Genomic DNA, 56,582 nt, shown 5'->3' on the forward strand with positions numbered 1-56,582 from the left:
GCCGGCGGGGCTGGGTTTGCGGGCCCGTGGCGTCGACGGGCGGGTTCGGGCTTGGCCGAGGCCTTGGCGGGAGGTGTTCGGTCGGGTGCGGCGCCTTTTCGGGGGCGCTGCCCCCGCGCCACCGCGCCTCAAGCGCCGGCGGGGCTGGGTTTGCGGGCCCGTGGCGTCGACGGGCGGGTTCGGGCTTGGCCGAGGCCTTGGCGGGAGGTGTTCGGTCGGGTGCGGCGCCGCTCCGAGGGCGCTGCCCCCGCGCCACCGCGCCTCAAGCGCCAGCGGGCTGGGTTTGCGGGCCCGTGGCGTCGACGGGCGGGTTCGGGCTTGGCCGAGGCCTTGGCGGGAGGTGTTCGGTCGGGTGCGGCGCCGCTCCGGGGGCGCGGCCCCCGCGCCTCAAACGCCGGCGGGGCTGGATTGTGGCGGCCCGCCGCTTCGACAGGGGGCGGAGGTTCTTGGCGGCGGGCCGGGGGGAGCCGGTCGTGGTGGGGTTGTCCGGTGGGGCTGTGGCCAAGGGCTCTGCGGTGGGTAGGTTCCAGGGGATGACCACCACCCTGCGGCCGTCCGGGCCGCTTCAGCAGAGCGCCGGGGGCGCGCGGTCGCGCCCGTACGAGATCCGGGTCAACAGCAGGCGCGTCGGGGCCCTGCTGCTCGCCTGCGACACCCCCTTCGGGCCGGCCGTGGGCGAGATCCGGGACCTCTTCGTCGACACCCCCGACCGGCGGCGCGGCCGCGCCACCGTCGGGGCGCTCGCCGCCGAGGAGGTCCTGCGCGGCTGGGGCTGCCGCCGCGTCCAGGCCTCCGTACCCGCCGAGTCGGCCGGCGGCCTCCGGCTGGCGGCCGCCCTCGGGTACGCCGAGTCCGGCCGGAACATGGTCAAGGAGCTGCCCGACACCCCGCCCGCCCTGCCCGAGGGCGCGACCGGCCGCGCCATGACCCCGGCCGAGTACGAGGACTGGCTCGTCCGCGCCGTCGACGGCTACGCGGAGGACTGGATGCGCCGCGGCCTGCCCGCCGAGGCCGCCCGGGCGAAGTCGGAGGCCGACCACGCTCGGCAACTGCCCCAGGGGCCGGACACGCCCGGCGTCGCCCTCCTCGTCCTGGAGGCGGCCGGGGCGGTCGTCGGCCACATCTGGGTGGCCCCCTCCGGCGGGGGCGCGTACGTCTACGACGTCGCCGTCGCCGAGGAGCACCGCGGCCGCGGCCACGGCCGCGCGCTGATGCTGCTGGCCGAGCGCACCGCGCTGGCCGCGGGCCACCGCACCCTCGGGCTCCACGTCTTCGCCGGGAACACCCCGGCCCTGCGCCTGTACGAGTCCCTCGGCTACCGCCCGACGCAGTTCAACTACGGGAAGGATCTGATCTAGGCCGGCCGGGCCGGGTGGGGTCAGGCCTCGTCCGCGGCCAGGAGGCGGTCCGCGATCTCCTCGATGCGGGCGCGCAGGCCCTCCTGGCTCTTGCCGCCGTCCAGCCGCTCGCCGTCGATCACGTACGTCGGCGTGCCGGTGACCCCGATCGCCTTGCCCTCGGCCTGGTCGGCGTCGACGATCAGGATGTGCCGCCCGTCGATCAGGGCGGTGTCGAACTCGTCCGCGTCCAGGCCGAGTTCCCGGGCCACGTCCAGCAGCACCGCCTCGCCGCGCTCGGCGAGCTCCGCGGTGCGGGCCAGGACGGCCTCCGCGTACGGCCAGCCCTGCCCCTGCTCCGCCGCCTCCTCGGCGGCCTGCGCCGCGGCGAAGGCGTGCTTGTGCTTCTCCAGGGGGAAGTGGCGCAGCCGGATGTCCAGCCGGTCGCCGTAGCGGGCCCGCAGGGCGCGCACGTCGTCCAGGGCGCTGTGGCAGTCCGGGCACTGGAGTTCGCACCAGACGTCGAGGATCACGGAATCGGTCATGCGGACAGTCTCCCAGCCGCAGGCCCCCGGCGCCGAAACCCACCCCCGCAGGAGGAGGCGCGACCCCGAGATCTCCCGGAGATCGGCGCCGCTGCGGCCGCGCGCATGGCCCGGGCGGTGGCCCGCGGTGCACGATGGGAAGAGCTTCGAAGACGCCGGAACATCCCGACCGCACTGCCCGGAGGTACCGCATGCTCGCCGAGACCATATGTTCCGCGGTGGCCGCGGCCGGCCTGGGCATCGCCGCGGTGACCGCCTACCGCCGCCGGTTCCTCGCGGCCACGCGGATCGCCGCGTACGCGCTGGTGCCGGCCGCCCTCGTCCTGACGGGCGTTGTGCAGTGGGTGTCCGGGATCGTGTTCAAGCCGGCCGTGTGGGTGGGCTTCGGGCTGCTCGGGCTGGCCTGGCTGCTGCTGGTCGTCACGCGCGCCGTCGAGCGGCGCCGGCTCGGCGGCGCGGGGGAGCGGCCGGCGAAGGCCGCCAAGGCCGCCAAGGCCGCCAAGGGTGCAGAGGCGGCCGGTGCGGGCTCCGCGCCGCAGCCCCTGCAGGGGCGTCCCGAGCCCGGCCCCGGCCGGAGCGCCGCGGCCCCGCCCGCGGACGACTTCTCCGACATCGAGGCGATCCTGAAGAAGCACGGCATCTGAGGAACCTGCCGTGGCGGTTTCCGCCGCCGATGCCCCCGATACGGGCCGAAGATGACTTGAAGGGGTGAACTGCCGCTCGAGTAATGGCGTGTTGACGGACGGTCGCGGGCGGCCTGCGTCATCATCGCCCCGACATGCTCGACACATCGCAGGGTGAGCCGCCGGTTCCCGCGCCGGCCCCGGCCCCCGCCCCCGTTGCCGAGGAGCCGCGAGGCTGCCTCTTCGCGCTTTCGCAGCCGCCCCTGATGATCTTCCTAGGGGTGATCGGCACCCTGCTGCTGCTCGCCGCCGTGCACGATCTGTTCCTGCTCTGACGGGCCCGCGTCGGCCTCCTTGCGCCGGGCCCGGTACGCCGCCACGTGCAGCCGGTTCCCGCAGGTCCGGCTGTCGCAGTAGCGCCGCGAGCGGTTGCGGGACAGGTCCACGAAGGCCCGCCCGCAGTCGGGGGCCTCGCAGCGGCGCAGCCGCTCCTGCTCGCCGGAGACCACGATGAAGGCCAGCGCCATGCCGCCGTCCGCGGCGAGGTGGTCGCCGAGGGAGGCGCCGGGGGCGAAGTAGTGGACGTGCCAGTCGTAGCCGTCGTGGTCGGTCAGCTGCGGGGTGGTCCCGGCGGTCGCGACGAGCTCGTTGATCAGCCCGGCCGCGGTGCGGGAGGTGCCCGCCGCGAAGACCTGGGCGAACTTGGAGCGGACGGTCCGCACGCCCGCGAGGTCGCGGGCGCCGAGCTCGCCGACGTCGCTGATCTTGTACTCGCGGACGAAGGCGCGCAGCGAGCCGACGTCCGCCAGGCCGTCGGGCTGGTCGGTCTCGGCCGCGGTGTTCACCAGCGCGACGACGACGTCGAGCGCGCGACGGGTGTCGTGGGGGATCTGCACGGGTCGCTCCTGGGGCCGGGCCTGCGGCGTCGGGCCGGTGCCGCCGCCGGTGGCCGACTCTAGCCGTCCCGGGCCCCGGCCGGGAGGTGCGTCTGTCCTGAGCGAACGGCACGGGCGCAGGGAACGGGCGCAGGGCAAGGGCGGCAGCACGCCGGCGCCGTTCTCGCGGGCGGCTTCCGCGAGAACAGCGCCGGCAGTGCCGTATGTGGTTTTCGTCCAGCCCGCACCGTCGCCCCGAGTCGGACGGTGCCCGGCGGACACCCGGCTTGCGCCGGGGGTGCTCCCCGCGGATCCGGCTCAGCTTTCGGCCAGGATGTGGGAGAGCTCCTTGTCCAGGTCGAAGTGCCGGTGCTCGGTCCCGGGCGGGACCGCGGCGTCCGTCCGCTTGAGGAATGACTCGAGTGCTCGGGCGGGTGCCTCGAGCAGGGCTTCTCCCTCCGGTGAGCTAAGGGCGATGCAGACGACGCCCTGACCGTGGCTGCGGGACGGCCAGACGCGGACGTCTCCGGTTCCGGTGGGCCGGTGCAGGCCCTCCGCGAGAAGGTCGCGGGCGAACACCCACTCGACCGTCTCCTCGGCGCCGGTGTGGAAGGTGGCGTGCACGGCGTAGGGATCGGCCGTGTCATACCGCAGGCCCGCGGGAACAGGCAGTGAGGACTCGCTCGACACAACGAGGCGCAGGTGCAGCTCGCAGCTGACCGTGGTGTTCATAAGCGCCAGGGCCTTTCGCTCAGTGTGCGCTCGGGGATTCGCACGTCGGCGAAATCGACATGCCACCTACGGTGCCGTTGTAAACCCCTCTGACCGTTTTGCGGACCTCTGGGTCCCTCGGACGGCGGATCCAAACCACCATTCACGTGTGCTTCCGGCTCCGGTAGATTCGAGGCCATGAATACGGGGAGTGACCGCGGGACCCAGGGGTCCGCATCCGGCGAGAACACCGACGACACCACCGCGCAGCCCGCGGAGGAGGCGCCGCACGTATCGAAGGCGCCCGAGTTCATCAAGGCGCGCCGCACCCTGCACCTCAGCTGGCAGGTCGGCGTCTTCGTCGTCGGCCTCGCCGTCATCGGTGCGGGCGTGGCGATGCTGGTCCTGCCCGGCCCCGGCTGGGTCGCGATCTTCGCGGGCCTCGCGATCTGGGCCACCGAGTTCGCCTGGGCGTCGCTCGTCCTGCGCTGGACCAAGCGCAAGGTCACCGAGGCGGCCCAGAAGGCGCTGGACCCCAAGGTCCGCCGACGCAACATCATCCTCACCACGGTGGGGCTCGTCGTCGCGGCCGCGCTGGTCGGTTTCTACGTGTGGAAGTACGGCATGACCATGCCGTGGAACATCAAGGACCAGTGAGCGGCAGCCGGTGGTCGCAGCCGGTGGTCATGGAGCACCGCTGACATGGGGTAATGTTTGCGGTGTGCCCGGGCGATTAGCTCAGCGGGAGAGCACTTCGTTCACACCGAAGGGGTCACTGGTTCGATCCCAGTATCGCCCACCCGGACCGAGGGGCCCGGAGACGTTCACCGTCTCCGGGCCCCTCGGCGTTGGTGCCCGTCGGCCCCCTCGGCCGTACGGGCCCGGCCCCCACGTCCCTCACCCCAGCCGGCCGAGGGCCTTCCTGAGCCGGCGCACGTCGCGCAGCCGCCGCTCGTACGTGGCGCCCACCGCCAGGAGCAGCAGCCCCGCCAGCGCCGGCGGCACCCAGCGCGGCAGCATCCCCGCCACCTGCACCACGTACGGCGCCAGCTCGTGCAGCGCCACCGCCGCCAGGCAGCCGCCGCCCAGCAGGAGCGGCGCCTGCAGCCGCCGCCCCGCACCGGCCAGCGTCACTCCGAGCGACGCCAGCCCCAGCAGCAGCGGCCGCAGCCAGTGCGGGTCCTCCCAGGCGGCGACCAGGCTCGGCAGCAGGGTCGCGGCGAGCCCCGGACCGTACGCCACCCAGGACGAGGCGGCGTGGTTGGTGCGGCGGCGCAGGAGGCCCACCGCCAGGGCCGCCACCGTCACGGGCAGGGTGTACGCCTCCACCACCGCCACCCCGGACGCCCACAGCCTGATCCACGCCGCCGCCACACCCAGCACGGCGGCCGCCCAGCCGAGGGCGCGCCGGTCGGCCCGCAGCGCCGCGCCCGCGCACACCACGCCGGCCAGCGCACACACCAGCGCCAGGAGCGGCGGCTCGCCCGCGGCGGCGGCCACCAGCAGCGCGAGCCCGGCCACCGCAGCCCCGGCCGCCTCCGCCGCGACCCGTACGGCCCCCAGCCGCGGCCCCGGCACCGCCGCGGCGGCCGCCACCGCCAGCAGCGGCAGCGACCACCAGGCCACCGCCAGGCCGGCCACCGCGGCCAGCGCAGCAGCCGTCGCCGCCGCGTACCCGACGACGAGCACCGCCGCGCCCGCCCGCACGGCCGACGCGGCCCCCCGCTGCGCCGCCACCGCCGCGCACGCCCCGCCCAGCAGCCCGAACACCGCGAAGGTGGCGAGACGGCCGTCCAGCGCGGCCACGGACACGTCCACCGCCCCCAGCGCCGCGCACACCGCGGCCGCGGACCCCGGGCGGCCCGCCCACCGCAGCGCGCCCACCGCGGCCCCCGCAGTCACCGCCAGCTGCGCCGCGAGGACCACGGCGACAGGCAGCCCGTGCCCGAGCGGGGCCGTGAACAACCCGGCCCAGCCGCACACCACCGCCAAGGCCCCCACGGCTCCGACGGCCGGGCCGCCCCCCGCGGCCCCCGCGGTCTCCGCGGCCCCCGCAGCCCCGTCGGCAGCCCCGTCGGCTCCGCCGACAGCCCCGTCGGCTCCGCCGACAGCCGACGCCGGGGAGTCCGCCCCGGGCCCCCGCCGCCCGGGCAGCAGCCGTACCGCCCACCGGGCGGCCCCCGCCGCGATCAGCAGGCACACCACGGCCGCCGCCCCCGGCCCGTACGCCTCCGCCGGGCTCGTCGCCGCCCAGACCTCGCCCAGCACCGCCGCCCGCGACAGGGCCGCCGCCCCCGCCACGGCCAGCCCCCACGCCGCGGCCGCACCGGCCACTCCCGCCCCTGCCAGACCCAGCCCGCGCCGCACCCCGCCCGGGAGCGCCCCCGCCGAAGCCGCCCCCAGCAGCGGCAGCGCCAGCAGCACCCACGCCACCACCGGCCACGCCCCGGGCAGCTCCGGCCGGACCGGCCCGCCGAGCGCCGCCACCGCCGCCAGGCCGCCCGCCGCCGCGGCGGGCCATGCACCGGGCACCCGCCACGCCACGGCCACGCCCAGCCCGGCACAGGCCGCCGCCAGCAGCGCCGCACCCGCGGCCGCCCCCGCCGAACCGGCCGCGGCCAGCTCCGCGACGGCGGTCAGCAGTGCCCCCACCCCCCAGACCGCGCCCAGGGCCCACACCACCGGCGCACACCGCGCCGCCCGCGCCCCCAGCCCCGCCCCGAACCCGGCGAGAACGCCGTCCAGGGCCGCCGTCGCCAGCAGCGCCCAGCCCAGCCCCACCGGCTCCGCCTGCGCGGCCAGCGCCGCCAGCAGCAGCGGGAGCTGCACCGCCGCCACCGCCCCGACGGCAGGGACGGCCAGGCCCCGCAGCAGCCGGCCGTACCCGGCCCAGGCCGCCGCCAGCACCGCGGCCGAGCCGGCCGCGTACCCGAGCCCGTCCGTCTGCGCAGCGGCGACCGCGTGCAGGGCGTACGCGTCCAGCACCGTCAGCAGCAGGCCCAGCGCCGCCACCGACTCGGCCGTCGACCGCAGCCCGCGCCGCAGCAGCAGCGCCGGAGCCCCGAGCGCCGCGGCCGTCACCACCGCCAGCACCGCCGAACGACCGGCGATCCCGAGGGAGCCCCAGCTGACCAGGGTGAACGCCAGAGCGGCCACCGCCAGCAGCACCGCCCCCAACGTCAGCAGCACGTTCTGCGCACCCGGCGCCGACGCCTCCCGCGCCCGCCCGGCCCCCGGAGCCGGCACGATCCACCCGGTCCCGGCCGCCGGCACCTGCAGCAGCCACTGCCGACGGGCCAGCAGATAGCCGCGCCGGGCGTCGAGTTGAGCCAGCTCCCGGTCGATGAGCGCCAGCTCCTGGGCCGGCGGCAGAGGCATGTCCATGCTCCGGAGTGTGGCGCCGGTCACCCGCGCGAGGCCATGCGCGCCCGTACTCAGATCCGCCCTGAGTACGCACACTGGATCCATGGACCGCAGCCGGCACCGGTACCGCTTCCGCAGCATCTGGGACCTCGACGCCCCGCCCGACCGCGTCTACGCCGTGCTCGAACAGGCCGAGCAGTACCCGAGCTGGTGGCCGCAGGTCCGCAGCTCCGGCCCGCCCGGCATCCCCGGGAGCAACGCGGCGCGGATCCGCTCCGTGCTTCCGTACGAGCTGCACATCACGGCCGTGGAACTGCTGCGCGACCCCGCCCGCGGGATCCTGGAGGCCGCGCTCCACGGCGACCTCGAGGGCTGGGCCCGCTGGACGGTACGCCGGCGCCCGGGGCCCGGCGCCCCACGGACCCGGGCGCTGTACGAGCAGGAGGTCGAGATGCGCCGGCCGCTGCTGCGGCTGCTGTCGCTGCCCGGGCGGCCGCTGTTCCGGCTCAACCACGCCCTGATGATGCGGGCCGGGCGGCGCGCTCTCGCCGCCCGCCTGGCGGCCCCGCCGGAAGCGGTTTGAACCTGACCCCGTGCCTCTTGTATTGTTCAGTGCGTTCCCGGGCGATTAGCTCAGCGGGAGAGCACTTCGTTCACACCGAAGGGGTCACTGGTTCGATCCCAGTATCGCCCACCGGGAGAGGCCGGTCCGTCGTACGACGGACCGGCCTTCCGCATTCCCGGGCATTCGGCCTCAGGCCGCCGCCTGCACCTCCGGCCGCAGCGGCCAGTGCGGATCCACCGCCTCCGGCGTCCCCTGCCGGGCGAACCACGCCTGCAGCCCGCGCGCCTGCGCCGCGTGCCACACCGCCTGGAGCGTGTGCAGCTCGGCCGGAGTCAGCCGCTCCAGCCGGCCCGCGAACCGCCGCCCCACCGCCCGGACGACCTCCAGCGAGGCCAGTGCGTCCGCCGCCGCGTCATGTGCCCCGTCAAGCTCTATCCCGTAGTGCGCGCACAGGTCGGTCAGCGTCCGGCGGCCCTTGCGGTACCGGTCCAGGTGCTTGTCCAGCACCCGTGGGTCCAGCACCGTCAGCGGCCGGTCGTCCAGGTACCGGGCCAGCGTCGACGCCCGGTGCCGGCGCAACTCCCGGTCCAGCAGCGTCAGATCGAACGGCGCGTTCATCACCACCACCGGACGGCCCGCCACCTGCTGCTCCACGAGCGCGCGGGCTATCTCCTCCACGACCGGCGCGGGCCACCGGCCGTTGTGCTGGAGGTACTCGTCCGTCAGACCGTGCACTTCCGTGGCCTCCTGGGGCACCGGAACCCCCGGATTGACCAGCCAGCGCGTCGAGCGGACCCGGCCGCCCGCGCATTCCTGCACGACGAGAGCGGCGGACACGATGCGGTCCTGCTCCACGTCCACCCCGGTCGTCTCCGTGTCGAAAGCGGCCAGCGGGCCCTCGTACCAGCGCGTCATGGCGAACTCCTCGTCCCCGATCGGCAGATGGGGCGCACTCCTGACGCTCGCCGCCCCTGCCCGAATCCGTGATACCCGGCCTGTTTGCGCTGTACGCCGTTTGCGGCCGCTCCGGTACGGAGACAACATCCCTGGGGGACCGCACACATGACCGGCCGTCACCCCGCCACCCACCATTCGCACTCCCATTCGGCACAGCCCGCACAGCACGAGGCACGGGGAGCCGGCCATGGCGCTCACGCAGCCCGAACCGGGCGGGGTGCTGCAGGAACAGACCGGTACGCCACGCGGCGGCGAGCCGCAGGGCGCACCCCTGCGCGGCAACCTCGCCACCACCGCCTGTATGGAGACCCTCCAGGTGGGATACCTGCACGCCGTCGCCGCCGCGGCCGGCTGCTCGCTGTCCCAGCCCTTTCCGGACAACGGCATCGACTGGCAGGTCAGCCACGGTGCTCCCGAGCACGTCGTCGACGACGAGGTCACCATCAAGGTGCAGTTGAAGGCGACCTACCAGGTCCCGCCCGAGCCCGCCGGACCCACCTTCGCCTTCACCCTGGACAACGAGCACCTGCTGAAGCTGGCCCGCACCCCGGTCGCGGTCCACAAGATCCTCGTGGTCATGCTCGTCCCGCGCGAGCGCGACCGGTGGCTGGACGCCGGGCACGACCGGCTCGCCCTGCGGCACTGCTGCTACTGGACCAACCTCGCCGGGCACCCCGTGACCGGCCGGCGCCGGACCACCGTCCGGATCCCCACCACACGGATCTTCGACGACCGCGCGCTGTGCGAGATCATGACCCGGGTCGGGTCGGGAGGGACACCCTGATGCGCCAGTACCCGCCGCACCCCCTACCCCTGGCCGCCCCGGCGGGCGCGGGGTACGGGGAACCCGCCGGCCCGGGGGTCCCGGACCCGGCCCGCGTCGACCCGGCCGTGCTGGGCGCCCTGCTGCACCGGCACGGCTGGCAGCGCCGCGGCGGCCCCGCCGGCCGCTACGGGCGCTGGACCCCGCCGGCGACCGGACCCGCGACCGGTCCGGCGGGCGGCGCCGGCACCAGCCTGCTCGTCCCGGAGAGCCGAGCCTTCCCGGACTGCACCGACCTGCTCGACGAGGCCCTGACCGCCCTCGCCCGCAGCACGCATCCCTCCGCCCACGAGGTGCTCTACGGACTGAGCGTGCCCAGCGACGAGGTCCGCTGGGAGCGGGAGATCCCGCTGAACCCGCAGGGTCCGTACGGGTCCTGGGGCGGCCGGATCTGGACGGTGCAGGAGCAGCTGCACGCGGCGGCCCGGCAGCTGCTGATGGCCGGCGCCCTCGCCGACCGGGCCCCGGCCGGGTACCACGGCACCCGGCACCGCGCGTACGCCGAACGCGCCCTGGACGGGGTCCTGGTCGGGCCGTGCCCCGGCGGGCGCGAGCTCACCGCCTACGTGCCCGTCACCGGGGGCCGGGGCACCGTCGCGCGCCTGCACCACGCCCTCGCCGCCGCCCGCGACGCCGTGGACTACCGGCGCGCCACGGGCGGCATGGAGGCCTTCGACACCGCCGTGCAGGCCGGGGTCAGCCGGGAGCTCGCCGACGCGCTGATCGCGCTGGTCCGCGGATCCGAGGGCGCCCGCATCGCGCTGGCCTGGGCGCCGGCCGCCGGGGCCCCCGCCGGGTGCGCGGCCCGGCCCGAGCCGGTGGAGTTCTCCCCCGGCGACCTGCCGGCCCTGCGGGAGGCTTCGGCCCGCTACACCGTGGACGAGCCGTCGGTCCCGGTGCAGGTCGTCGGGACGGTGGTCCGGATGCGCCGTACCACGTCCGCGGTGGGCGGGGTGGTCCGGTTGCGGGTGCTGTCCGGCGCGGACGTCACGTACGCCAAGGCCGTGCTGGACGAGGCGGCCTACCGGGTGGCGGGCCACGCCCACCTGGCGGGCGTACCGATCCGGGTGAGCGGGCAGCTCCAGCGCCGGGGCGGCTTCCGCCGGCTCACCGAGGTCGTCGAGGTGGCCCCCGTACCGCTGGACGAGGTCGAGCGGGACCGCCTGAGGAAGACGATGGACGAAGCCCTCGACCCGGCGGATGCCCTGCCCGCCGACGACTAGGACGGCCCCGGCTGCTACGCGCGCGGTGCGCGCGGGGCCAGGGTGAAGGAGGCCATGGCGAGGCCGGGGGCGGGGGAGAAGTCCTCGCCCCGGGTGAAGCCGAGGCGCTCGTACAGCGCCACCGCCGGGGCGTTCGCCGCGCCGGTGGTCACCGTGACCGGGCGGTCGGCGGGGGCGCCGGCCAGCAGGGCGCGCAGCAGCTGCGAGGCGACGCCCTTGCGGAACCATGCCGGGTCCACGCAGAGCCGGTCCACGCACACCGTGCCGTCCGCCGCCTCCTCCCAGGCCAGGAACCCGGCGAGGCCGCCGTCCTCCCCGCTCTCGCCCCCGCCCCCGCCGCGGATGCCGAGCCACCGCAGCGGCCGCTCGCGCATCTCGGCCAGGCTCTCGCGCAGCGCGGGGATCCCGTCGAAGCCGATCAGCTCGGCCTCCACCGCGTACGCGGCCCGCCCGACGCGGTGCACGGCGGCAGCGGTGGCGTCGTCGGCCAGGTCCAGGGGCTCTACGGGCATGCTCGGCACCACGGCTGCCTTCCGTGCACGGGGGACGGGGGACGGGACGGAACCGCCACGCTACCGGGGCCGCCGCCCGAGCCACCGGTCGGGACCCCGGCGTTAACCGTTTAGCGGCGCAGCCGCTCGGCTCGGTACGATTCAGACGCGCAGCGTTCGCTGCACGTTCCCTGAGTCAGGAGAGACCGGTGTCAGACGTCCGTGTGATCATCCAACGCGATTCCGAGCGGGACGAGCGCGTGGTGACCACGGGCACTACGGCGGCCGACCTCTTCGCCGACGACCGCACCGTCATCGCCGCCCGCGTCGCCGGCGAGCTCAAGGACCTCTCGTACGTCGTCCAGGACGGCGAGGCCGTCGAGCCCGTGGAGATCTCCTCCCCGGACGGCCTCGACATCCTGCGCCACTCCACCGCGCACGTCATGGCCCAGGCCGTGCAGGAGCTCTTCCCCGAGGCCAAGCTGGGCATCGGCCCGCCGGTCCGGGACGGCTTCTACTACGACTTCGACGTCGCGAAGCCCTTCACCCCCGATGACCTCAAGGCCATCGAGAAGAAGATGCAGGAGATCCAGAAGCGCGGCCAGCGCTTCGCCCGCCGCGTCGTCACCGACGAGGAGGCCCGCGAGGAGCTGGCGAACGAGCCGTACAAGCTCGAGCTCATCGGCATCAAGGGCTCCGCGTCGACCGACGACGGCGCCAACGTCGAGGTGGGCGGCGGTGAGCTGACCATCTACGACAACCTCGACGCCAAGACCGGCGACCTGTGCTGGAAGGACCTCTGCCGCGGTCCCCACCTGCCCACCACCCGGAACATCCCGGCGTTCAAGCTGATGCGCAACGCTGCCGCCTACTGGCGCGGCAGCGAGAAGAACCCGATGCTCCAGCGCATCTACGGCACCGCCTGGCCGTCGAAGGACGAGCTGAAGGCCCACCTCGACTTCCTCGTCGAGGCCGAGAAGCGCGACCACCGCAAGCTCGGCACCGAGCTCGACCTCTTCTCCGTGCAGGACGAGATCGGCTCCGGCCTCGCCGTCTTCCACCCCAAGGGCGGCATCATCCGCCGCACCATGGAGGACTACAGCCGCAAGCGGCACGAGGAAGAGGGCTACGAGTTCGTCTACACCCCGCACGCCACCAAGGGCGCGCTCTTCGAGAAGAGCGGCCACCTGGACTGGTACGCGGAGGGCATGTACCCCCCCATGCAGCTCGACGGTGGTACCGACTACTACCTCAAGCCCATGAACTGCCCGATGCACAACCTGATCTTCGACGCCCGCGGGCGCTCCTACCGTGAGCTGCCGCTGCGCCTGTTCGAGTTCGGCACCGTGTACCGGTACGAGAAGTCGGGCGTCGTGCACGGCCTGACCCGCTCGCGCGGCTTCACCCAGGACGACGCGCACATCTACTGCACCAAGGAGCAGATGGCGGAGGAGCTCGACCGCACCCTGACCTTCGTGCTGAACCTGCTCCGCGACTACGGTCTGACCGACTTCTACCTGGAGCTGTCGACCAAGGACCCGGAGAAGTTCGTCGGCTCGGACGAGATCTGGGAAGAGGCCACCGAGACCCTGCGCCAGGTCGCCGAGAAGCAGGGCCTGCCGCTGGTCCCGGACCCGGGCGGCGCCGCGTTCTACGGCCCGAAGATCTCCGTCCAGTGCCGTGACGCGATCGGCCGGACCTGGCAGATGTCGACCGTCCAGCTCGACTTCAACCTGCCGGAGCGGTTCAACCTGGAGTACACCGCGGCGGACGGCTCCCGCCAGCGCCCGGTCATGATCCACCGCGCGCTGTTCGGCTCGATCGAGCGGTTCTTCGCCGTGCTGCTGGAGCACTACGCGGGCGCCATGCCGCCGTGGCTGGCCCCCGTCCAGGCCGTCGGCATCCCGATCGGCGACGGGCACGTCGAGTACCTGCAGGAGTTCGCCGCCGAGGCGAAGAAGAAGGGCCTGCGGCTCGAGGTGGACGCCTCCTCCGACCGCATGCAGAAGAAGATCCGGACCTGGCAGAAGCAGAAGGTCCCGTTCATGATCATCGTCGGTGACGAGGACATGGCCGCGGGCACCGTCTCCTTCCGCTACCGCGACGGCTCGCAGGAGAACGGCATCCCGCGTGACGCGGCGCTGGCGAAGCTCGCCGACGTGGTGGAGCGCCGCGTCCAGGTGTGACCCGCTCCCCGCACGCGCGGGGCTCGGCCCCCGGGAAGTGATCACTTCCCGGGGGCCTTCCTCGTACCTGCTGCCAAGGTCATATGCTGCTTCCCATGACGACTCAGCCGGAGCAGCAGAATGGCGTCGGGACGCAGGACTCGTTCCAGCGCCTGTGGACGCCCCACCGGATGGCGTACATCCAAGGGGAGAACAAGCCGACCGGGCCGGATGCCGGGGACGGCTGTCCCTTCTGCGGAATTCCGGAGATGTCGGACCGCGACGGCCTGGTCGTGGCCCGGGGCAAGCACGTGTACGCGGTGCTGAACCTCTACCCGTACAACGGCGGTCACCTGATGGTCGTCCCGTACCGGCACGTCGCCGACTACACCGAGCTGGACACCAACGAGACGGTCGAGCTCGCCGACCTGACGAAGCGCGCGATGGTGGCGCTGCGCAAGGCGTCGGGCGCGCACGGTTTCAACATCGGCATGAACCAGGGCTCGGCGGCCGGCGCCGGCATCGCCGCCCACCTCCACCAGCACATCGTGCCGCGCTGGGGCGGGGACACGAACTTCATGCCGGTCGTGGGACACACCAAGGTCCTGCCCCAGCTCCTCGCCGACACCCGCCAGATGCTGGCCGACGCCTGGCCCTCGGACTAGTCGTCGATCGCGGGAGGATCGCGCGAGCCGGTGGGACAACGAAGCGGGAGGCGGCCTCGGGGCCGCCTCCCGCTTCTGCTGTCCGCCTCCGGCTACGCGTCGTACACGTCCGCCTTGCGCGGGGCCGCGTCCTGGACGAGGCCGCTGACGATCATCGAGCGGTTGGTGAAGCGCTCGGTGTCGACGCCGTTCTCGTCGAGCACCCGCATCGCGGCGGCGTGGACCGCCCGCAGGACCGGGGTGGCTGCGCGCATGGCGTCGTCGGCCATGAAGCGGTTGCGCCAGGGCTGCCCGGCCCAGACGTGGCGCAGGCCGAAGGGCTCGGGCAGGACCAGCTTGCCGCCGAGGAAGTCCAGCAGCGGCGGGTACCAGCTCAGCGAGGAGCGGACGGCGAGGCGGACGACCTCCTGGGCGTCGACCAGCGGGAGCGGGCGCTCCACAGTCTCCCAGAACCTTACGGACTTGGGGACCTCGACCGTCGGCGGCTTGGACTTGTCGCCGAACGGGCCGCCCAGCGGGCCCAGCGCGTGGCCGGTGACCTCGATGCGCAGGGTCTTGTACAGGACGGTGACGGTGACGAGCATCGTGATCACGAGCTGGCCGTCCCACAGCGGGTACTGGATGCCGAGGTAGTGCCGGTTGCCGCCGTTGAACTGCTGCTCGTTGCAGATCCGGGTGACCTCGTGCGGTTTGACGAGGAAGGTGTCCACGTCGGCGCCGGAGGGGCGGGCCACCTCGGCGGCCTTTTCGCCGACGTGGGTGACGATCCAGTGCTGGACGGAGGCGGGCGGGAAGCCGCCGGTGTGCAGGGGCCCGCGCTCCAGCTTGCGCAGCTCGGTGTCGATGGCCCGTATGACGTCCCAGCTGCGGAACGGGTGGATCTCCATGCCCTCGACCTTGGGGACGAGCTCCTCGGCGAGCTGCCAGCTGCCCCAGCGGGTGCCCATGCCGAGGATGCCCTTGGGGCCGGCGTAGAAGACGGCGTTGCTGCGGTTCTCGGCGGTGAGTTTGGCGAGGGAGTGGCGCAGGTCCTCGCGGGCCTTCTCGTCGGGGTTGCCGGGCACGGCCTCGGGGATCTTGGCGCCGACGCCGTCGCCGGAGAGGAGGCCGTCCCAGCGGGCGCGCAGGTCCTCGGCGGTGTTCTCGCAGATGCGGCGGGCCAGGCCCCAGCCGACGGCCGGGGCGATGATCATGCCGCGCAGGTAGAGGCCGAGGAAGCCGTCGAAGGGCAGGCGGAACATCAGCACGGCCGCGACGACGGCGACGCCGACGAGGACGAGGGTGCTGACCCAGGAGGCGTACTTCTCGTTGCCGGTCAGGGTCTTGCGCAGCTGGAACAGGCCCAGCCACAGCAGCAGGCCGGGCAGGAACACCACGCCGGCGACGAGCATGATCAGGCGGAGCTTGCGGTCGCGCTCCTTGCGGATGTGGGAGGCGGCCAGGCAGTGCTCGACGACGGTCTGGGGGTCGGCGCCGAAGGACTGGATCATCGGTTTGCGCGCCGCGGGCAGGGTGCGGGCCTCCACGGCCCGGCAGAAGGCCTCGCCGAAGTTCGGCTCGAAGAGGGAGATCTTGGGGGGTTTGACGGTGGAGGAGTGGTACTCGTTGTTGGCGCCGAGTATGGCGGACAGCTTGGTGTCCTTCGCGCCGTCGCGATAGGCCGCCGAGGCGAGCGCGTTGGTCGCCCCGGTCTGGCCGCTGCCCCCCTGGAGCGGGATCTGCGCCCCGGGCCTGAAGTCGAATCCGTCGTCCGCCACCACTGCCCCCATCCCCACCGGTGCCCCCATCGCTGTGCGTTGTGCTGTTTTGCCGCGCCGATGAGCCTATCGGCGTATCTCGCCCCATGGTGATGGGACAGGGAAATGCCGCCCACCGCAAGCAGGTCGGGGTGGGCGGCGCCCTGGCGCTATGTCAGAGAGCTTCCCTTCTCGAGCTGTTCGCGCACCTTCTCGGCCACGTGCGGCGGCATCGGTTCGTGGCGGGCGTAGGTGCGGGTGAAGGTGCCGGTGCCGTGGGAGACGGAGCGCAGGTCGATGGCGTACCGGCCGATCTCGATCTCGGGGCTCTCGGCGCGGATCCAGGTGCGGCCGGGGCCGGCCGGTTCGGTGCCGATGACGCGGCCGCGGCGGCCGGCGAGATCGCTCATGACGGGGCCGACGTACTCGTCGGGGACGAGGACGCCGAGCTCGGCGACGGGTTCGAGGAGGTGGATGCGGGCCTCGGCGGCGGCTTCGCGCAGGGCGAGGGCGCCGGCGGTCTGGAACGCGGCGTCGGAGGAGTCGACGGAGTGGGCCTTGCCGTCGAGGAGGGTGATGCGCACGTCGACGAGGGGGTAGCCGGCGGCGACGCCGCGGGCGGCCTGGGCGCGTACGCCCTTCTCGACGGAGGGGATGAACTGGCGGGGGACGGCGCCGCCGACGACCTTGTCGACGAATTCGATGCCGCTGCCGGGCGGGAGCGGTTCGACCTCGATCTCGCAGATGGCGAACTGGCCGTGGCCGCCGGACTGCTTGACGTGCCGGCCGCGGCCGGAGGCCTTGGTGGCGAAGGTCTCGCGCAGGCTCACCTTGTGGGGGACGGGGTCGACCTGGACGCCGTAGCGGGTGCGCAGGCGTTCGAGGGCGACGTCCTGGTGGGCCTCGCCGAGGGACCACAGGACGAGCTGGTGGGTCTGCGGGTTCTGCTCCAGGCGCATGGTGGGGTCCTCGGCGACGAGGCGGGCCAGGCCCTGGGAGAGCTTGTCCTCGTCGGCCTTGCTGTGGGCCTCGATGGCGAGGGGGAGCAGCGGGTCGGGCATCGGCCAGGGCTCCATGAGCAGCGGCCGGTCCTTGGCGGAGAGGGTGTCGCCGGTCTCGGCGCGGCTGAGCTTGGCCACGCAGGCCAGGTCGCCGGCGATGACGCGGGTCAGGGGGCGCTGCTGTTTGCCGAAGGGGGAGGAGAGGGCGCCGATGCGCTCGTCGACGTCGTGATCCTCGTGGCCGCGGTCGGTCAGGCCGTGGCCGCTGACGTGGACGGTCTCCTCGGGGCGGAGGGTGCCGGAGAAGACGCGGACGAGGGAGACGCGGCCGACGTAGGGGTCGGAGGAGGTCTTGACGACCTCGGCGACGAGGGGGCCGTCCGGGTCGCAGGTGACGTCGGGGCGCTCGGCGCCGTCGGGGGTGGTCACGGCGACGGGGGCGTGTTCGAGGGGGGTGGGGAAGCCGCCGGTGATCAGTTCGAGGAGTTCGACGGTGCCGAGCCCCTGGCGGGCGCCGTCGGCGGCGGGGGCCGCCATGAGGACGGGGTGGAAGGTGCCGCGGGCGACGGCGCGCTCCAGGTCGTCGACGAGGGTCTTGAGGTCGATGTCCTCGCCGCCGAGGTAGCGGTCCATGAGGGTCTCGTCCTCGCTCTCGGCGATGATCCCCTCGATGAGGCGGGAGCGGGCCCCGGTGATGAGCTCGAGCTCGTCGGGCCGGGGGTCGCGTTCGACGCGCTCGCCGGAGGTGTAGTCGTACACGCGCTGGGAGAGCAGCCCGAGCAGGCCGATCACGGGGGCGTGGCCGTCGGGTCCGACGGGGCCGTGGAGCGGCAGGTACAGGGGGATGACGGCGTCGGGGTCGTCCGCGCCGAAGGTCTCGCCGCACACGGTGGTCATCTGGGAGTAGTCGGCGCGGGCTGCCTCCAAATGGGTGACGACGATGGCCCGGGGCATGCCGACGGCCTCGCATTCGTCCCAGACCATGCGGGTGGCGCCGTCGATGCCGTCGGAGGCGGAGACGACGAAGAGGGCCGCGTCGGCGGCGCGCAGGCCGGCCCTGAGTTCGCCGACGAAATCGGCGTATCCGGGGGTGTCCAGTATGTTGATCTTGACCCCGTCCCATTCGACGGGGACGAGGGAGAGCTGTACGGACCGCTGCTGGCGGTGCTCGATGTCGTCGTAGTCGGAGACGGTGGCGCCGTCCTCGACGCGGCCCGCGCGGTTGACCGCCCCCGCGGTCAGGGCGAGGGCCTCGACGAGGGTGGTCTTGCCGGCTCCGCTGTGGCCGACCAGCACGACGTTGCGTACGGACGAGGGGCGGTCGGCCGTCAGTGCCCTGCCGGCGGCTCCGGCTTGCTGTGATGTGGCTCCCATGATGCTCGTGCCTCCCGGTGTGACGGTGAGGAGGGTGATCGGCGTTCTTCGAGCTTTGCACCGGCGTCACACTGCGTCCATACGTAATACCCGCGGCCCTCCCGTGCATGGCCGGGGAGCGGCGCGGCGGCGGCCGGCCGATTGCCCGGCGTGAACCGGTGGGTGCGCGGGTATGCGGGACCGGGGCCCTGGCTACGATGGGCCAGCCGGTGGCCGATGGGGCCGTACGGCCCAGCGACCCTCCGGGAAGGCCATGCTGAACAAGTACGCGCGTGCGTTCTTCACGCGTGTTCTCACGCCATTCGCCGCTTTTCTCCTCCGGCGGGGGGTGAGCCCGGACGCGGTCACGCTGATCGGCACGGCCGGCGTGGTGGCCGGAGCGCTCGTCTTCTTCCCCCGGGGCGAGTTCTTCTGGGGCACGATCACCATCACGCTGTTCGTCTTCTCCGACCTGGTGGACGGGAACATGGCCCGCCAGGCCGGGGTCTCCAGCCGCTGGGGCGCCTTCCTGGACTCCACCCTGGACCGGGTCGCCGACGCGGCGATCTTCGGCGGGCTCGCGCTCTGGTACGCGGGCTCCGGCCACGACAACGTGCTGTGCGCGGTGGCGATCTTCTGCCTGGCCAGCGGCCAGGTGGTGTCCTACACCAAGGCGCGCGGAGAATCGATCGGCCTGCCGGTGGCCGTCAACGGGCTCGTGGAGCGCGCGGAGCGGCTGGTGGTCACGCTCGTCGCGGCCGGCCTGTCGGGCCTGCAGACCTTCGGCGTGCCCTCCTGGATCGGGGTGCTGCTGCCGATCGCGCTGTGGCTGGTGGCGGCCGGCTCGCTCGTCACGCTGATCCAGCGGGTGGTCACCGTGCGCCGGGAAGCGGCCGAGGCCGACGCGGCGGCCGCGGCCTCCGAATCGGGCGCGGCCTGATGGGGGCGCTCCAGGACCGGCTGGTCGACGGCCTGTACGGGCTCGGCTGGGCCGGCGTGAAGAAGCTGCCCGAGCCGGCCGCGGTGGCCCTCGGCCGCCGGATCGCGGACACGGCGTGGCGGCGGCGCGGCAAGAGCGTGCTGCGGCTGGAGTCGAACCTGGCCAGGGTCGTGCCGCAGGCGGGCCCCGAGGAGCTGCGCGAGCTGTCGCGGGCCGGCATGCGCTCGTACATGCGGTACTGGATGGAGTCCTTCCGGCTCCCGGCGATGGACCCGAAGCGCTTCGGCACGGACGTCGCCATAAAGGACGACCACATCCTGCTCGACGCCGTCGCCTCCGGGCGCGGCGTGATCGTGGCCCTGCCCCACCTGGCCAACTGGGACCTGGCCGGGGCCTGGGTCACCGGGCACCTGGGCGTGCCGTTCACCACCGTTGCCGAGCGGCTCAAGCCCGAATCCCTGTACGACCGGTTCGTCGCCTACCGCGAGAGCCTGGGCATGGAGGTGCTGCCGCACAGCGGCGGGGCCGCGTTCGGGACGCTGGCGCGCCGGCTGCGCTCCGGCGGACTGATCTGCCTGGTCGCCGACCGGGACCTGTCGTCCTCCGGCGTCGAGGTGGAGTTCTTCGGCGCGACGGCGCGGATGCCCGCCGGGCCGGCGCTGCTCGCGCAGCAGACGGGCGCGGCGCTGCTGCCCGTGACCCTGTACTACGGGGACACCCCGAAGCTGTACGGACGCATCCACCCCGAGGTGGAGGTCCCCGGGACCGGGACGCGGGCCGAGAAGACGGCCGCCATGACCCAGGCGGTGGCTGATGCCTTCGCCAGGGGCATCGCCGAGCACCCGCAGGACTGGCACATGCTCCAGCGGCTGTGGCTGGACGACCTCGAGGAGCGCTCCGCGTGAAGATCGGCATTGTCTGCCCGTACTCGTGGGACGTCCCCGGCGGCGTCCAGTTCCACATCCGGGACCTCGCCGAGCACCTGATCCGCCTCGGGCACGAGGTGTCGGTGCTGGCCCCGGCGGACGACGAGACCCCGCTGCCGCCGTACGTGGTCTCGGCGGGGCGGGCCGTGCCGGTGCCGTACAACGGGTCGGTGGCCCGGCTGAACTTCGGCCTGCTGTCCGCGGCGCGGGTGCGGCGCTGGCTGCACGACGGCGTCTTCGACGTGATCCACATCCACGAGCCGGCCTCGCCCTCGCTGGGGCTGCTGTCCTGCTGGGCGGCGCAGGGCCCGATCGTGGCGACGTTCCACACCTCGAACCCGCGCTCGCGGGCGATGATCGCGGCGTACCCGATCCTCCAGCCGGCCCTGGAGAAGATCAGCGCCCGCATCGCGGTCAGCGAGTACGCGCGGCGCACGCTGGTGGAGCACCTGGGCGGCGACGCGGTGGTCATCCCCAACGGCGTCGACGTGGACTTCTTCGCCTCCGCCGAACCGAAGGCCGAGTGGGGCGGGCAGACCCTGGGCTTCATCGGCCGCATCGACGAGCCGCGCAAGGGCCTGCCGGTGCTGATGGCGGCCTTCCCGCGGATCGCACGGGAGTGCCCGGAGGTACGGCTCCTCGTCGCCGGCCGCGGGGACGAGGAGGAGGCGGTGGCCTCCCTGCCCGAGGAGCTGCGCTCGCGGGTGGAGTTCCTCGGGATGGTCTCCGACGAGGACAAGGCCAGGCTGCTGCGCAGCGTCGACGTGTACGTGGCCCCCAACACCGGGGGCGAGAGCTTCGGCATCATCCTGGTCGAGGCCCTCTCGGCCGGGGCCCCGGTGCTCGCCTCCGACCTGGACGCGTTCGCGCAGGTCCTGGACCAGGGGGCGGCGGGCGAGCTCTTCGCCAACGAGGACGCCGATGCGCTGGCCGCGGCCGCGGTGAAGCTGCTGCGGGATCCGGCCCGGCGCGCGGAGCTCAGCGCGCGCGGCTCCGCGCACGTGCGGCGCTTCGACTGGTCGACGGTCGGGGCGGACATCCTCGCGGTGTACGAGACGGTGACGGACGGCGCGAGTGCGGTCGCCACCGATGAGCGCGTCCCGCTCCGCACCCGCCTGGGCTTCGCCCGCGACCCCTCCCACTGACGCCCCCGGCTCCGGCCCCCGCCGGACCCGGTTTCCGCGCGCTCCGCGCCGGTTGCGCTCAATCGCCGCGCGGGCTGGTTTTACGGGCCCGTCCGTGCGGTTGGGTGCGGGCGGTTCCCGGTTTCCGTGCGCTTCGCGCCCGGTGCGCTCAATCGCCGCGCGGGCTGGTTTTTGGCCGGCACGCGCTGTTTCGTGCGGGTGGTCCCCGGTTTCCGTGCGCTTCGCGCCCGGTGCGGTGAATCCCGGTTTCCCGCGCTTCGCGCTCGGTGCGGTGAATCCCGGTGTCACTGCGCTTCGCGCCTGGTGCGCTTGAACGCCGCGGAGTCGGCGAACCAGCCTCGCCGGCGTTTGAGGCGCGGGGTCCGGGGCGGAGCCCGGGATACCAGGCCGAACCCGACCGGCGCCGCCCCGAACGGTAGAGTCGCGGGCCGTGATCGAAACCCTTGTCTGGACCGCCCTGCTCCTCGCCGTGATCGGCGTCTACCTCAGCTGGACGGCCGGACGTCTCGACCGGCTGCACACCCGGATGGACGCCGCCCGGGCGGCCCTCGACGCACAGCTCGTGCGCCGCGCCTCGGTGGTGCTGGAGGTGGCCACCTCCGGCGCGCTCGACCCGGCGTCCTCCATCGTGCTGTACGAGGCCGCGCATGCGGCCCGCCAAGCCGACGAGGAGCACCGCGAGGTCGCCGAGAGCGAGCTCAGCCAGGCGCTGCGCGCCGTGTTCGCCGACGCCGCCCAGGTGGAGGTGATCAAGGCGGCCCCCGGCGGCGAGGCGGCCGCCGAGGAGCTGGCGGCGGCCGTGCGCCGGGTGCCGATGGCCCGGCGGTTCCACAACGACGCCGTACGGGCGGCCCGCGCCCTGCGCCGGCACCGCAAGGTCCGCTGGTTCCGCCTGGCCGGCCACGCCCCGTTCCCGCTCGCGTTCGAGATGGACGACGAGCCCCCGGCGGACCTCGCCGACCGGCCGTAGTTGTACCCATTGGCCAAGTCGGAAGGAGCCACCGGCTCCTCATTGGCCCTTGCGGTGGACTGCTCGGGGAGGGTTTGCTCGGCGGAGCATTACCGCAGCATCACCGCAGCACCCCTGCGGGACCCCCGCAGCAGCCTTCTTTCCTTCGAGTGAGGTCATCCGTGAGCACGCTTCCCTCCACCCCGCAGACCCCCGAGATCGGCACCGCCCGCGTCAAGCGCGGCATGGCCGAGCAGCTCAAGGGCGGCGTGATCATGGACGTGGTCAACGCCGAGCAGGCCAAGATCGCCGAGGACGCCGGCGCCGTGGCCGTCATGGCCCTGGAGCGGGTGCCCGCGGACATCCGCAAGGACGGCGGCGTGGCCCGCATGTCCGACCCGAACATGATCGAGGAGATCATCGACGCGGTCTCCATCCCGGTGATGGCCAAGTCCCGCATCGGCCACTTCGTCGAGGCCCAGGTGCTGCAGTCCCTCGGCGTCGACTACATCGACGAGTCCGAGGTCCTGACCCCGGCCGACGAGATCAACCACTCCGACAAGTGGGCGTTCACCACCCCCTTCGTCTGCGGTGCCACCAACCTGGGCGAAGCCCTGCGCCGCATCGCCGAGGGCGCGGCCATGATCCGCTCCAAGGGCGAGGCCGGCACCGGCAACGTCGTCGAGGCCGTCCGCCACCTGCGCCAGATCAAGAACGAGATCGGCCAGCTGCGCGCCCTGGACCACAACGAGCTGTACGCCGCCGCCAAGGAGCTGCGCGCCCCGTACGAGCTCGTCAAGGAGGTCGCCGAGCTCGGCAAGCTCCCGGTCGTGCTGTTCTCCGCCGGTGGCGTCGCCACCCCGGCCGACGCCGCGCTGATGCGCCAGCTCGGCGCCGAGGGCGTCTTCGTCGGCTCCGGCATCTTCAAGTCGGGCGACCCGGCCAAGCGCGCCGCCGCCATCGTGAAGGCCACCACCTTCTTCGACGACCCGAAGATCATCGCGGACGCCTCCCGCAACCTGGGCGAGGCCATGGTCGGCATCAACTGCGACACCCTGCCCGAGGCCGAGCGCTACGCCAACCGCGGCTGGTAAGGCACTGCTTCCCATGAACAACCCCCCCGTCATCGGTGTCCTGGCCCTCCAGGGCGACGTACGGGAGCACCTGATCGCCCTGGCCTCGGCGGACGCCGTGGCCAGGCCGGTCCGGCGCCCCGAGGAGCTCGCCGAGGTCGACGCCCTGGTGATCCCCGGCGGCGAGTCGACGACCATGTCGAAGCTCGCCGTCCTGTTCGGCATGCTGGAGCCGCTGCGCGAGCGCGTCCGGACCGGCATGCCGGTCTACGGCACCTGCGCCGGCATGATCATGCTCGCCGACAAGCTGCTCGACGGCCGTGAGGACCAGGAGACGCTCGGCGGCATCGACATGATCGTCCGCCGCAACGCCTTCGGCCGCCAGAACGAGTCCTTCGAGGCCGCGATCGAGTTCGCCGGCATCGAAGGCGGCCCCGTCGAGGGCGTCTTCATCCGTGCCCCGTGGGTCGAGTCCGTCGGCGCCGACGCCCAGGTGCTCGCCACGTACGACGGCCACACCGTCGCCGTGCGCCAGGGCAACGTGCTGGCCACGTCGTTCCACCCCGAACTGACCGGCGACGACCGCGTGCACGCCTACTTCGTCGACATGGTGCGCGCGGGGCGCTGATCGGCGCCCGGTAGGATCGGGGAAGAACACCTATTGGTTACGCGAAGGAGACAGGCGGATGTCCGGCCACTCTAAATGGGCTACGACGAAGCACAAGAAGGCCGTGATCGATGCCAAGCGCGGCAAGCTCTTCGCGAAGCTGATCAAGAACATCGAGGTCGCGGCCCGCATGGGCGGTCCCGACATCGACGGCAACCCGACGCTGTTCGACGCCGTGCAGAAGGCGAAGAAGCAGTCGGTCCCGAACAAGAACATCGACTCCGCGGTCAAGCGCGGCGGCGGCCTCGAGGCCGGCGGCGCCGACTACGAGACGATCATGTACGAGGGCTACGGCCCGAACGGTGTCGCGGTGCTCATCGAGTGCCTCACCGACAACCGCAACCGTGCCGCCTCCGACGTGCGCGTCGCCATGACCCGCAACGGCGGTTCCATGGCCGACCCGGGCTCGGTCTCGTACCTGTTCAACCGCAAGGGCGTCATCCTCCTGCCCAAGGCCGACCTCACCGAGGACGACGTGCTCGGCGCGGTCCTGGAGGCCGGTGCCGAAGAGGTCAACGACAACGGCGAGACCTGGGAGATCATCAGCGAGGCCACCGACCTGGTCGCGGTCCGCACCGCGCTCCAGGAAGCCGGCATCGACTACGACTCGGCCGACTCCAGCTTCGTCCCGACCATGCAGGTCGAGCTGGACGAAGAGGGCGCGCGCAAGATCTTCAAGCTGATCGACGCGCTGGAGGACAGCGACGACGTCCAGAACGTCTTCGCCAACTTCGACGTCTCGGACGAGGTCATGGAGAAGGTCGACGCCTGAGGCTTCGCCTTCCACCCATGTGTGACACGGGCCGACGGGGACACACCCCGTCGGCCCGTCGCGTTGTCAGAGGCAGCGGTTAGTCTGGCGACCGAATTTCCGAGGAGGGGAGGGGCGCCGTGCGAGTGCTCGGCGTGGACCCGGGGCTGACGCGCTGCGGTGTCGGCGTGGTCGAGGGCGCGGCCGGCCGTCCCCTGACGATGCTCGGGGTGGGAGTCGTCCGCACCCCGATCGACGCGGAGCTGGGGGACCGGCTCGTCGCCGTCGAGCGGGGCATCGAGCAGTGGCTCGACGAGCACCGGCCCGAAGTCGTCGCCGTGGAGCGGGTCTTCAGCCAGCACAACGTCAGCACGGTGATGGGCACCGCCCAGGCCAGCGCCGTCGCCATGCTGTGCGCCGCCCGCCGCGGCATACCGGTGGCCCTGCACACCCCCAGCGAGGTCAAGGCCGCCGTCACCGGCTCCGGCCGCGCCGACAAGGCACAGGTCGGCGCGATGGTCACCCGGCTGCTGCGGCTCGCCGCACCGCCCAAGCCCGCCGACGCCGCGGACGCCCTCGCGCTCGCCATCTGCCACATCTGGCGGGCCCCCGCCAAGAACCGCCTCCAGCAGGCGGTCGCCCTGCACACCCCGAAAGGCCGTACCCGATGATCGCCTTCGTCAGCGGCCCCGTCGCCGCTCTCACCCCCACCGCGGCCGTGATCGAGGTCGGCGGCGTGGGCATGGCCGTGCAGTGCACGCCGCACACCATCGCGGGCCTGCGCACCGGCGAGCCGGCCCGGCTGGCCACCTCCCTGGTGGTCCGGGAGGACTCCCTGACCCTGTACGGCTTCGCCGACGACGACGAGCGGCAGGTCTTCGAACTGCTCCAGACCGCGAGCGGGGTCGGGCCGCGGCTGGCCCAGGCGATGCTCGGGGTGCACCGTCCGGACGCGCTGCGGGTGGCCATCGAGTCAGGCGACGAGAAGGCGCTGACCGCCGTCCCCGGCATCGGGAAGAGGGGCGCGCAGAAGCTGCTGCTGGAGCTGAAGGGCAAGCTGGGCGCTCCGCTGGGGTCCGGGACGCTGGTCGGGGCGCAGCGGGCCGCCGCCTCTGGTCCCGCCCCTTGGACGGAGCAGCTGTCCGCCGCCCTCATCGGCCTCGGGTACGCCTCCCGCGAGGCGGAGGAGGCGGTCACGGCCGTGACCCCCCAGGCCGAAGCCGCCATCGCCTCCGGCGGCTCGGCCCCCGTCCCCCAGCTCCTGCGAGCCGCCCTCCAAACCCTGAACCGCACCCGCTGACCCGGGGCTTCGCCCCGGACCCCGCGCCTCAAACGCCGGCGGGGCTGGAAGATCCAGCCCGCGCGGCGTTTGAGCGCACCGGTCGCGAAGCGACCGGAACCGGGTCCGGGCGGAGCCCGCCACGCGGCGGAGCCGCATATCCGGCACAGCGGGAAGGGGCGGGGTGGGGGACAGCCCCGCAGGGCCCCGGGCCCCGCTCCGCAGGACCACCGCACCGCACGAAACCGAAAAGGCAGACTGACACCGTGAACTGGGACGACGACACCGAGGCGGCCCCCGCCGAAGGCGACCGCATCGTGGCGCCGGCAGCCGACGGCGAGGACACCGCCGTCGAGGCGGCCCTGCGCCCCAAGGACCTCGGCGAGTTCGTCGGCCAGGAAAAGGTCCGCCAGCAGCTCGACCTGGTCCTGAAGGCGGCCCGGCAGCGCGGCGCCACCGCCGACCACGTCCTGCTCTCCGGCGCCCCCGGCCTCGGCAAGACCACCCTCTCGATGATCATCGCGGCGGAGATGGGGGCGCCCATCCGGATCACCTCCGGCCCCGCCATCCAGCACGCCGGCGACCTCGCCGCCATCCTCTCCTCCCTCCAGGAGGGCGAGGTCCTCTTCCTCGACGAGATCCACCGCATGTCCCGGCCCGCCGAGGAGATGCTGTACATGGCCATGGAGGACTTCCGCGTCGACGTGATCGTCGGCAAGGGGCCGGGAGCCACCGCCATCCCCCTCGAACTGCCGCCGTTCACCCTGGTCGGGGCGACGACCCGGGCCGGACTGCTGCCGCCGCCGCTGCGCGACCGGTTCGGCTTCACCGGGCACATGGAGTTCTATGCGCCCGAGGAGCTGGAACGCGTCATCCGCCGCTCCGCCGGCCTGCTCGACGTGGAGATCGACCCCGCCGGCGCCGCCGAGATCGCCGGCCGCTCCCGCGGCACCCCGCGCATCGCCAACCGGCTGCTGCGCCGGGTCCGCGACTACGCCCAGGTCAGGGCCGACGGGGTGATCACCCGCGAGGTGGCCGCGACCGCCCTGCAGGTGTACGAGGTCGACGGGCGCGGCCTGGACCGCCTCGACCGGGCGGTGCTGGAGGCCCTGCTCAAGCTGTTCGGCGGCGGCCCGGTGGGCCTGTCCACGCTCGCCGTGGCCGTCGGCGAGGAGCGGGAGACCGTCGAGGAGGTCGCCGAGCCGTTCCTCGTACGGGAGGGGCTCCTCGCCCGTACCCCCCGGGGCCGGATCGCGACCCCCGCCGCATGGGCTCACCTGGGACTTGTCCCGCCGCAGCAGGGCGGCGGCGGATCCGCCGGACAGCAGGGCCTGTTCGGGGCGTGACGGCGCGGAGGTTGGCCCGGTCAGGAACTGCGGTGCCATGCTGGGCGTTGTTCCATCGGTGCGGACTCGCCTAGACTCCGCCGATGCCGACCCTTCGGGTCGGTGTGCCCACCCCCGTAGAAATTGGCCGTCTCCCGTGCGGTCGTGCGAAGGATCTCCGTCCCGTGAATCTCGTGACACTCCTCCCGTTCATCGTGCTCATCGGGGCGATGTTCCTGATGACCCGCTCCGCGAAGAAGAAGCAGCAGCAGGCCGCGCAGATGCGCGACCACATGACGCCCGGCACCGGCATCCGCACCATCGGCGGCATGTACGCCACGGTCAAGGAGATCGGCGACGACACCGTCACCCTTGAGGTCGCCCCCGGCGTGCACGCGATCTACGCGAAGATGGCCATCGCCGCCGTCCTGGACGACGCGGAGTACAACCGCATCGTCCACGGCGCCGAGGCCGCGGCCGACCACGAGGCGCCCGTCGTCCCCGACGACATCTCCTCCCTGACCAAGGACGAGGACGAGGCCCCCAAGGCCGACCCCGCCAAGAAGGACGAGGACGAGGCCCCCAAGCTCGACCTGGGCAAGAAGGACGGCCCCGACAGCGACTCCGACGGCAAGGGAGAAGCCAAGGGCGACGGCGAGGCCGGCGCGAAGTAACGCGCGGCCGGGGACCGCGAAAACGCCCGACCGGCGCCCGCGCGGTCCCCGTCAGTGACACTTCTGCGGGGGGCAGGGGTCCCCACCACACATTTTTCGTGGCCGTCCGGCGCCGAACCCCGGCGCCGGACGGTTGGACAGGGAGATACGACAAGGTGGCAGCACCGAAGAAGGGCCGGCGGCCCACGGGGGCGCAGGGGAGGCCGGGGCGCGCCCTGGCGGTCATCCTGATCGCGATGGTGGCGCTCACCGCGGGGATGTTCCTCACGAAGCAGACGACTCCCCGGCTCGGCATCGACCTCGCGGGCGGCACGAGCATTACGCTCAAGGCCAAGAGCGAGCCCGGCAAGCCGGACGCGATCAACGAGACCAACATGAACACGGCGGTCGGCATCATCGAGCGCCGCGTCAACGGTCTCGGCGTCTCGGAGGCCGAGGTCCAGACGCAGGGCCGCGACCACATCATCGTGAACATCCCCAAGGGGACGAACGAGAAGCAGGCCCGCGAGCAGGTCGGCACCACCGCCCAGCTGTACTTCCGGCCCGTCCTGGCCTTCGCCGACGGCGCCCCGGCAGCCCCCCAGGCCACGCCGAGCCCGTCCACGAGCGCCTCCGGCGCCCCCAAGGCCGAGGGCAGCAAGCCCAGCGCACCGGCCACCCCGTCGTCCAGCGCCACTTCGCAGGGCCGTGTGATCAGCGAGGCCCTCAAGGCCCCCGCTGCGACCGCCTCGCCCTCGCCCTCGCCGTCGGCGAGCGAGTCGAAGAAGGCAGACGACAACAAGGCCGCCCCGTCCCCCACCCCGGCCCCGACCGGCGCGGACGCGGCCGTCGCCGACCTCCAGGCCAAGTTCGCGGCCCTGGACTGCACCAACGAGCAGCAGCGCGCCGCCGTCGGCAAGAGCGCCAAGCCCGAGGAGCCGACGCTCGCCTGCGGCAAGCGCGGCAATGCCTGGGGCAAGTGGATCCTCGGCCCGGCCGGTGTCGCCGGTACGGACGTCAAGGACGCCAAGGGCGTGATCGACCCGCGGCGCGGCGCCTGGATCGTCACCATGCAGTTCACCGACAAGGGCGCCGACAAGTTCGCCAAGATCACCGGTGAGCTGGCCACCAAGCAGATGCCGCAGAACCAGTTCGCCATCGTGCTCGACGGCGAGGTCGTCTCCGACCCGTCCGTCAGCCAGGCGCTGACCGGCGGCAACGCCGAGATCTCCGGCGGCTTCACCCAGCAGTCCGCGCAGGACCTGGGCAACATGCTCTCGTACGGCGCCCTGCCGCTGTCCTTCAGCGAGGACAGCGTCACCACCGTCACCGCCGCGCTCGGCGGGGAGCAGCTGAAGGCCGGCCTGATCGCCGGCGCGATCGGCCTGATCCTGGTCGTGGTCTACCTGCTGGTGTACTACCGCGGTCTGGCGTTCATCGCCATCGTCAGCCTCCTGGTGTCCGCGGTCCTCACGTACACGATCATGGCGCTGCTGGGCAAGGGCATCGGCTTCGCCCTGAACCTGCCCGCCGTGTGCGGTGCGATCGTCGCGATCGGCATCACCGCGGACTCGTTCATCGTGTACTTCGAGCGCATCCGCGACGAGATCCGCGAGGGCCGCACGCTGCGCCCCGCCGTCGAGCGGGCCTGGCCGCGCGCCCGGCGCACCATCCTGGTCTCCGACTTCGTGTCGTTCCTGGCCGCCGCGGTGCTCTTCATCGTGACCGTCGGCAAGGTGCAGGGCTTCGCCTTCACCCTGGGTCTGACCACCCTGCTCGACGTGGTCGTGGTGTTCCTCTTCACCAAGCCGATCATGACGCTGGTGGCCCGTACGAAGTTCTTCTCCAGCGGTCACCCCTGGTCCGGGCTCGACCCGAAGCGGCTCGGCGCCAAGCCGCCGCTGCGCGGTTCCCGCCGCACCGGTTCCGGTTCCGTCACCGCTCCCGTCGACGCAAAGGAGGCGTGAGAGATGTCGAAGCTGGGAGATCTCGGCGCCAAGCTGTACCGCGGTGAGGTCGGCTACGACTTCGTCGGCAAGCGCTTTCTCTGGTACGGCGTTTCCATCCTGATCACCATCACGGCGATCGTGGGCCTGGCCGTCCAGGGCCTCAACATGGGCATCGAGTTCAAGGGCGGTGCCGTTTTCACCACCCCGAAGACCTCCGTGTCCGTCGCCCGGGCGACCGAGGAGGCCAAGCAGGCCTCCGGCCACGAGGCGATCGTCCAGCAGCTGGGCACCGGCGGCCTGCGCATCCAGATCTCCGGTCTGGACACCGACGACGCCGCCGGCGTGAAGAAGCAGCTGGCCACCGACCTCAAGGTCAAGGAAGGCGACATCAACGCCGACCTGGTCGGCCCCAGCTGGGGTGAGCAGATCGCGGCCAAGGCCTGGACCGGCCTCGCCGTCTTCATGGTCCTCGTGGTGATCTACCTCGCCATCGCCTTCGAATGGCGCATGGCGGTCGCCGCGCTGGTCGCACTGATCCACGACCTCACCATCACCGTCGGCATCTATGCGCTCGTCGGCTTCGAGGTCACCCCCGGCACGGTGATCGGTCTGCTGACGATCCTCGGCTACTCCCTCTACGACACCGTCGTCGTCTTCGACGGTCTGAAGGAGCAGTCGAAGGGCATCACCAAGCAGACCCGCTACACCTTCAGCGAGGTCGCCAACCGCAGCATCAACGGCACCCTGGTCCGCTCGATCAACACCACCGTCGTGGCGCTCCTGCCGGTCGCGGCCCTGCTGTTCATCGGCGGCGGCTTCCTCGGCGCGGGCATGCTGAACGACATCTCGCTGTCGCTGTTCGTCGGCCTCGCGGCCGGTGCGTACTCCTCGATCTTCATCGCGACCCCGCTGGTCGTGGACCTCAAGGAGCGCGAGCCGGCGATGAAGGCCCTGCGCAAGCGGGTCCTGGCCAAGCGGGCCTCCGCGGCCGCCAAGGGCGAGTCCGCGGCCGGCGACGGGTCGTACGAGGACACCGACCCGCCGCAGATCGTGGCCCAGGGCCGGGCGGGGCGGCGTCGATGAGCACACTGCCGCCCGAGGTGCACGAGCTGCTGCTCAGCCGGATCAAGGACGTTCCGGACTACCCGAAGCCGGGTGTGATGTTCAAGGACATCACACCGCTGCTGGCCGACCCGAAGGCCTTCACGGCCCTGACGGACACGCTGGCCGGACTGGCCGAGTCCTACGGCGCGACGAAGATCGTCGGCCTGGAGGCGCGCGGGTTCATCCTCGCCGCGCCGGTCGCCATCCGTGCGGGCATCGGCTTCGTGCCGGTCCGCAAGGCCGGCAAGCTGCCCGGCGCGACCCTGTCCCAGGCGTACGAGCTGGAGTACGGGACCGCGGAGATCGAGGTCCACGCAGAGGACCTCCGGGCCGGCGACCGGGTCATGGTCATCGACGACGTCCTGGCCACCGGTGGCACCGCCGAGGCCTCGCTGTCGCTGATCCGCCGGGCCGGTGCCGAGGTCGCCGGTGTGGCGGTGCTCATGGAACTGTCGTTCCTGCCCGGGCGGGCCAAGCTGGTCGACGCCCTTGCCGGGGCGCCGCTGGATGCGCTGATCGTGGTCTGACGGCTGCTGCCGCTGCTTGCCGAAGCGGCGGGTGTCCGGGTTCGCCCCGGGTGCCCGCCGCTTCGTCGTGTGCGGGTCCGCTGCGCGGTGCCTCTCTCCCCGCCCCGCCCTTTCACCGTTTCCGCCTCAATCGCCGGCGCGGCTCAAAGATCGGGGCTCCGTCCCGGACCCTGCGCCTCAAACGCCGGCGAGGCTGGATTGCCCGCCATGCGGGCTGGGGGAACAGGTAGGCGGAACCCTCGCTACCATGGGTTATCCGGACCTGACCGGGGCACCGGATCCTCCCCCGGACTCCGCCCGGGGGAACCCCCAGAGGAGCGCTCTTGCCAGACGAGGTCCAGCCACTCTCCGCCGCGCAGCCCGACCCGCAGGCCGACAAGGCCGCGGCGCCTCCCGCCACGCCCCCGAAGGCCCCGCCCCTGAGGCCTTTGCCGGCGAAGTCCGCGGGATCCTCCAACCGTGTGCGCGCCCGGCTCGCCCGCCTCGGAGTCCAGCGTTCCAACCCGTACAACCCGGTTCTGGAACCCCTGCTGCGCATAGTCCGCAGCAACGACCCGAAGATCGAGACGGCCACCCTGCGCCAGATCGAGCAGGCCTACCAGGTCGCCGAACGCTGGCACCGCGGCCAGAAGCGCAAGAGCGGCGACCCGTACATCACCCACCCGCTCGCGGTCACCACCATCCTCGCCGAGCTCGGCATGGACCCGGCCACCCTGATGGCGGGCCTGCTGCACGACACCGTCGAGGACACCGAGTACGGGCTGGAGGACCTGCGCCGTGACTTCGGCGACGCCGTCGCGCTCCTCGTCGACGGCGTCACCAAGCTCGACCGGGTCAAGTTCGGCGAGGCCGCCCAGGCCGAGACCGTCCGCAAGATGGTCGTCGCCATGGCCAAGGACCCCCGCGTCCTGGTCATCAAGCTCGCCGACCGCCTGCACAACATGCGCACCATGCGCTACCTCAAGCGGGAGAAGCAGGAGAAGAAGGCCCGCGAGACCCTCGAGATCTACGCGCCGCTGGCCCACCGCCTCGGCATGAACACGATCAAGTGGGAGCTCGAGGACCTCGCCTTCGCGATCCTCTACCCCAAGATGTACGACGAGATCGTCCGGCTCGTCGCCGAGCGCGCCCCCAAGCGGGACGAGTACCTCGCCCTCGTCACCGACGAGGTGATGGTCGACCTCAGAGCCGCCCGGATCAAGGCCACCGTCACCGGCCGGCCCAAGCACTACTACAGCGTCTACCAGAAGATGATCGTCCGCGGCCGTGACTTCGCGGAGATCTACGACCTGGTGGGCATCCGCGTCCTCGTCGACACCGTCCGCGACTGCTATGCCGCCCTCGGCACCGTGCACGCGCGGTGGAACCCGGTCCCCGGCCGGTTCAAGGACTACATCGCGATGCCCAAGTTCAACATGTACCAGTCGCTGCACACGACGGTCATCGGGCCCAACGGCAAGCCGGTCGAACTCCAGATCCGCACCTTCGACATGCACCGCCGCGCCGAGTACGGCATCGCAGCCCACTGGAAGTACAAGCAGCAGACCGTCGCCGGCGCCTCCAAGATCCGCACCGACGTCCCGCAGGCCGCCAAGGGCAGCGCCGGCCAGGACACCGTCAACGACATGGCCTGGCTGCGCCAGCTGCTGGACTGGCAGAAGGAGACAGAGGACCCCGGCGAGTTCCTCGACTCGCTGCGCTTCGACCTCTCCCGCAACGAGGTCTTCGTCTTCACGCCCAAGGGCGACGTCATCGCCCTGCCCGCCGGCGCCACCCCCGTGGACTTCGCGTACGCCGTCCACACCGAGGTCGGCCACCGCACCATAGGCGCGCGGGTCAACGGACGCCTGGTCCCGCTGGAGTCCACCCTCGACAACGGCGACCTCGTCGAGGTCTTCACCTCCAAGGCCGAGGGCGCCGGACCCTCCCGCGACTGGCTCGGCTTCGTCAAGTCGCCGCGCGCCCGCAACAAGATCCGCGCCTGGTTCTCCAAGGAGCGCCGCGACGAGGCCATCGAGCACGGCAAGGACGCCATCGCGCGGGCCATGCGCAAGCAGAACCTGCCGATCCAGCGCATCCTGACCGGCGACTCGCTCGTCACCCTCGCCCACGAGATGCGCTACCCCGACATCTCGTCCCTGTACGCGGCGATCGGCGAGGGCCACGTGGCCGCGCAGGGCGTCGTACAGAAGCTCGTCCAGGCCCTCGGCGGCGAGGAGGCCGCCAACGAGGACATCGAGGAGAGCGTCCCGCCGTCCCGCGCCCGCACCAAGCGGCGCGGCAGTGCCGACCCCGGTGTGGTCGTCAAGGGCGTCGACGACGTCTGGGTCAAGCTGGCCCGCTGCTGCACCCCGGTCCCCGGCGACCCGATCATCGGATTCGTCACCCGCGGCAGTGGCGTATCGGTTCACCGCGCGGACTGCGTCAACGTGGACTCCCTCTCGCAGCAGCCCGAGCGGATCCTCGAGGTCGAGTGGGCGCCCACCCAGTCCTCGGTCTTCCTGGTCGCCATCCAGGTCGAGGCGCTGGACCGCTCCCGCCTGCTCTCGGACGTCACCCGGGTCCTGTCGGACCAGCACGTGAACATCCTCTCGGCGGCCGTCCAGACCTCCCGCGACCGGGTGGCCACCTCCCGCTTCACCTTCGAGATGGGCGACCCGAAGCACTTGGGCCACGTCCTGAAGGCCGTACGCGGCGTCGAGGGCGTCTACGACGTCTACCGCGTCACCTCGGCCCGCAGGCCGTAGCCGCCGCCCGCACGGCAAAGGCCCCGGTACGCATTCCGCGTACCGGGGCCCCTGGCGTTGCCCGGGCGGCCCTTCTCAGCCGCCGAACTCCTCCAGGCCCTTCAGCGCCTGGTCCAGCAGTGCCTGGCGGCCCTCCAGCTCACGCGACAGCTTGTCGGCCTTCGCGTTGTTGCCCGCCGCGCGGGCCGCGTCGATCTGCTCGCGCAGCTTGTCGACCGCCGCCTGCAGCTGACCCGTCAGGCCGGCCGCACGGGCCCGCGCCTCCGGGTTCGTACGCCGCCACTCGCCCTCCTCGGCCTCCTGGATGGCCCGCTCCACCGCGTGCATCCGGCCCTCGACCTTCGGGCGGGCGTCGCGCGGCACGTGGCCGATGGCCTCCCAGCGCTCGTTGATCGAACGGAACGCGGCCCGCGCCGCCTTCAGGTCCGTCACCGGGACGAGCTTCTCGGCCTCCTCGGCCAGCTCCTCCTTCAGCTTCAGGTTCTCTACCTGCTCGGCGTCGCGCTCAGCGAACACCTCCGAGCGCGCCGCGAAGAACACGTCCTGCGCACCGCGGAAACGGTTCCACAGGTCGTCCTCGGCCTCGCGCTGCGCACGCCCCGCCGCCTTCCAGTCCGCCATCAGCTCGCGGTAGCGGGCGGCCGTCGGACCCCAGTCCGTCGACTTCGACAGCGACTCGGCCTCGGCGACCAGCCTCTCCTTGACCTTGCGGGCGTCCTCGCGCTGCGCGTCCAGCGAGGCGAAGTGCGCCTTGCGGCGCTTGGAGAAGGCGGACCGGGCGTGCGAGAAGCGGTGCCACAGCTCGTCGTCCGACTTGCGGTCCAGGCGCGGCAGACCCTTCCAGGTGTCCACCAGGGCGCGCAGCCGCTCGCCCGCGGCCCGCCACTGGTCGCTCTGCGCCAGCTCCTCGGCCTCGGCCACCAGCGCGTCCTTGGCCGCGCGGGCCTCGTCCGTCTGCTTGGCCTTCTGGGCGCGGCGCTCCTCGCGCCGCGAGTCCACCGCCGCGACCAGCTTGTCCAGCCGGACGCGCAGGGCGTCCAGGTCGCCCACCGCATGGTGCTCCTCCACCTGCGTGCGCAGGTGGTCGATCGCGGTCTGCGCGTCCTTGGCGGACAGATCGGTGGTCCGCACCCGCCGTTCGAGGAGGCCGATCTCGACCACCAGGCCCTCGTACTTGCGCTCGAAGTAGGCCAGGGCCTCCTCGGGGGTGCCCGCCTGCCACGAGCCGACGACCTTCTCCCCCTCGGCAGTACGCACGTACACGGTGCCCGTCTCGTCGACGCGGCCCCACGGGTCGCTGCTCACAGCGCCTCCTCCACCTGATGCCCGCGAAGGGTTCACCCCCCGGGCATCGTCCACAGTTTCCTGGGGCGGGCAGCGCCCGCCCTGCACAACGCCAACATAGGCGACCGCCGGGCCGGCTGTCCGCATCCCGCACGACGGAATATCGCCGCAGGGGGCGCGCGGCCGGCCGGGTGCGCCGCCGCCGGGCCCGTCAGTCCTTGGTGACGGCGGCCTTCTGCACGGTCACCGGGGTCTTCGGGGCCCCGTCCTGCCCGCCGTCGGCGGTACCGGCCTTGGCGATCTCCTCCAGCGCCTTCAGACCCGCAGCGTCGATCTTGCCGAACGGCGTGTACGACGGCGCCAGCGGGCTGTCCTTGTAGACCAGGAAGAACTGGCTGCCGCCGGTGTGCGGCCGGCCCGTGTTGGCCATCGCCACCGTGCCGGCCGGGTAGACGACCTGGCCCTGCTCGTTGGGCTTGCCCAGGGCGTCGAGGTTCTCGTCCGCGATCGTGTAGCCGGGGCCGCCCATGCCCGTGCCCTCCGGGTCGCCGCACTGGAGCACGAAGATCCCCGAGGTGGTCAGGCGGTGGCACTTGGTGTTGTCGAAGAAGCCCTTGTCCGCCAGCGACTTGAAGGAGTTGACGGTCTCCGGGGTCTTGGCCGCATCCATCTCGGCCTTGATCTCACCCGCGCTCGTCTTCAGGTCGAAGGTGTACTTGGCCTTCTGGTCGATCGCCATCGCGGGCGCCGGGGAGGTCTTCGGGCTCGCAGACGCCGACGGGTTCGCGTTCGGCTCCGCCGCCTGGTCCTTCTTGTCCTTGTCGAAGACACCGCCGACGATCAGGCCCACCAGCGTCGCGACCACCACGGCGACCGCCGCGCCGATCACCGCCGTCCGCTGCCGCGCCTTGCGGCGGGCCTCCGCCCGGCGCTTCTGCTGGCGCTCGTACTTCTCCCTGGCGAGCTGTCGCCGCCGCTGATCGCTCGTGACCACCGGGTCGTCTCCTTGTGCGTCTCTGGTACCGCTGTCCGGGCTCGGTAAGGCCGTACCGTATATGGGTTCGCTGTGAAACGAGCCGCGCCGGTACGCTCTGAGCAGCAGCATTGCCGAGACGGGCGGTCGCTGCCGCTCCCGCCGGACGACGAATGAGGACGAACGTGCTGATTGCCGGCTTCCCCGCCGGGGCCTGGGGGACCAACTGCTACGTGGTCGCCCCCGCCGCAGGCGAGGAGTGCGTGATCATCGACCCGGGCCACCAGGCGACCCAGGGCGTCGAGGAAACGCTGAAGAAGCATCGGCTCAAGCCCGTCGCGGTGGTCCTCACCCACGGCCACATCGACCATGTGGCCTCCGTGGTCCCGGTGTGCGGAGCGCACGACGTACCGGCCTGGATCCACCCCGAGGACCGCTACATGATGAGCGACCCGGAGAAGGCCCTCGGCCGCTCCATCGGGATGCCCCTGATCGGCGAGCTCACCATCGGCGAGCCGGACGACGTCCGCGAGCTGACCGACGGCGCAGGGCTGAAGCTGGCCGGACTGGACTTCACGGTGGCGCACGCGCCCGGCCATACCAAGGGGTCGGTGACCTTCCGGATGCCCGAGCAGTCCGACATCCCCTCGGTCTTCTTCTCGGGCGACCTGCTCTTCGCCGGCTCCATCGGACGCACCGACCTGCCCGGCGGCTCCCACGCCGAGATGCTCGAGTCGCTGGCCCGCGTGTGCCTGCCGCTCGACGACTCGACCGTGGTGCTGTCCGGCCACGGTCCCCAGACCACCATCGGCCGCGAGCGCGCGACCAACCCGTACCTGCGGGAGGTCGCGGCCGGCCTGGCAGCGGACCCGACGGCCGCTCCACGACGAGGAATGTGACGAGAGTTTCGTGGCTACTTTCAAGGCCCCCAAGGGCACGTACGACCTGATCCCGCCGGTCTCCGTGAAGTACCTGGCGGTGCGCGAGGCCATCTCCGGCCCCCTGCGCAACGCCGGCTACGGCTACATCGAGACCCCCGGCTTCGAGGACGTCGGCCTCTTCGCCCGCGGCGTCGGCGAATCCACCGACATCGTCTCCAAGGAGATGTACGCCTTCGAAACGAAGGGCGGTGACCAGCTGGCCCTGCGCCCCGAGGGCACGGCCTCCGTCCTGCGTGCGGCGCTGGAGGCCAGCCTCCACAAGAAGGGCAACCTGCCGGTCAAGCTCTGGTACTCGGGCTCGTACTACCGCTACGAGAAGCCGCAGAAGGGCCGCTACCGCCACTTCTCGCAGGTCGGTGCCGAGGCCATCGGCGCCGAGGACCCCGCCCTGGACGCCGAGCTGATCATCCTCGCCGACCAGGCGTACCGCTCGCTCGGCCTGCGCAACTTCCGGATCCTGCTGAACTCGCTCGGCGACAAGGAGTGCCGCCCGGTCTACCGGGAGGCGCTGCAGGGCTTCCTGGGCGGCCTCGACCTCGACGAGGAAACCGTCCGCCGGGCCGAGATCAACCCGCTGCGCGTCCTCGACGACAAGCGCCCCGAGGTGCAGAAGCAGTTGGTCGGCGCGCCCGTGCTGCGCGACTACCTCTGCGACGCCTGCAAGGCGTACCACGAGGAGGTCCGGGCGCTGATCACGGCCGCCGGGGTCGCCTTCGAGGACGACGAGAAGCTGGTGCGCGGCCTGGACTACTACACGCGCACCACCTTCGAGTTCGTCCACGACGGCCTGGGCTCGCAGTCCGCGGTCGGCGGCGGCGGCCGCTACGACGGCCTGTCCGAGATGATCGGCGGCCCGGCGCTGCCCTCCGTGGGCTGGGCGCTGGGCGTGGACCGCACGGTGCTGGCGCTCGAGGCGGAGGGCGTCGAGCTGGACGTCCCGCCGACGACGTCGGTGTTCGCGGTGGCGCTGGGCGAGGCGAAGCCGACGCTCTTCGGGCTGGTCACCCTGCTGCGGCGGGCCGGAGTGGCCGCCGACATCTCGTACGGCGGCAAGGGCCTGAAGGGCGCCATGAAGGACGCCAACCGCTCGGGCGCCCGCTTCGCGATCGTCGCCGGCGACCGCGACCTGGCCGCGGGCGTCGTCCAGCTCAAGGACATGGAGTCCGGCGAGCAGGAGCCCGTCGCCCTCGGCGACGTGGTCGACGTCCTGCTGGCCAAGCTGGCCTGAAGGATTTGACCCGACCCGACCCGACCGACATGACGTGGCCGGACGGCACCTGCCGTCCGGCCACGACCGTCTGCACGGAGCCGCGCCCAAAGATCCGTGCGGCAGAATGCACCGCATGACGACTACAGGCGAGGAAACCGTGCGGACCGTCGGCGCGAGCCGGGCGCTGGCCTGGCTGCTGGTGATAACCGGCGCGGCCGGGCTGGTCGCGGCCTGGGTGATCACGATCGACAAGTTCAAGCTGCTGGAGGACCCGAACTTCACGCCGGGCTGCAGCCTCAACCCGATCGTCTCCTGCGGCAACATCATGAAGAGCGAGCAGGCCTCCGCCTTCGGGTTCCCCAACCCGATGATGGGGCTCGTCGCGTACGGGATCGTGATCTGCGTCGGCATGAGCCTGCTGGCCGGGGCGCGGTTCCGGCCCTGGTACTGGCTGACCTTCAACGCGGGCTGCCTCTTCGGCGTCGTCTTCTGCGCCTGGCTGACGTACCAGTCGCTGTACAACATCAACGCGCTGTGCCTGTGGTGCTGCCTGGCCTGGGTCGCCACGATCTTCCTGTTCTGGTACGTCACCGCGCACAACGTGCGCGAGGGCCTGCTGCCCGCCCCCGGCTGGCTGCGCGGCTTCCTCGACGAGTTCACCTGGGTGCTGCCCGTCCTGCACGTCGGCATCATCGGCATGCTGATCCTGACCCGCTGGTGGGACTTCTGGACCTCCTGAGCCCGCCGGGTCTGTCAGTGGGAGCGCATAGGCTTCCCGTGTGGAACCAGACCTGTTCACCGCCGCAGCCGAAGACCGCCGGGAGAAGGATCCGGCGAGCTCCCCGCTCGCCGTCCGCATGCGCCCGCGCACCCTGGACGAGGTCGTCGGCCAGCAGCACCTGCTGAAGCCCGGATCGCCGCTGCGGCGGCTGGTCGGGGAGGGCGCGGGCGGCCCGGCCGGCGCGTCGTCGGTGATCCTGTGGGGCCCGCCCGGCATCGGCAAGACCACGCTCGCGTACGTGGTGAGCCAGGCGACGCAGAAGCGCTTCGTGGAGCTGTCCGCCATCACGGCGGGCGTGAAGGAGGTGCGGGCGGTCATCGAGGGCGCCAAGCGTGCCGCCGGCGGGTACGGCAAGGAGACCGTCCTCTTCCTCGACGAGATCCACCGCTTCAGCAAGGCCCAGCAGGACTCGCTGCTCCCGGCCGTGGAGAACCGGTGGGTGACGCTGATCGCGGCGACCACCGAGAACCCGTACTTCTCCGTGATCTCCCCGCTGCTGTCGCGCTCGCTGCTGCTGACGCTGGAGCCGCTGACCGACGAGGACCTCAGCGGGCTGCTGCACCGGGCCCTGACCGAGGAGCGGGGGCTCGGCGGGGCGGTGTCCCTGCCGGCGGACGCCGAGGCGCACCTGCTGCGGATCGCGGGCGGCGACGCCCGGCGGGCGCTGACGGCGCTGGAGGCGGCGGCCGGCTCGGCGATCGCCAAGGGCGAGGACGAGATCACGCTGCGGACGGTCGAGGAGACCGTCGACCGGGCCGCCGTGGCCTACGACCGGGACGGCGACCAGCACTACGACGTGGCGAGCGCGCTGATCAAGTCGATCCGCGGCTCGGACGTGGACGCCGCGCTGCACTACCTGGCCCGGATGATCGAGGCGGGGGAGGACCCCCGGTTCATCGCGCGGCGCCTGATGATCTCGGCGAGCGAGGACATCGGCCTGGCGGACCCGACGGCCCTGCCGCTCGCGGTGGCCGCGGCCCAGGCGGTCGCGATGATCGGCTTCCCGGAGGCGTCGCTGACGCTGTCGCACGTGACGATCGCCCTGGCGCTGGCCCCGAAGTCGAACACGGCGACGACCGCGATCGGCGCGGCCCTCGCGGACGTACGGGCGGGCCTGGCCGGATCCGTGCCGGCGCACCTGCGCGACGGCCACTACAAGGGCGCCGCGAAGCTGGGGCACGCGGTGGGCTACGTCTACCCGCACGACGTGCCGGGCGCGATCGCCGCCCAGCAGTACGCCCCCGACGCGGTCCACGGCAAGCGCTACTACGAACCGACCCGCTACGGCGCGGAAGCCCGCTACGCGGACATCGTCGAAAAGGTCCGCGACCGCCTCCGCGGCAACGGCGCCTCCTGACCCCCGCTGCCGACGACCGGGTCGCCACCGCGCGGCCTCGGATACGATGGGGCGCGGACGTCGGCGGCGTTCCGTGATCTCGGTCACGGGCGTGAGGTCGTCGTCCTGGGCGTGAGCGGCTGCCCCGCAGTCGCGGATCCCCCTGGTTCCAGGGGGGAGCGCGCCCCCGTCCGGGGTGACGGTCCGAGCGGCCGGCATCCCTGTCCCGCACTCTGCCTGGTCACGGCGGCCGCCCCTGGTCGAAAGCACCCGGCGGGGTGGGGGATACTGAGGCGTTGGACTCTACGAGGGTTCGTACGCGTTCGGCTCCGGTGAGCTGCCGAACGCCTTCCCTGGGACGCGGCTGACCTTGCACATCGTCGTCGAAAGCGGATTCCGTTTCGTTGGAATCCGAACTCCGATGCGCTCTGGGCAGGGGGATCCCATGTGGTCGAGACATTACGTCCTCCTCGACAAGGTAAGCCTCACCTAACTTTTATGGAGGTAGGTTCCCCGTGAACCAGAAGCGACCCAAGGTCAAGAAGTCGCGCGCTCTCGGCATCGCCCTGACGCCGAAGGCCGTCAAGTACTTCGAGGCCCGCCCCTACCCGCCGGGCGAGCACGGCCGTGGCCGCAAGCAGAACTCGGACTACAAGGTCCGTCTGCTCGAGAAGCAGCGTCTGCGCGCTCAGTACGACATCTCCGAGCGTCAGATGGCCCGCGCGTACGACCGCGCCAAGAAGGCCGAGGGCAAGACGGGCGAGGCGCTGGTCGTCGAGCTCGAGCGTCGTCTCGACGCCCTGGTCCTGCGTGCCGGCATCGCCCGCACCATCTACCAGGCCCGCCAGATGGTCGTCCACGGCCACATCGAGGTCAACGGCGCCAAGGTCGACAAGCCGTCCTTCCGCGTTCGTCCGGACGACGTCATCACCGTCCGCGAGCGCAGCCGCGAGAAGGTTCCGTTCCAGATCGCCCGTGAGGGTGGCTACGCAGGCGAGGGCGAGACCCCGCGCTACCTGCAGGTCAACCTGAAGGCCCTGGCCTTCCGCCTGGACCGCGACCCGAACCGCAAGGAAATCCCGGTCATCTGCGACGAGCAGCTCGTCGTCGAGTACTACGCCCGCTGATCCAGCGGCCGTAGCACCACAGGCTGGTCAGCCCGCCGGTTCCCCTCTGGGGAGCCGGCGGGCTTCCTTTTCCCCGCCCTGCGGAACGCAGAGTGCCGTACCGGGCGCCCTGCGTACCCGGCGGCCCGGCCGCCACGGCCGGTCGTCAATTCCGGTACGGCAGCGGATCTCCGGCGCGATAGGGTCGGAGAACGAATTCTTCCTCCGTAGTGATCGACATGCAGAGAGCGGTGCAACGTGTCCGGTGGAGAGGTGGCCGGGATCCTCGTGGCCGTCTTCTGGGCCATCCTGGTCTCCTTCCTCGCCCTCGCGCTGGCGAGGCTGGCCCAGGTGCTCAAGGCGGCCACCAAGCTGGTGGCCGACGTGACCGAGCAGGCCGTCCCGCTGCTGGCGGACGCCTCCACCACCGTCCGCTCCGCGCGCACCCAGCTCGACCGGGTCGACGCCATCGCGAGCGACGTCCAGGAGGTCACCTCCAACGCCTCCGCCCTGTCCTCCACCGTGGCCTCCACCTTCGGCGGCCCCCTGGTCAAGGTCGCCGCCTTCGGCTACGGAGTCCGCAAGGCGCTCGGCAGGGACCGGGACGGGGCGCCGCGCGCCACGGAGCGACGCACCGTGATCGTTGGCCGTACGGTGCCGGCGGCCCGGCGCCGCAAGCAGAAGGGCTGAAGACGCCGATGTTCCGCCGAGCCTTCTGGTTCACCGCAGGCGCTGCCGCCGGCGTGTGGGCCACCACCAAGGTCAACCGGCAGCTGAAGAAGCTGACGCCGGAGAGCCTCGCCGCCCAGGCCGCCGACAAGGCCGTCGAGGCCGGCCACCGCCTCAAGGACTTCGCCCTCGACGTCAAGGCGGGAATGATCCAGCGCGAGGACGAGCTGAACGACGCACTGGGGCTGCACCAGGACCCCGACCGGCCCGACAACGTCACCGCCCTCCCCGGGCCGCGGCGGCCGCGGGCCATCCAGAACGACAAGCGCCTCCGGGCCACCGACCGACCGAACCTTACGTACATCAACCGGAATGAGGACCACTGATGGAGTCGGCTGAAATCCGCCGCCGCTGGCTGAGCTTCTTCGAGGAGCGCGGTCATGCCGTTGTCCCTTCGGCGTCGCTCATCGCGGACGACCCGACTCTGCTGCTGGTCAACGCGGGCATGGTCCCGTTCAAGCCGTACTTCCTCGGTGAGACCAAGCCGCCGGCCCCGCGGGCCACCAGCGTGCAGAAGTGCGTGCGCACCCCGGACATCGAAGAGGTCGGCAAGACCACCCGCCACGGCACGTTCTTCCAGATGTGCGGCAACTTCTCCTTCGGCGACTACTTCAAGGAAGGCGCCATCAAGCTGGCCTGGGAGCTGCTGACCACCCCGGTGGCCGACGGCGGCTACGGGCTGGAGCCGGAGAAGCTCTGGATCACCGTCTACCAGGACGACGACGAGGCCGAGCAGATCTGGCGCGACGTCATCGGCGTCCCCGCCGAGCGCATCCAGCGCCTGGGCAAGAAGGACAACTTCTGGTCCATGGGCGTCCCCGGCCCCTGCGGCCCCTGCTCCGAGATCAACTACGACCGGGGCCCCGAGTTCGGCGTCGAGGGCGGCCCGGCCGTCAACGACGAGCGGTACGTGGAGATCTGGAACCTGGTCTTCATGCAGTACGAGCGCGGCGCCGGCGACGGCAAGGAGGACTTCCCGATCCTCGGCGACCTGCCGTCGAAGAACATCGACACCGGTCTCGGCCTCGAGCGCCTGGCGATGATCCTGCAGGGCGTGCAGAACATGTACGAGACCGACACCCTGCGCGTGGTCATGGACAAGGCCACCGAGCTGACCGGGGTCCAGTACGGCGCCGCCAAGGAGACCGACGTCTCCATGCGCGTGGTCGCCGACCACATGCGCACCTCCGTCATGCTCATCGGTGACGGCGTGACCCCCGGCAACGAGGGCCGCGGCTACGTGCTGCGCCGCATCATGCGCCGCGCCATCCGCAACATGCGCCTCATGGGCGCCACCGGCCCGGTCGTGAAGGACCTCATCGACGTCGTCATCGACACGATGGGCCAGCAGTACCCGGAGCTGATCACCGACCGCAAGCGCATCGAGACCGTCGCGCTCGCCGAAGAGGCCGCCTTCCTCAAGGCCCTCAAGGGCGGCACGAACATCCTCGACACCGCCGTCACCGAAACCAAGGCCGCCGGCGGCACCGTCCTCTCCGGCGACAAGGCGTTCCTGCTCCACGACACCTGGGGCTTCCCGATCGACCTCACCCTCGAGATGGCCGCCGAACAGGGCCTGACCGTGGACGAGAGCGGCTTCCGCCGCCTGATGCAGGAGCAGCGCGACCGCGCCAAGGCCGACGCCAAGGCCAAGAAGACCGGCCACGCCGACGTCTCGGCCTACCGCGAGATCGCCGACACCGCCGGCGGCACCGAGTTCACCGGCTACGCCACCAACCAGGGCGAGGCCACCATCGTCGGCCTGCTCGTCAACGGCGTCTCCGCCCCGGCCGCCTCCGAGGGCGACGAGGTCGAGGTCGTCCTCGACCGCACCCCGTTCTACGCCGAGGGCGGCGGCCAGCTCGCCGACCAGGGCCGGATCAAGCTCGACACGGGCGCCGTCATCGAGGTCCGCGACGTGCAGCAGCCGGTCCCGGGCGTTTCGGTCCACAAGGGCTCCGTCCAGGTCGGCGAGGTCACCGTCGGCGCCTCCGCGTACGCCGCGATCGACGTCCGGCGCCGCCGGGCCATCGCCCGCGCCCACTCCGCCACGCACCTGACCCACCAGGCGCTGCGCGACGCCCTCGGCCCGACGGCCGCCCAGGCCGGCTCCGAGAACAGCCCGGGCCGCTTCCGCTTCGACTTCGGCTCGCCGAACGCCGTCCCCGGCACGGTCCTGACCGACGTCGAGCAGAAGATCAACGACGTGCTCTCCCGCGAGCTCGACGTGACCGCCGAGATCATGAGCATCGACGAGGCGAAGAAGCAGGGCGCCATCGCCGAGTTCGGCGAGAAGTACGGCGAGCGGGTCCGCGTCGTGACCATCGGCGACTTCTCCAAGGAGCTGTGCGGCGGCACGCACGTCGGCAACACCTCCCAGCTGGGCCTGGTCAAGCTGCTCGGCGAGTCCTCCATCGGCTCCGGCGTGCGCCGCGTCGAGGCCCTCGTCGGCGTGGACGCGTACAACTTCCTCGCCAAGGAGCACACGGTCGTCGCCCAGCTCCAGGAGCTGGTCAAGGGCCGCCCGGAGGAGCTGCCGGAGAAGATCGCCTCCATGCTCGGCAAGCTGAAGGACGCCGAGAAGGAGATCGAGAAGTTCCGCGCAGAGAAGGTCCTCCAGGCCGCCGCCGGCCTCGCCGAGAACGCCCAGGACATCCGCGGCGTCGCCCTCGTCGTGGGCCAGGTCCAGGACGGCACCGGCGCCGACGACCTGCGCAAGCTGGTCCTCGACGTCCGCGGCCGCATCCAGGGCGACCGCCCGGCCGTCGTGGCCCTGTTCACCGTGGCGAACGACCGCCCGCTGACCGTGATCGCCACCAACGAGGCCGCCCGCGAGCGCGGCCTGAAGGCCGGCGACCTGGTCCGCACCGCCGCCAAGACCCTCGGCGGCGGCGGTGGCGGCAAGCCGGACGTCGCCCAGGGCGGCGGCCAGAACCCGGCCGCAGTGCCGGAGGCCATCGCCGCGGTCGAGCGCCTCGTGGTGGAGACGGTCTGACCATGACGCTGCGCCGCGGCCGCCGACTGGCCATCGACGTCGGGGACGCCCGGATCGGGGTCGCCTCCTGCGACCCCGACGGGGTGCTGGCCACTCCGGTGGAGACCGTCCCCGGCCGGGACATCCCCGCTGCTCACCGGCGGTTGCGGCAGCTCGTCGAGGAGTACGAACCCCTGGAGGTCGTGGTCGGCCTGCCCCGCTCGCTCAGCGGGCGGGAGGGGCCGGCCGCGGCCAAGGTGCGCGCCTTCGCCACGGAACTCGCCAAGGGCATCAAGCCGGTCGTGGTCCGCCTGGTGGACGAGCGGATGACCACGGTCACCGCCGCCCAGGGCCTTCGGGCCTCCGGGCGCAACGCCAAGAAGGGCCGGTCGGTGATCGACCAGGCAGCCGCTGTGGTGATCCTCCAGAACGCTCTTGAGACCGAACGGGTATCGGGTAATCCGCCCGGCGAGTGCGTCGAAGTGGTTGTCTGATCGCGATACGGTAACGTTCCGCGAGACGTGGCGGCATTCGAACAGCCGTCGCCCACCACTTCAGAGGCGGAACCGGGTGCCTGGCGGCCGTTGCCAGGTACTCCGTCTCGCGGCTCTAGGGGATCCATGACTGAGTATGGCCGGGGCTCTGGCCCCGAACCGTGGCACCCGGAGGACCCCCTGTACGGGGACCCCGGGTGGGGCGGGCACGAGGCCCAGCAGGGTCAGATGCCCTATGGCGGTGGCCCGCAGCAGCAGTATCCGCAGGAGCCGCAGTACCAGCAGCAGTACGTCCAGCACGTCCAGCACGTCCAGCAGCACGACCAGTACGGGCAGCCGATGCAGGGCTATGCCCCGCAGCAGCCCCACCCGGCCCAGCAGATGCCGCAGCCGCAGCCGCAGCCGCAGCAGATGCAGCAGATGCAGCAGCAGACGTACGCAGGCCAGGGCCAGGCCTGGGACACCGGCCAGATCCAGTACGCAGACCCCGTCCAGACCGTCGACCCGTACGCGGGCGCGGAGCCGTACGCCCAGCAGCCCATCGGCGGCTTCCCCGGCGAGGCCCCCGACCTCTACGGCACCGACGAGGCCTACCCGCCGCCGACGCCCCCCGGCCGCCGCCACCTGGAGCCCGAGCCGGGCCTGGAGGAGGAGGACGACGAGGACGCCGCCTCCTCGGACGGTGACTCCGACGCCCCGGCCGGCGGCGGCCGCCGTGCGGGCCGCGGCAAGGGCGGCAAGGGCGGCAAAGGCAAGGACAAGGGCAAGAAGAAGAGCAGCAAGGCCGCCTGCCTCGTCGCCGCGGTCGTGATCCTCGGCGTGGTCGGCGGGGGCGGCTACTACGGCTACAGCTACCTCAAGGCGCGCTTCGGCGCCGCCGAGGACTACACGGGTGCCGGTACCGACGAGTCCGTCGAGGTGCAGATCCCGCAGAACGCCACCCTGGCCCAGATGGGCAACATCCTGAAGGAACACGGGGTCGTCGCCAGCACGGACGCGTTCGTCGCCGCAGCCCAGGCGAACAAGAAGGGCACCTCGATTCAGGCGGGCGTCTACACGCTCAAGAAGAAGATGTCGGCCGCGTCCGCCGTCGCGGTGATGATCGACCCCTCCAAGCTCAACGTCCTCACCATCCCCGAGGGCACCCGCGCCATCGACGTCTACAAGGCGATCGACAAGAAGCTCGGCAAGCCCGAGGGCACCACCGCCCAGATCGCCAAGCAGGAGTCCAAGGACCTCGGCCTGCCCGCCTGGGCCGCGAACAACGCGAAGATCCGCGACCCGCTGGAAGGCTTCCTCTACCCGGCGCGCTACGACCTGTCCAAGGAGACCACGCCGCAGTCCCTCCTCAAGCAGATGATCCGCAACGCGAACGACAAGTACGCGTCCATCGGCATCGAGGAGAAGGCGAAGGCGCTCGGCCTGGAGAACCCGCTCCAGCTGGTCACGGTCGCGAGCCTCGTCCAGGTCGAGGGCAACAAGCACGAGGACTACCGCAAGATGTCCGAGGTCATCTACAACCGCCTGAAGAAGACCAACGACGTCACCAACCAGAAGCTCGAGTTCGACTCGACGATCAACTACCTCAAGAACACGAGCAACATCAACGTCACCCGCGAGGAGACGCGCAAGCTCGACGACCCGTACAACACGTACTTCTACAAGGGCCTCACGCCCGGACCCATCAGCAACCCGGGCAGCGAAGCCATCAACGCCGCGCTCGACCCCGACAAGGGCGGCTGGATGTTCTTCGTGTCGGTCGACGGCAACACGACGACCTTCACCAAGACGTTCGCGGAACACGAGAAACTGGTGGCGCAGTTCAACGAACGTCAGAGCAAGAAGTCGGGTGGGTAGGTAACAGATGTCACGCATACGGGCCGCGGTGCTGGGTTCGCCCATCGAGCACTCCCTTTCACCGGTGCTGCACCGCGCCGCGTACCAGGAGCTCGGCCTCGCCGAGTGGTCGTACGACCGCTTCGAGATGGACGAGGCCGCGCTCCCCGGCTTCATCGCCGGCCTCGGCCCCGAATGGGCCGGACTGTCGCTGACCATGCCGTTGAAGCGGGCGGTCATCCCGCTCCTCGACGACATCAGCGACACCGCCGCCTCCGTCGAGGCGGTCAACACCGTCGTCCTGACGAAGGACGGCCGCCGCCTCGGCGACAACACCGACGTCCCCGGGATCATCGCCGCGCTCCACGAGCGCGGCGTGGACCGGGTCGACAGCGCCGCCATCCTCGGAGCCGGCGCCACGGCCTCCTCCGCGCTGGCCGCGCTCCAGCGGATATGCACCGGCGAGATCACGGCGTACGTCCGCTCCCGCGCCCGCGCCGAGGAGATGCACCAGTGGGGCGCGCGGCTCGGCGTCCGCGTCCGCACGGCCGACTGGTCGCAGGCCCCGGAGGCGCTCGCCGCGCCCCTGGTGATCGCCACGACCCCGGCCGGAGCCACCGACGCCCTCGCGGCCGCCGTCCCCGACGCGCCCGGCACGCTCTTCGACGTCCTGTACGACCCCTGGCCGACCGCCCTCGCCGCCGCCTGGTCGGAGCGCGGAGGGCGCCTGCTGGGCGGCTTGGACCTCCTGGTGCACCAGGCCGTGCTCCAGGTCGAGCAGATGACCGGCTGCACGGCCGGACCGCTGGCCGCCATGCGTGCCGCCGGCGAGGCCGCCCTCACAGCGCGCCACTGAGCCGCCCCGCCGCGTACCTGATGAACTGCGGCGGGAAATATTGCCCCGCTCCAGTCGCACCGGCCAGGGTGGGGCGGTGCACCGCCGTCCGCCTGCTGGACCGGGGGGCGGCGCACCGGCCCGGACGTGGGAGGATCGGGTGAGGCGGGTCCGGGCCGCGCACCCGGCCGCGCCGCCGCAGTACCAGGCGCGAGCATGAGGAGCATCGTTGAGCAGGTTGCGTTGGCTGACCGCTGGGGAGTCGCACGGTCCGGCGCTGGTGGCGACGCTGGAGGGGCTTCCCGCCGGCGTTCCGGTCACCACGGAGCTGGTGGCCGACCACCTGGCGCGGCGCCGGCTGGGGTACGGCCGTGGTGCGCGGATGAAGTTCGAGCAGGACGAGGTGACGTTCCTCGGCGGTGTCCGCCACGGGCTCTCCCTCGGTTCGCCGGTCGCGGTGATGGTCGGCAACAGCGAATGGCCGAAGTGGACGAAGGTCATGTCGGCCGACCCCGTCGACCCGGCGGAGCTGAAGGAGACCGGCCGCAATGCCCCGCTGACCCGGCCGCGTCCGGGCCACGCCGACCTGGCGGGCATGCAGAAGTACGGCTTCGACGAGGCCCGGCCGATCCTGGAGCGCGCCAGCGCCCGTGAGACCGCGGCCCGTGTGGCCCTCGGCGCCGTGGCGCGCTCCTTCCTGAAGGAGGCCGCCGGCATCGAGATCGTCTCGCATGTGGTCGAACTGGCTGCTGCCAAGGCCCCGTACGGTGTCTACCCGACCCCGGCGGACGTGGAGAAGCTGGACGCGGACCCGGTGCGCTGCCTCGACGCGGACGCGTCGAAGGCGATGGTCGCGGAGATCGACCAGGCCCACAAGGACGGCGACACCCTGGGCGGTGTCGTGGAGGTCCTCGCCTACGGTGTGCCGGTCGGCCTCGGCTCGCACGTGCACTGGGACCGCCGCCTGGACGCCCGCCTCGCGGCGGCGCTGATGGGCATCCAGGCCATCAAGGGCGTCGAGGTGGGCGACGGCTTCGAGCTGGCCCGCGTGCCGGGCTCGCAGGCCCACGACGAGATCGTCTCCACCCCCGAGGGCATCAAGCGCACCTCCGGCCGCTCCGGCGGCACCGAGGGCGGCCTGACCACCGGTGAACTCCTGCGCGTCCGCGCCGCGATGAAGCCCATCGCGACCGTCCCGCGGGCCCTGGCCACGGTGGACGTGGCCACCGGCGAGGCGGCCGCCGCGCACCACCAGCGCTCCGACGTCTGCGCCGTCCCCGCCGCGGGCATCGTCGCCGAGGCCATGGTCGCCCTGGTCCTCGCCGACGCCGTCGTGGAGAAGTTCGGCGGTGACTCCGTCGCCGAGACCCGGCGCAACGTGCAGTCCTACCTCGACAACCTGCAGATCCGGTGACCGGATCACCCCTGGTCGTCCTCGTCGGCCCCATGGGGTCCGGCAAGTCCACGGTGGGGGAGCTGCTGGCCCGGCGGCTCGGCGTCCCCTACCGGGACACGGACGCGGACATCGTCGCGGCGCAGGGCCGTGCGATCTCCGACATCTTCGTCGACGAGGGCGAGCCGTACTTCCGTGAGCTGGAGCGGCAGGCGGTCGCCACCGCCGTCGCCGAGCACACCGGAGTCCTCGCCCTCGGCGGCGGCGCCGTCCTGGACGCGGGCACCCGCGCCCTGCTGGCCGGCCTGCCCGTGGCGTACCTGTCGATGGACGTCGAGGAAGCCGTCCGGCGCGTCGGGCTGGGCGCCGCGCGCCCGCTGCTCGCCGTCAACCCGCGCCGCCAGTGGCGCGAGCTGATGGAGGCCCGCCGCCCCCTGTACACCGAAGTCGCGCGCGTCGAGGTGCCCACCGACGACCGCACCCCCGAAGAGGTCGCCCAGGCGGTCCTCGACGCTCTGGAGTTGAAGGACGTATGACAGACCAGGTGACGCGGATCCACGTCGGCGCCAGCGCCGGCCACGACGCGTACGACGTACTGGTCGGCCGCCAACTGCTCGGCGAGCTCGGCGGCCTCATCGGTACGAAGGCCCAGCGGGTCGCCGTGATCCACCCCGAGGCGCTCGCCTCGACCGGTGAGGCGCTGCGCGACGACCTCGCCGAGCAGGGCTACGAGGCGATCGCCATCCAGGTGCCGAACGCCGAGGAGGCCAAGACGGCCGAGGTGGCCGCGTACTGCTGGAAGGCCCTCGGCCAGTCCGGCTTCACCCGCACCGACGTGATCGTCGGCGTCGGCGGCGGCGCCACCACCGACCTGGCGGGCTTCGTCGCGGCCACCTGGCTGCGCGGGGTGCGCTGGATCGCGGTGCCCACCACGGTCCTGGCGATGGTCGACGCGGCCGTCGGCGGCAAGACCGGCATCAACACGGCCGAGGGCAAGAACCTCGTCGGCTCCTTCCACCCGCCCGCCGGCGTCCTGTGCGACCTCGCGGCGCTGGAATCGCTGCCGGTCAACGACTACGTCAGCGGCCTCGCGGAGATCATCAAGGCGGGCTTCATCGCCGACCCGGCCATCCTCGACCTGATCGAGGCCGACCCGGCCGCCGCCCGCACCCCGGACGGCCCGCACACCGCCGAGCTGATCGTCCGCTCGATCCAGGTCAAGGCCGACGTGGTCTCCAGCGACCTGAAGGAGTCGGGGCTGCGGGAGATCCTGAACTACGGGCACACCCTCGCGCACGCCATCGAGAAGAACGAGCGCTACAAGTGGCGCCACGGCGCGGCCGTGTCGGTCGGCATGGTCTTCGCCGCCGAGCTCGGACGGCTCGCCGGCCGCCTCGACGACGCCACCGCCGAGCGGCACAAGCAGATCCTGGCCTCCGTCGGGCTGCCGCTGACCTACCGCGGCGACCAGTGGCCCAAGCTGCTGCAGACCATGCAGGTCGACAAGAAGTCCCGCGGCAACCTGCTGCGCTTCATCGTCCTGGACGGCCTGGCCAAGCCGACCGTGCTGGAGGGCCCCGACCCGGCGCACCTGATCGCCGCGTACGGCGAGGTGTCCGCATGAGCCGCAAGGTGCTCGTCCTGAACGGCCCCAACCTGGGCCGGCTCGGCTCGCGCGAGCCCGACGTGTACGGGGCCACCTCGTACGCGGGGCTCGTGGAGACCTGCCGGGAGCTGGGCGGGGAGCTCGGCTTCGACGTCGAGGTCCGCGAGACCAACGACGAGGGCGAGATCATCCGCTGGCTCCACGAGGCCGCCGACGGGAAGATCCCCGTGGTGATCAACCCGGGTGCCTTCACGCACTACTCGTACGGGATGCGGGACGCGGCCGCCCAGCGGACCGCCCCGCTGATCGAGGTCCACATCTCGAACCCGTACGCGCGCGAGGAGTTCCGGCACACCTCGGTCATCGCCCCGGTGGCGACCGGGACGGTGGCGGGCTTCGGCATCGGCTCCTACCGGCTGGCCCTGCGCGCCCTCGCGGACGAAGTGGCCGTCTGACGGCGCCGAGGGGCGCCGCGCGGCGCCAGGGGGCGCCGGTGGGCGCTGCAGCCTCCGTGGTCATATAACGTTCTCGCATCAGTCGGCCGGAACGGGACGGAGTAGCAGCGGATGCACCAGGGAGTCGGGGGCGCCAGCGGAGGCTGGGGCCCGCCGGGACACCAGCCGGCGGTGCCCCCGCAGCCGCCGATACCCCCTGCACCGCAGGGGTGGCCGACGGCACCTCCGCCGCCCCCGCACGTGCCGCACCCGCACCTGCCGCCGCCCGGGCCCGACACCACCGGGCACATCCCGCTGCCGCCCGCCGTGGCCGGTGCCCCCGGCCACGGCCCGGCCGGCGCCGGCACCGGCACGGCCGTGCTGGCCGTGCTGCTGATCGGCCCGGCCGGCGCGGGCAAGACCACCGTGGCCCGGCACTGGGCGAGCACCCGCCCGGTGCCGACCGCGCACATCAGCCTCGACGACGTCCGCGAATGGGTCTGCTCCGGCTTCGCCGACCCGCAGGCCGGCTGGAACGACCACTCCGAGGCCCAGTACCGCCTCGCCCGCCGCACCTGCGGCTTCGCCGCCCGCAACTTCCTCGCCAACGGGATCTCCTGCATCCTCGACGACGCCGTCTTCCCCGACCGCCCCGTCGTGGGCCTCGGCGGCTGGAAACGGCACGTCGGCCCGGCCCTGCTGCCCGTGGTGCTGCTGCCCGGACTGGAGATCGTCCTCGAGCGCAACGCCGAGCGCTCCGGCAACCGCCGCCTCTCCGACGAGGAGGTCGCGCGGATCCACGGCCGGATGGCCGGCTGGTACGGCTCCGGCCTGCCGATCATCGACAACTCCGACCTCGACGTGGAGGCCACCGCCCGCGCCCTCGACGACGCCCTGGCCCGCGCCATCACGGCCCCCGCCCCCTACTGACGGCTCAGGACCCAGGACCGCGCCCGGCCCCGTACGGCGGCGCCCGTCAGGCCGGATGGGCCGGTCGCTCGTAGGCTCGAAGACATGTCAGACGTGTACGCGGCCCGTCGTGGCCTGCTTCGCGACCGCTGTGCCGCCGCCGGGAACGCCGCCGCACTGATCACGCGTCCGGCGAACGTCCGCTACCTCGCCGGGGGCTCCCCGCGCGGCGCCGTCCTCCTCCTCGGCCCCGGCGGCCAGGACATGCTGTTCACCGTCGGCCCGCCCAGCGGCGAGGCCGAGGAAGGCCGCCTCGACGAGAAGCTCGGCCTCAGCATCCTGCCCGTCCCCGGCGCCGACGCGGCCGTCGCCGCCGCCGACCTGGCCGGATCCGCACGGGCCGACTCGCTCGCCGTGGAGGAACACCACCTCACCGTCGCCCGCCACCGCGCCATCGGCTCCGTCGCGCCCCGGCTGCGCCTCGCCGACCTCGGCCACGCCGTCGAACAGCAGCGCCTGGTCAAGGACGAGGAGGAGATCGCCTGCCTGCGGATCGCCGCCGAGATCGCCGACCAGGCCCTCGGCGAGCTGCTGGAGTCGATCCTCGTCGGGCGCACCGAACGCCACCTCGCCCTGGAGCTGGAGCGCCGCCTCGTCGACCACGGCGCGGACGGCCCGGCCTTCCCCACCTCCGTCGGCACCGGGCCCCACTCCGGCCGCTCCCGGCACCGGCCCTCCGACCGGCGCGTGGAGGAGGGCGACTTCCTGTCCGTCTGCCTCGGCGCGAACTACCGCGGCTACCGGTGCGAGATCGGCCGGACCTTCGTCATCGGCACCACCCCCGCCGACTGGCAGATCGAGCTGTACGACCTCGTCTTCGCGGCCCAGCGGGCCGGCCGCGAGGCCCTCCTGCCCGGCGCCGCCTACCGCGAGGTCGACCACGCGGCGCGCTCCCTGCTCGACTCGGCCGGATACGGGGAAGCGCTCGCTCCGTCGACCGGACACGGCGTGGGCCTCGAAATCGACGAGGACCCGCAGCTTGCACCTACGGCAATGGGTAAACTGGACGCTTGCGTGCCGGTCACCGTCGAACCGGGGGTCCACCTTCCGGGCCGGGGCGGGGTCCGGATCGATGACACGCTCGTCGTACGCCCCGAGGCGGACGGCGGTCCCGAGCTACTCACCATTACGACCAAGGAGCTGCTCGCGCTGTAGTCCGCTGTGCCGGGCCGTGCGTGCACCCGTGGTCTTCCAGTGCAGGAGATTCCGCAACCGTGGCTTCCACGAACGACCTCAAGAACGGCATGGTGCTCAAGCTCGAAGGCGGCCAGCTCTGGTCCGTCGTCGAGTTCCAGCACGTCAAGCCCGGCAAGGGCCCGGCCTTCGTGCGCACCAAGCTCAAGAACGTGCTGTCCGGCAAGGTCGTCGACAAGACCTTCAACGCCGGCGTGAAGGTCGACACGGCCACCATCGACCGCCGCGACATGCAGTTCTCCTACATGGACGGCGAGTACTTCGTCTTCATGGACATGGAGACCTACGACCAGCTGCACGTCGACAAGAAGGCCGTCGGCAACGCCGCCAACTTCCTGGTCGAGGGCTTCACCGCCTCCGTGGCCCGCCACGAGGGCGAGGTGCTCTACGTCGAGCTCCCGGCCGCCGTCGAGCTGACGATCCAGCACACCGACCCGGGCGTCCAGGGCGACCGCTCCACCGGCGGCACCAAGCCCGCCACGCTGGAGACCGGCTACGAGATCCAGGTCCCGCTCTTCGTCACCACCGGCGAGAAGGTCAAGGTCGACACCCGCACCAGCGACTACCTCGGCCGGGTGAGCAGCTAACCGTGGCTGCCCGAAGCAACGCGCGCAAGCGCGCCTTCCAGATCCTGTTCGAGGCCGACCAGCGCGGGGTTCCCGTGCGGGAGGTCCTCGCGGACTGGGTCCGTCACGCGCGGTCGGACGACCGGCAGCCGCCGGTCAACGCCTTCACGATGGACCTCGTCGAGGGCTACGCCGACAAGGTGAAGCGCATCGACGACCTGATCGTGACCTACGCCGTGGACTGGGAGCTCGACCGCATGCCGGTCGCCGACCGGAACATCCTGCGGCTCGGGGCGTACGAGCTGATCTGGGTGGACGACACCCCGGACGCCGTGGCCATCGACGAGGCCGTGCAGCTGGCCAAGGAGTTCTCCACGGACGAGTCGCCTTCGTTCGTGAACGGCCTGCTGGCCCGCTTCAAGGACCTGAAGCCGAGCCTGCGCCGGGGCGAGTAGCCCCCGCCCGGCCCGGTACGACGGCAGGGCCCGCCGCGCCATCGCGCTGCGGGCCCTGCCGTCGTATGTGCGGGGAGGCGAAAACCGGTGAGGACCGGGAGCCACATCTGGCTCCCGGCCCTCACCGGTAACGTTTCTGCTGGTCCTGGGGCCGAGGACTAGGCGTCCTCGTGCGCCACCGCACGCCGCGCGTCGGCGTCCAGCACGCCCCAGCTGATCAGCTGCTCGGTCAGCACCGAGGGGGACTGGTCGTAGATCACGGCCAGGGTGCGCAGGTCGTCCTGGCGGATCGACAGCACCTTGCCGTTGTAGTCCCCGCGCTGGCTCTGGATCGTCGCCGCGTAGCGCTGCAGCGGACCGGCCTTCTCGGCGGGCACGCCGGCCAGCCGCTCCAGGTCCAGGCGCAGCTTCGGCGGCGGCTCGGCCGCACCGCCGGGGGTCGTACCCGGCAGCAGCTCCTGCACCGGCACCCCGTAGAAGTCCGCCAGCTCGGCGAGGCGCTGGACGGTCACGGCGCGGTCCCCGCGCTCGTACGAACCGACCACCACGGCCTTCCACCGGCCCTGGGACTTCTCCTCGACACCGTGGAGGGAGAGGCCCTGCTGGGTGCGGATGGCGCGGAGCTTGGCCCCGAGCTGTTTGGCGTATTCGCTGGACATAACGCTCCCGGACGTAACTACGGGCGGCTCCGCCGCGCGGTCTGGTAACTCACTGTGAGGTTACGCAGCGTTACTTGGCTGCGTCAAGCCGAATGCCGTCCAACGCCCTCCGACGAGGGCCGCGGCCCGGGCCCGGTGCGGCCCGCCGCCGATACCCCTGGTACCGTGGACGGCGTTACAACAGACGTCCTTTAAGGTCCGTCCCGTGAGGCGGAGAAGGAGGTCCTTTTCCATGGACGCTCAGGCTGCTCAGAACGTCGATGCCCCCAGCGCCTCCGGCGCCCCCGGCATCGAGGCGATGCGCCCCGTGCTCGAGGCACAGGACATCGCGCGGGTCCT

At 72.2% G+C, this 56,582-nt stretch carries 55 protein-coding genes and 2 tRNA genes (1 of these 57 running past the window's edge); 46 read left to right on the forward strand and 11 right to left on the reverse strand.

From position 1 onward, the window contains the following. Window positions 1–533 precede the first annotated feature (533 nt). Window positions 534–1,358, forward strand: coding sequence for a GNAT family N-acetyltransferase (locus tag ABZ924_RS15815; RefSeq protein WP_361908989.1), 825 nt, complete (start codon window positions 534–536; stop codon window positions 1,356–1,358). 20 nt (window positions 1,359–1,378) lie between these two features. Here the strand turns inward: ABZ924_RS15815 and ABZ924_RS15820 are convergent, their stop codons facing one another. Continuing rightward, on the reverse strand, window positions 1,379–1,882 hold the full coding sequence (locus ABZ924_RS15820) for a DsbA family protein (RefSeq protein ID WP_361908992.1): 504 nt from the start codon (window positions 1,880–1,882) through the stop codon (window positions 1,379–1,381). A 191-nt stretch (window positions 1,883–2,073) separates the two neighbouring features. Between ABZ924_RS15820 and ABZ924_RS15825 the strand changes: the two genes are divergently transcribed. Both ABZ924_RS15825 and ABZ924_RS15830 read left to right on the forward strand, forming a co-directional pair. Continuing rightward, the gene (locus ABZ924_RS15825; protein ID WP_361908995.1) at window positions 2,074–2,526 is read left to right on the forward strand and encodes a hypothetical protein; all 453 of its coding nucleotides are present in this window, start codon (window positions 2,074–2,076) and stop codon (window positions 2,524–2,526) included. A gap of 134 nt (window positions 2,527–2,660) precedes the next feature. Beyond that, the gene (locus ABZ924_RS15830; protein ID WP_361908998.1) at window positions 2,661–2,840 is read left to right on the forward strand and encodes a hypothetical protein; all 180 of its coding nucleotides are present in this window, start codon (window positions 2,661–2,663) and stop codon (window positions 2,838–2,840) included. Here the strand turns inward: ABZ924_RS15830 and ABZ924_RS15835 are convergent. Next, the gene (locus tag ABZ924_RS15835) at window positions 2,781–3,401 is read right to left on the reverse strand and encodes a CGNR zinc finger domain-containing protein (RefSeq protein WP_361909001.1); all 621 of its coding nucleotides are present in this window, start codon (window positions 3,399–3,401) and stop codon (window positions 2,781–2,783) included. The two genes, ABZ924_RS15830 and ABZ924_RS15835, sit on opposite strands and share 60 nt — an antisense overlap. A gap of 297 nt (window positions 3,402–3,698) precedes the next feature. Next, a complete protein-coding gene (locus ABZ924_RS15840) occupies window positions 3,699–4,112 on the reverse strand; it encodes an SsgA family sporulation/cell division regulator (protein WP_030011909.1) in 414 nt (137 codons plus the stop codon). A 177-nt stretch (window positions 4,113–4,289) separates the two neighbouring features. Between ABZ924_RS15840 and ABZ924_RS15845 the strand changes: the two genes are divergently transcribed. Both ABZ924_RS15845 and ABZ924_RS15850 read left to right on the forward strand, forming a co-directional pair. Next, the gene (locus ABZ924_RS15845; protein WP_361909003.1) at window positions 4,290–4,748 is read left to right on the forward strand and encodes a TIGR02611 family protein; all 459 of its coding nucleotides are present in this window, start codon (window positions 4,290–4,292) and stop codon (window positions 4,746–4,748) included. A gap of 70 nt (window positions 4,749–4,818) precedes the next feature. Next, a tRNA-Val gene (locus tag ABZ924_RS15850) sits at window positions 4,819–4,890 on the forward strand. Between the two features lie 98 nt (window positions 4,891–4,988). On the opposite strand, the gene ABZ924_RS15855 is transcribed toward ABZ924_RS15850, so the two are convergent. Continuing rightward, window positions 4,989–7,475: a hypothetical protein gene (locus ABZ924_RS15855; protein ID WP_361909006.1), complete on the reverse strand. Its 2,487-nt coding sequence runs from the start codon at window positions 7,473–7,475 to the stop codon at window positions 4,989–4,991. A gap of 82 nt (window positions 7,476–7,557) precedes the next feature. Here ABZ924_RS15855 and ABZ924_RS15860 point away from each other — a divergent pair, with 82 nt between their 5' ends. Together ABZ924_RS15860 and ABZ924_RS15865 are read left to right on the forward strand one after the other, a co-directional pair. Beyond that, on the forward strand, window positions 7,558–8,037 hold the full coding sequence (locus tag ABZ924_RS15860; RefSeq protein WP_361909009.1) for an SRPBCC family protein: 480 nt from the start codon (window positions 7,558–7,560) through the stop codon (window positions 8,035–8,037). A gap of 39 nt (window positions 8,038–8,076) precedes the next feature. Continuing rightward, a tRNA-Val gene (locus ABZ924_RS15865) sits at window positions 8,077–8,148 on the forward strand. A 60-nt stretch (window positions 8,149–8,208) separates the two neighbouring features. On the opposite strand, the gene ABZ924_RS15870 is transcribed toward ABZ924_RS15865, so the two are convergent. After that, window positions 8,209–8,934, reverse strand: coding sequence for a 3'-5' exonuclease (locus ABZ924_RS15870; RefSeq protein WP_361909012.1), 726 nt, complete (start codon window positions 8,932–8,934; stop codon window positions 8,209–8,211). A 229-nt stretch (window positions 8,935–9,163) separates the two neighbouring features. Between ABZ924_RS15870 and ABZ924_RS15875 the strand changes: the two genes are divergently transcribed. Both ABZ924_RS15875 and ABZ924_RS15880 read left to right on the forward strand, forming a co-directional pair. After that, window positions 9,164–9,760: a DUF4365 domain-containing protein gene (locus ABZ924_RS15875; RefSeq protein ID WP_361909015.1), complete on the forward strand. Its 597-nt coding sequence runs from the start codon at window positions 9,164–9,166 to the stop codon at window positions 9,758–9,760. Then, window positions 9,760–11,022: a hypothetical protein gene (locus tag ABZ924_RS15880; protein WP_361909018.1), complete on the forward strand. Its 1,263-nt coding sequence runs from the start codon at window positions 9,760–9,762 to the stop codon at window positions 11,020–11,022. The genes ABZ924_RS15875 and ABZ924_RS15880 overlap by 1 nt, the downstream gene beginning before the upstream one ends. A 14-nt stretch (window positions 11,023–11,036) precedes the next feature. Here the strand turns inward: ABZ924_RS15880 and ABZ924_RS15885 are convergent, their stop codons facing one another. Next, window positions 11,037–11,534, reverse strand: a complete 498-nt coding sequence (locus tag ABZ924_RS15885) for a GNAT family N-acetyltransferase (protein ID WP_361909021.1) — start codon at window positions 11,532–11,534, stop codon at window positions 11,037–11,039. Between the two features lie 188 nt (window positions 11,535–11,722). Here ABZ924_RS15885 and thrS point away from each other — a divergent pair, with 188 nt between their 5' ends. Then, window positions 11,723–13,699, forward strand: coding sequence for a threonine--tRNA ligase (thrS, locus tag ABZ924_RS15890; RefSeq protein ID WP_361909024.1), 1,977 nt, complete (start codon window positions 11,723–11,725; stop codon window positions 13,697–13,699). Between the two features lie 83 nt (window positions 13,700–13,782). Beyond that, the gene (locus ABZ924_RS15895) at window positions 13,783–14,343 is read left to right on the forward strand and encodes an HIT domain-containing protein (RefSeq protein WP_361909026.1); all 561 of its coding nucleotides are present in this window, start codon (window positions 13,783–13,785) and stop codon (window positions 14,341–14,343) included. Between the two features lie 92 nt (window positions 14,344–14,435). Here the strand turns inward: ABZ924_RS15895 and ABZ924_RS15900 are convergent, their stop codons facing one another. Continuing rightward, on the reverse strand, window positions 14,436–16,100 hold the full coding sequence (locus tag ABZ924_RS15900; protein WP_361909029.1) for a hypothetical protein: 1,665 nt from the start codon (window positions 16,098–16,100) through the stop codon (window positions 14,436–14,438). 149 nt (window positions 16,101–16,249) lie between these two features. Then, window positions 16,250–18,454 carry an elongation factor G-like protein EF-G2 gene (locus ABZ924_RS15905; RefSeq protein WP_361909032.1) on the reverse strand — a complete coding sequence of 735 codons (2,205 nt, stop codon included), beginning with the start codon at window positions 18,452–18,454 and terminating at the stop codon, window positions 16,250–16,252. 253 nt (window positions 18,455–18,707) lie between these two features. On the opposite strand from ABZ924_RS15905, the gene pgsA reads away from it, so the two are divergent. The 15 genes from pgsA to ABZ924_RS15980 all read left to right on the forward strand — a co-directional run bounded on the left by pgsA (window position 18,708) and on the right by ABZ924_RS15980 (window position 34,468). Further along, window positions 18,708–19,373 (forward strand): phosphatidylinositol phosphate synthase, encoded by a 666-nt coding sequence (gene pgsA / locus ABZ924_RS15910; protein WP_361909035.1) that lies wholly within the window; start codon window positions 18,708–18,710, stop codon window positions 19,371–19,373. Further along, on the forward strand, window positions 19,373–20,278 hold the full coding sequence (locus ABZ924_RS15915) for a phosphatidylinositol mannoside acyltransferase (protein ID WP_361909038.1): 906 nt from the start codon (window positions 19,373–19,375) through the stop codon (window positions 20,276–20,278). Before pgsA ends, ABZ924_RS15915 begins: the two co-directional genes overlap by 1 nt. Next, window positions 20,275–21,444: a glycosyltransferase family 4 protein gene (locus tag ABZ924_RS15920; protein WP_361909041.1), complete on the forward strand. Its 1,170-nt coding sequence runs from the start codon at window positions 20,275–20,277 to the stop codon at window positions 21,442–21,444. Before ABZ924_RS15915 ends, ABZ924_RS15920 begins: the two co-directional genes overlap by 4 nt. A gap of 430 nt (window positions 21,445–21,874) precedes the next feature. Further along, entirely contained in the window at window positions 21,875–22,414 is a 540-nt protein-coding gene (locus tag ABZ924_RS15925) for a hypothetical protein (protein WP_361909044.1), read from the forward strand. Between the two features lie 161 nt (window positions 22,415–22,575). Then, entirely contained in the window at window positions 22,576–23,487 is a 912-nt protein-coding gene (gene pdxS / locus ABZ924_RS15930; protein WP_361909046.1) for a pyridoxal 5'-phosphate synthase lyase subunit PdxS, read from the forward strand. A gap of 13 nt (window positions 23,488–23,500) precedes the next feature. Continuing rightward, entirely contained in the window at window positions 23,501–24,094 is a 594-nt protein-coding gene (gene pdxT, locus ABZ924_RS15935) for a pyridoxal 5'-phosphate synthase glutaminase subunit PdxT (RefSeq protein ID WP_361909049.1), read from the forward strand. Window positions 24,095–24,152: 58 nt separating this feature from the next. Then, a complete protein-coding gene (locus ABZ924_RS15940) occupies window positions 24,153–24,905 on the forward strand; it encodes a YebC/PmpR family DNA-binding transcriptional regulator (RefSeq protein ID WP_361909052.1) in 753 nt (250 codons plus the stop codon). 119 nt (window positions 24,906–25,024) lie between these two features. Beyond that, a complete protein-coding gene (gene ruvC / locus ABZ924_RS15945) occupies window positions 25,025–25,555 on the forward strand; it encodes a crossover junction endodeoxyribonuclease RuvC (protein ID WP_361909055.1) in 531 nt (176 codons plus the stop codon). Next, window positions 25,552–26,184: a Holliday junction branch migration protein RuvA gene (gene ruvA / locus ABZ924_RS15950; RefSeq protein WP_361909057.1), complete on the forward strand. Its 633-nt coding sequence runs from the start codon at window positions 25,552–25,554 to the stop codon at window positions 26,182–26,184. Before ruvC ends, ruvA begins: the two co-directional genes overlap by 4 nt. 245 nt (window positions 26,185–26,429) lie before the next feature. Continuing rightward, complete coding sequence (gene ruvB, locus ABZ924_RS15955; protein WP_361909060.1) at window positions 26,430–27,509, forward strand: Holliday junction branch migration DNA helicase RuvB; 1,080 nt, start codon at window positions 26,430–26,432, stop codon at window positions 27,507–27,509. A 164-nt stretch (window positions 27,510–27,673) separates the two neighbouring features. Then, entirely contained in the window at window positions 27,674–28,162 is a 489-nt protein-coding gene (gene yajC / locus ABZ924_RS15960; RefSeq protein WP_361909063.1) for a preprotein translocase subunit YajC, read from the forward strand. Between the two features lie 155 nt (window positions 28,163–28,317). Then, a complete protein-coding gene (secD, locus tag ABZ924_RS15965; protein WP_361909066.1) occupies window positions 28,318–30,108 on the forward strand; it encodes a protein translocase subunit SecD in 1,791 nt (596 codons plus the stop codon). Window positions 30,109–30,111: 3 nt separating this feature from the next. Further along, a complete protein-coding gene (secF, locus tag ABZ924_RS15970) occupies window positions 30,112–31,173 on the forward strand; it encodes a protein translocase subunit SecF (protein WP_361909069.1) in 1,062 nt (353 codons plus the stop codon). Then, window positions 31,170–31,721 (forward strand): adenine phosphoribosyltransferase, encoded by a 552-nt coding sequence (locus tag ABZ924_RS15975; protein ID WP_361909072.1) that lies wholly within the window; start codon window positions 31,170–31,172, stop codon window positions 31,719–31,721. Before secF ends, ABZ924_RS15975 begins: the two co-directional genes overlap by 4 nt. Before the next feature lie 323 nt (window positions 31,722–32,044). Further along, window positions 32,045–34,468 (forward strand): bifunctional (p)ppGpp synthetase/guanosine-3',5'-bis(diphosphate) 3'-pyrophosphohydrolase, encoded by a 2,424-nt coding sequence (locus ABZ924_RS15980; RefSeq protein ID WP_361909075.1) that lies wholly within the window; start codon window positions 32,045–32,047, stop codon window positions 34,466–34,468. Window positions 34,469–34,543: 75 nt separating this feature from the next. Here ABZ924_RS15980 and ABZ924_RS15985 read toward each other — a convergent pair whose 3' ends face one another. Together ABZ924_RS15985 and ABZ924_RS15990 are read right to left on the reverse strand one after the other, a co-directional pair. Beyond that, complete coding sequence (locus tag ABZ924_RS15985) at window positions 34,544–35,773, reverse strand: DUF349 domain-containing protein (protein WP_361909078.1); 1,230 nt, start codon at window positions 35,771–35,773, stop codon at window positions 34,544–34,546. A gap of 190 nt (window positions 35,774–35,963) precedes the next feature. Next, complete coding sequence (locus tag ABZ924_RS15990; protein ID WP_361909081.1) at window positions 35,964–36,746, reverse strand: peptidylprolyl isomerase; 783 nt, start codon at window positions 36,744–36,746, stop codon at window positions 35,964–35,966. 164 nt (window positions 36,747–36,910) lie between these two features. Between ABZ924_RS15990 and ABZ924_RS15995 the strand changes: the two genes are divergently transcribed. The 19 genes from ABZ924_RS15995 (at window position 36,911) to nusB (ending at window position 55,584) form a co-directional block, all read left to right on the forward strand. Then, a complete protein-coding gene (locus ABZ924_RS15995; RefSeq protein ID WP_361909084.1) occupies window positions 36,911–37,624 on the forward strand; it encodes an MBL fold metallo-hydrolase in 714 nt (237 codons plus the stop codon). A 10-nt stretch (window positions 37,625–37,634) separates the two neighbouring features. Continuing rightward, on the forward strand, window positions 37,635–38,894 hold the full coding sequence (hisS, locus tag ABZ924_RS16000; RefSeq protein WP_361909087.1) for a histidine--tRNA ligase: 1,260 nt from the start codon (window positions 37,635–37,637) through the stop codon (window positions 38,892–38,894). A 115-nt stretch (window positions 38,895–39,009) separates the two neighbouring features. After that, window positions 39,010–39,615, forward strand: a complete 606-nt coding sequence (locus ABZ924_RS16005; RefSeq protein ID WP_361909090.1) for a vitamin K epoxide reductase family protein — start codon at window positions 39,010–39,012, stop codon at window positions 39,613–39,615. Between the two features lie 40 nt (window positions 39,616–39,655). Beyond that, complete coding sequence (locus ABZ924_RS16010; RefSeq protein ID WP_361909094.1) at window positions 39,656–41,014, forward strand: replication-associated recombination protein A; 1,359 nt, start codon at window positions 39,656–39,658, stop codon at window positions 41,012–41,014. A gap of 494 nt (window positions 41,015–41,508) precedes the next feature. Continuing rightward, complete coding sequence (gene rpsD / locus ABZ924_RS16015) at window positions 41,509–42,120, forward strand: 30S ribosomal protein S4 (protein ID WP_361909097.1); 612 nt, start codon at window positions 41,509–41,511, stop codon at window positions 42,118–42,120. Between the two features lie 237 nt (window positions 42,121–42,357). Further along, window positions 42,358–42,789, forward strand: a complete 432-nt coding sequence (locus ABZ924_RS16020) for a DUF948 domain-containing protein (RefSeq protein ID WP_361909100.1) — start codon at window positions 42,358–42,360, stop codon at window positions 42,787–42,789. An 8-nt stretch (window positions 42,790–42,797) separates the two neighbouring features. Continuing rightward, window positions 42,798–43,154 (forward strand): DUF6167 family protein, encoded by a 357-nt coding sequence (locus ABZ924_RS16025; protein ID WP_361909103.1) that lies wholly within the window; start codon window positions 42,798–42,800, stop codon window positions 43,152–43,154. Beyond that, the gene (gene alaS / locus ABZ924_RS16030) at window positions 43,154–45,823 is read left to right on the forward strand and encodes an alanine--tRNA ligase (RefSeq protein ID WP_361909106.1); all 2,670 of its coding nucleotides are present in this window, start codon (window positions 43,154–43,156) and stop codon (window positions 45,821–45,823) included. Before ABZ924_RS16025 ends, alaS begins: the two co-directional genes overlap by 1 nt. Window positions 45,824–45,825: 2 nt before the next feature. Then, the gene (gene ruvX, locus ABZ924_RS16035) at window positions 45,826–46,296 is read left to right on the forward strand and encodes a Holliday junction resolvase RuvX (protein ID WP_361909109.1); all 471 of its coding nucleotides are present in this window, start codon (window positions 45,826–45,828) and stop codon (window positions 46,294–46,296) included. A gap of 228 nt (window positions 46,297–46,524) precedes the next feature. Beyond that, window positions 46,525–48,153, forward strand: a complete 1,629-nt coding sequence (mltG, locus tag ABZ924_RS16040; RefSeq protein ID WP_361909112.1) for an endolytic transglycosylase MltG — start codon at window positions 46,525–46,527, stop codon at window positions 48,151–48,153. A 7-nt stretch (window positions 48,154–48,160) separates the two neighbouring features. Next, window positions 48,161–48,988 (forward strand): shikimate dehydrogenase, encoded by an 828-nt coding sequence (locus ABZ924_RS16045; protein WP_361909115.1) that lies wholly within the window; start codon window positions 48,161–48,163, stop codon window positions 48,986–48,988. A 208-nt stretch (window positions 48,989–49,196) separates the two neighbouring features. After that, on the forward strand, window positions 49,197–50,381 hold the full coding sequence (gene aroC, locus ABZ924_RS16050) for a chorismate synthase (RefSeq protein WP_361909117.1): 1,185 nt from the start codon (window positions 49,197–49,199) through the stop codon (window positions 50,379–50,381). Then, entirely contained in the window at window positions 50,378–50,896 is a 519-nt protein-coding gene (locus ABZ924_RS16055) for a shikimate kinase (protein ID WP_361909120.1), read from the forward strand. The genes aroC and ABZ924_RS16055 overlap by 4 nt, the downstream gene beginning before the upstream one ends. Next, window positions 50,893–51,984, forward strand: a complete 1,092-nt coding sequence (gene aroB / locus ABZ924_RS16060) for a 3-dehydroquinate synthase (protein ID WP_361909123.1) — start codon at window positions 50,893–50,895, stop codon at window positions 51,982–51,984. Before ABZ924_RS16055 ends, aroB begins: the two co-directional genes overlap by 4 nt. Next, the gene (gene aroQ / locus ABZ924_RS16065; protein WP_361909126.1) at window positions 51,981–52,421 is read left to right on the forward strand and encodes a type II 3-dehydroquinate dehydratase; all 441 of its coding nucleotides are present in this window, start codon (window positions 51,981–51,983) and stop codon (window positions 52,419–52,421) included. The genes aroB and aroQ overlap by 4 nt, the downstream gene beginning before the upstream one ends. A 111-nt stretch (window positions 52,422–52,532) precedes the next feature. Continuing rightward, window positions 52,533–53,330, forward strand: a complete 798-nt coding sequence (locus tag ABZ924_RS16070) for an AAA family ATPase (RefSeq protein ID WP_361909129.1) — start codon at window positions 52,533–52,535, stop codon at window positions 53,328–53,330. 84 nt (window positions 53,331–53,414) lie between these two features. Then, window positions 53,415–54,524, forward strand: a complete 1,110-nt coding sequence (locus ABZ924_RS16075; protein WP_361909132.1) for an aminopeptidase P family protein — start codon at window positions 53,415–53,417, stop codon at window positions 54,522–54,524. A 59-nt stretch (window positions 54,525–54,583) separates the two neighbouring features. After that, window positions 54,584–55,150: an elongation factor P gene (efp, locus tag ABZ924_RS16080; protein ID WP_361909135.1), complete on the forward strand. Its 567-nt coding sequence runs from the start codon at window positions 54,584–54,586 to the stop codon at window positions 55,148–55,150. Between the two features lie 2 nt (window positions 55,151–55,152). Continuing rightward, window positions 55,153–55,584: a transcription antitermination factor NusB gene (nusB, locus tag ABZ924_RS16085; RefSeq protein ID WP_361909137.1), complete on the forward strand. Its 432-nt coding sequence runs from the start codon at window positions 55,153–55,155 to the stop codon at window positions 55,582–55,584. Window positions 55,585–55,742: 158 nt separating this feature from the next. Here the strand turns inward: nusB and bldD are convergent, their stop codons facing one another. Continuing rightward, window positions 55,743–56,243: a transcriptional regulator BldD gene (bldD, locus tag ABZ924_RS16090; protein WP_030841550.1), complete on the reverse strand. Its 501-nt coding sequence runs from the start codon at window positions 56,241–56,243 to the stop codon at window positions 55,743–55,745. Window positions 56,244–56,541: 298 nt separating this feature from the next. Between bldD and pyrR the strand changes: the two genes are divergently transcribed. Beyond that, on the forward strand, window positions 56,542–56,582 hold the beginning of the coding sequence (gene pyrR / locus ABZ924_RS16095; protein WP_361909189.1) for a bifunctional pyr operon transcriptional regulator/uracil phosphoribosyltransferase PyrR. The gene runs 508 nt beyond the window's last position; 41 of the gene's 549 nt are visible here — the first part of the coding sequence; its start codon is at window positions 56,542–56,544; its stop codon lies off the right edge, out of view.

The organism is Streptomyces sp. NPDC046876, assembly GCF_040645035.1.
Lineage (GTDB): Bacteria > Actinomycetota > Actinomycetes > Streptomycetales > Streptomycetaceae > Streptomyces.

Bases quoted from the DNA above. Each gene is read 5' to 3' on its own strand.
- ABZ924_RS15880 (WP_361909018.1), top strand. From the start codon at position 9,760: ATGCGCCAGTACCCGCCGCACCCCCTACCCCTGGCCGCCCCGGCGGGC.
- ABZ924_RS15885 (WP_361909021.1), bottom strand. From the start codon at position 11,534: ATGCCCGTAGAGCCCCTGGACCTGGCCGACGACGCCACCGCTGCCGCC.
- ruvA (WP_361909057.1), top strand. From the start codon at position 25,552: ATGATCGCCTTCGTCAGCGGCCCCGTCGCCGCTCTCACCCCCACCGCG.
- ABZ924_RS16075 (WP_361909132.1), top strand. From the start codon at position 53,415: ATGTCAGACGTGTACGCGGCCCGTCGTGGCCTGCTTCGCGACCGCTGT.
- ABZ924_RS15905 (WP_361909032.1), bottom strand. From the start codon at position 18,454: ATGGGAGCCACATCACAGCAAGCCGGAGCCGCCGGCAGGGCACTGACG.
- alaS (WP_361909106.1), top strand. From the start codon at position 43,154: ATGGAGTCGGCTGAAATCCGCCGCCGCTGGCTGAGCTTCTTCGAGGAG.
- ABZ924_RS15820 (WP_361908992.1), bottom strand. From the start codon at position 1,882: ATGACCGATTCCGTGATCCTCGACGTCTGGTGCGAACTCCAGTGCCCG.
- ABZ924_RS15860 (WP_361909009.1), top strand. From the start codon at position 7,558: ATGGACCGCAGCCGGCACCGGTACCGCTTCCGCAGCATCTGGGACCTC.
- ABZ924_RS16070 (WP_361909129.1), top strand. From the start codon at position 52,533: ATGCACCAGGGAGTCGGGGGCGCCAGCGGAGGCTGGGGCCCGCCGGGA.
- ABZ924_RS15855 (WP_361909006.1), bottom strand. From the start codon at position 7,475: ATGGACATGCCTCTGCCGCCGGCCCAGGAGCTGGCGCTCATCGACCGG.
- aroQ (WP_361909126.1), top strand. From the start codon at position 51,981: ATGAGCCGCAAGGTGCTCGTCCTGAACGGCCCCAACCTGGGCCGGCTC.
- aroB (WP_361909123.1), top strand. From the start codon at position 50,893: ATGACAGACCAGGTGACGCGGATCCACGTCGGCGCCAGCGCCGGCCAC.
- ABZ924_RS15870 (WP_361909012.1), bottom strand. From the start codon at position 8,934: ATGACGCGCTGGTACGAGGGCCCGCTGGCCGCTTTCGACACGGAGACG.
- ABZ924_RS16025 (WP_361909103.1), top strand. From the start codon at position 42,798: ATGTTCCGCCGAGCCTTCTGGTTCACCGCAGGCGCTGCCGCCGGCGTG.
- ABZ924_RS16045 (WP_361909115.1), top strand. From the start codon at position 48,161: ATGTCACGCATACGGGCCGCGGTGCTGGGTTCGCCCATCGAGCACTCC.
- mltG (WP_361909112.1), top strand. From the start codon at position 46,525: ATGCCCTATGGCGGTGGCCCGCAGCAGCAGTATCCGCAGGAGCCGCAG.
- ABZ924_RS15915 (WP_361909038.1), top strand. From the start codon at position 19,373: ATGGGGGCGCTCCAGGACCGGCTGGTCGACGGCCTGTACGGGCTCGGC.
- pgsA (WP_361909035.1), top strand. From the start codon at position 18,708: ATGCTGAACAAGTACGCGCGTGCGTTCTTCACGCGTGTTCTCACGCCA.
- ABZ924_RS15940 (WP_361909052.1), top strand. From the start codon at position 24,153: ATGTCCGGCCACTCTAAATGGGCTACGACGAAGCACAAGAAGGCCGTG.
- ABZ924_RS16005 (WP_361909090.1), top strand. From the start codon at position 39,010: ATGACGACTACAGGCGAGGAAACCGTGCGGACCGTCGGCGCGAGCCGG.
- secF (WP_361909069.1), top strand. From the start codon at position 30,112: ATGTCGAAGCTGGGAGATCTCGGCGCCAAGCTGTACCGCGGTGAGGTC.
- ABZ924_RS15875 (WP_361909015.1), top strand. From the start codon at position 9,164: ATGGCGCTCACGCAGCCCGAACCGGGCGGGGTGCTGCAGGAACAGACC.
- ABZ924_RS15895 (WP_361909026.1), top strand. From the start codon at position 13,783: ATGCTGCTTCCCATGACGACTCAGCCGGAGCAGCAGAATGGCGTCGGG.
- ruvX (WP_361909109.1), top strand. From the start codon at position 45,826: ATGACGCTGCGCCGCGGCCGCCGACTGGCCATCGACGTCGGGGACGCC.
- ABZ924_RS15825 (WP_361908995.1), top strand. From the start codon at position 2,074: ATGCTCGCCGAGACCATATGTTCCGCGGTGGCCGCGGCCGGCCTGGGC.
- ABZ924_RS15975 (WP_361909072.1), top strand. From the start codon at position 31,170: ATGAGCACACTGCCGCCCGAGGTGCACGAGCTGCTGCTCAGCCGGATC.
- ABZ924_RS15845 (WP_361909003.1), top strand. From the start codon at position 4,290: ATGAATACGGGGAGTGACCGCGGGACCCAGGGGTCCGCATCCGGCGAG.
- ABZ924_RS15815 (WP_361908989.1), top strand. From the start codon at position 534: ATGACCACCACCCTGCGGCCGTCCGGGCCGCTTCAGCAGAGCGCCGGG.
- bldD (WP_030841550.1), bottom strand. From the start codon at position 56,243: ATGTCCAGCGAATACGCCAAACAGCTCGGGGCCAAGCTCCGCGCCATC.
- pdxT (WP_361909049.1), top strand. From the start codon at position 23,501: ATGAACAACCCCCCCGTCATCGGTGTCCTGGCCCTCCAGGGCGACGTA.
- ABZ924_RS15840 (WP_030011909.1), bottom strand. From the start codon at position 4,112: ATGAACACCACGGTCAGCTGCGAGCTGCACCTGCGCCTCGTTGTGTCG.
- ABZ924_RS15830 (WP_361908998.1), top strand. From the start codon at position 2,661: ATGCTCGACACATCGCAGGGTGAGCCGCCGGTTCCCGCGCCGGCCCCG.